Origin of the sequence: Asaia prunellae JCM 25354 (assembly GCF_000613885.1) — a bacterium.
Lineage (GTDB): Bacteria > Pseudomonadota > Alphaproteobacteria > Acetobacterales > Acetobacteraceae > Asaia > Asaia prunellae.
In genome coordinates, this window is the sequence record NZ_BAJV01000015.1 from 1 (window position 1) to 57,671 (window position 57,671).

Genomic DNA, 57,671 nt, shown 5'->3' on the forward strand with positions numbered 1-57,671 from the left:
TGCAGCAGCCGGAAGCGCCGCCGGTTCTCCCGCAGCCCCCCGATTCCTGACTCACCCGACCTGCCCAAGGCAGCACCGCCCCCGGCTGCCCTGCTGGGCGTCATCAGCATTCCAACTGTCATGCGTCTGTCCAGCGCGGCGGCTGAAGCGCAGCGTGTACTTGGCGAGCGTCGTGACAAACTGGCCGCTGCTGCGCAGAAGGAACAGGCCGGCTGGCGCGTCGAGCAGCAGAAACTGCAGGAAAGTGCGCGTACACTGACCTCTGAGCAGATCCAGATTCGTGAGCGTCATTTGCAGGAGCGTCGTGCGAAAGCGCAGCGCGATTTTGCCAACCGGGCGCGCATCATCCAGGAGGCGGCCAATGTGTCGCTTAACCAGATTGAACGCGAACTTGTACGTATCGTCCGGCAGGTAGCGGCTTCGCATAGCATGAATCTTGTTTTGCACAGCGAGCAGGTGGCACTTCATGTTGATGGTCAGGATATCACGGAAGAGACGGCAAAGGTTCTGAACAAGATCTTGCCTCATGTCTTTATTCCTGCAGAAGATGTTGATCCTGAGGTGCTGGCAAAATCAGGCAAAATGCCGACCACCGCTGACGAAGACACAACATCTCAGGTTGGTCCGGGTCCGACGACCCAGCCTGCTCCGCCTGCCTCGATCCTCAGGAAGCATTGATCTGTCATGAGCCTGTCATCCACCGATGGTCTACCCGGTGATCCGCGTTTCTTTGATCGTCAGGGACCCTTCTCAATCTCGGAGCTTGCAGCGTGCGCCGAGGCCGAGATTGTAGGGCCGGCGGGGGCGGCGGAGCTTCAGCTTCGTGGTGTTGCGCCGTTACAGGCGGCCACGCGGCAGGAAGTCAGTTTTCTTGATAACAGACGGTATCTGCCACTTCTTGCCGATACCAATGCTGGCGCTGTCATCCTTGGTCCGGCTTTCAAGGACAAGCTGCCAGAGGGCGTGGTAGGACTCGTCAGCAAGGCGCCTTATCTTGCCTGGGCGCGTATTGCTGCCCGTTTTCACCCTGTCTCTCCATCGCGTCCCGGGGTGCATCCCACGGCTGTGGTCGATGAAACGGCCATCCTGGGTGAGAATGTTGAAATTGGTCCCTTCGTGACAATCGGCGCCCATGTCGAAATCGGGTCGGGAAGTATCCTTTCGACGCACGCTGTCATCGGCGACGGAGTGGTGATCGGTGCGCATAATCGTATTGGTGCCCATGTTTCGGTTTCGCATGCGATACTGGATGATCGGGTCACGCTCTATCCCGGAGCCCGCATCGGTCAGGACGGTTTCGGCTTTGCCGTTGGTCCGGCAGGGTTTGAGACAGTGCCGCAGCTCGGGCGCGTGATTCTGGGCCATGATGTAGAAATCGGGGCCAATTCGACGATCGACCGCGGCTCGATGCGGGATACGGTGATCGGTGCGGGAACACGTATCGATAACCTCGTGCAGATCGGTCATAATGCGCAGCTTGGTCGCTGCTGTATTGTCGTTTCACAGGCGGGTATCTCGGGTTCAACCGAACTTGGTGATTTTGTCACCATCGCCGCCCAGGCCGGTCTGATCGGCCATATAAAAATCGGTGACAAGGCGCGTATCGGAGCTCAATGCGGTGTGATGTCCGACGTAGAGGCCGGTGCTGATGTCATAGGTAGCCCCGCCATGCCGTTCAGGGAGTTTTTCCGTAACGTGGCCTTCCTTCGTCGTCTGGCAAAAAAGGATGGCAAGAGCGAGACCTGATTTCTCGCCTGCACGCGCCTGTGGTCACGGGTTCAGAGTTTTGCTAGAAGCTGGCGGACATATCAAACCTGCCGTCACGTTAGTGGCGGTTGAACGTGGCGATTAACCGGCTGCGTTCAGGAACAAGAAGTGAGCAGAACATTGGACGCCTCTGCGGAAGAAAATAACAAGGAAATGACGGCCAAGGCTGAAGCGGTTGATATCGAAGCCATCGATATCATGCGGATCATGTCGGCTATCCCTCACCGTTATCCTTTTCTGATGATCGATAAGATGGTCGATATCAAGCTTGGTGAGTCGGCAACCGGTATCAAGAACGTCACCATCAACGAGCCATTCTTTACGGGGCATTTTCCTGCACAGCCGGTCATGCCTGGTGTGCTGATCGTTGAGGCAATGGCACAGACAGCGGCGACGCTGGTTGTCCTCACGCTTGGCGATGCCTTTGAGGGCAAGCTCGTCTATTTCATGACCATCGAAGGCGCGAAGTTCCGCCGCCCGGTTGGTCCCGGTGACCAGCTGCATATCACAGTTGTCAAGGAGCGCGCCCGCGCCAATGTATGGCGTTTCAAGGGTGTCGCACGTGTCGATGGTGTTTCGGTTGCCGAGGCGACCTTCAGCGCCATGATTATGGGTTAGAAACAGCTTCGTGGATCGTTCCGTGTCAAAATGGCCCAGCACTGTCAGCATTCACCCAAGCGCATTGGTCGCTCCAGAGGCGGTTCTTAGTGAGAATGTCACTATCGGGCCCTGGTGCTCAATTGGTCCCGATGTTTCCCTTGGTGACGGGGTAAAGCTCCATGCCAATGTCATCATAGAGGGTCAGACCGATATTGGTGCGCATGTCGAGATTTTCCCTTTCGTGACTGTGGGTTTGGCCCCACAGGATCTGAAATATCGTGGCGAGCCGACGCGCTGCATCATCGGCGCTCATACGGTTATCAGAGAGAATGTCACGATTCATCGTGGTACGGCGCAGGGAACTGCGTTGACCCGTGTGGGGGGGCATTGTCTGATTATGGCCAATGCGCATGTGGCTCATGACTGCGACATTGGGGACGGCGTCATCATCGTTAATAATGTGGTGATGGGTGGTCATGTCGAAATCGGTGACGGGGCCCGAATCATGGGGGCTGCTGCTCTGCATCAGTTCGTACGTATCGGACGTGGGGCGCTTGTCGGTGGTGTCTGTGGTGTCGAGGCCGATGTCATTCCCTATGGCAGTGTGCTGGGCAACAGGGCACGCCTGGTAGGTCTGCACTGGATATGGCTGCGTCGTCAGGGCGTGAGTGCGGAAGAAATACAGCAGATGCGCCGGGCTTTCCGGACCCTTTATCCACGGACAGGGCGCAACGAAAATGTTCTGGAATCACGTCTTGCTTCAGTAAAGCGGGATTTCGCCTCCAGCGCACGTGTGCAGGAAATTGTCGCATTCATGGAAGTGCAGAGCCGGCGCGGTCTTGTGCGCGCAGCGAGCCCCTCTCAGCTATCGGTAGAAACCGAGGGCGCATGAATACCGCACCTGTCGGGATTCTGGCCGGGAGCGGACCTTTGCCGTTTCAGGTGGCTGAAGCCATATCTCGGCAGGGCGGCAGGGTCTTCATTGTCGGGTTTCAGGATTTTGTCGACCTTGAGCAGATACGGCATTGGCCCCACAGGATTATTCGCCTGGCTGCGGCGGGTGAAATTCTGTCTGCTCTTCGACAGGCCGAATGTCGCGATATAGTACTTATCGGTCCCGTACGTCGTCCTGCCTTACGCGATCTGCGTCCCGATGCCGAAGGGGCCAGACTTATGGCCCGGGTCGGGCGGGCACTTTTTGCCGGCGATAACGGGCTTTTGGGCGCACTCATCCGGATTTTCGGAGAGGAGGGGTTCAATGTGCGTGGTGCGCATGAGTTTCTTACCCGGTCTCTTGGCAAGGTCGGAGCTTTGGGGCGTGTGCAGCCCGATTCCCAGGCAATGAGCGATATCATGAGAGGCGTGTCAGTCGTGCGCGGTCTCGGTGCGCTCGATATAGGTCAGGGCTGCATTGTGCAGGATGGGGTTGTTCTGGCTGTAGAAGCGATCGAGGGGACGGATCGTATGCTGGCGCGGGCATTGCATCTGGCACAGCCCGGCCCCGGGGGTGTTTTGGTCAAGATGCTCAAGCCGGGTCAGGAAGCGCGTGCCGACATGCCCACAATCGGCCCCAATACGGTTGTAAATGCCCAGGCTGCAGGGCTGCGTGGTATCGCTTTCGAGACAGGCTTTACCTTGTTGACCGATCCTGACGAATGTGAGGCAACCGCTGATCGCCTAGGGTTGTTTCTCTATGGTCTGAGCCGTGCCGAAAGTCAGGGCGCAGGTTAAGGCGCATCTTTCAGGAGTAAAATCATGGCAACCTACTTGCACACGATGATCCGCGTATTCGATCTCGACAAGAGTGTGGCTTATTACAGGCTGCTCGGTATGCGCGAAATTCGTCGCCGGGAAGTGCCGGAGGGGCGTTATACGCTTGTCTATCTTGGCTTCAACGACAATGCCCATGGCGAGGCAGAAATCGAACTGACCCACAACTGGATCAGGCAACGCCTTACGAGATAGGCAATGGTTTTGGTCATTTCGCCGTTGGTGTCGCGGATGCGGCGGCGACAGTCGAGAAAATCCGTGCCGGTGGCGGCAAGGTGACACGTGAGGCTGGACCCGTGAAATTCGGTACGACAATCATTGCCTTCGTTGAAGATCCCGATGGTTACAAGATCGAGATTATCCAGAAGGACACATATTGAGGCTTTTCTGCCCGGCGTGTTGACGCCGGGCAGAGCTGGCATTCAGGCCGTTTTTTTTGAGCGTTTCAGGTGTTCTGTCGCTCTTTCCAGCGCAGCAACGATACTCAGTGCATGTCGGCGAACCGTTTCATCCGCATTGCCGGCAAGAAGATCAGCAGCAAGCAATGCTGTAGCCAGATCATTGCGCAGGTCGTGGCGGAGCGTTGACAGACGTTTTTCCGCATCTTTCGACGATAAATCCTGTTGCTGCGTCATTACCAGACTCCTTGATTTTATTGACAGGGCAGTTCGGGCCTCGTAAAAGCCCGCGCACAGAGGAAGATGGCGTCACCCTTGTGTCGTCTTCTTGTCAGGGTGGGCCTTCACTGGTCTCGCCGTCAATCATTGCCTTGAGGAATGACGCCATGAAGCGTACCTATCAACCGTCCAAGCTCGTTCGCAAGCGTCGCCATGGCTTCCGCGCCCGTATGGAAACCGTCGGTGGCCGTCGCGTCATCAACAACCGTCGTGCCAAAGGCCGCAAGAAGCTCTCGGCCTGATTACGACTTGGCGGACCAGCCCCAGAAACTTCGAAAAAGACCCGAATTTCTCCGGGTGGCCAGTCGGGGGCGGAAAGTTGCCACACCGGGTCTTGTGCTTCAGGTTCTGAGAACGGAACATGAGGCTCCGGCCCGTGTGGGATTTACCGTGACCAAGAAAGTCGGTAACGCTGTTGTGCGTAACCGCACACGCCGCCGCCTGAGGGCGGCGTTGCAGCATGTGGCTCGCAAGACTGATCTCGCTGCTGTGGACCTTGTGCTGATCGGACGCGATTCGACCAGAGGGCGTCCTTTCGACAGGCTGATTGCAGATCTTGAACATGCCCTCAGAAAAGGCGAAGCCCTGTGATCGCTGTGGTCAGAAAGACGGTACTTACCTTTCTTCTGGCCCTGCTGCATATCTATCGACGGTATGTCAGCCCACAACTTGGCACCAATTGCCGTTTCCACCCCTCCTGTAGTGTTTATGCCCAGGAGGCCCTGCGCCGCCATGGGATCGGGCGGGGTCTCTGGTTGACGATCAGAAGGCTTCTACGCTGTCATCCCTACTGCAGCGGAGGTTTCGATCCGGTGCCCTGAAGGGCATAAAATATCGAATTGTGCTCCTCCCTATTGTTTTGTCGTCGGAATTCGGTCACTTGAACCGCTACGGATGCGGCTTTTGACCCGTGTTCCTCACCACTTGTTTCATTCTCATTGGAAAGACCGGTATTCGGCTGATGGATATCAAGCGCATCATCGTGGCAACCAGTCTCTCGGCCGCGATCGTGGTCGGCTTCGATTATTTCGTGCCGCAGCACGCGAAGAAAGACGTCGAGACCCGGACATCACAGCAGGCTCAGGGCAAGACTCCTGATGCGGGGGGCAAGGTCTCTGCTCTTCCCGTGGCGGCGCCAGGAGGAGCTCCGGCGAACAGCCCGGCAGCCGCAACCGCACCGGCCGGACATATAGCCATTGAAGGGCCTGATGCCACGGGCTCGTTCAGCCTGCGCGGTGCGCGTTTCGATAATCTCGTTCTGACTCACTATCATGAGACGATCGAGAAGAATTCGCCTCTGGTCCGCCTGCTGGAAAATGTCGAAGGGCCACAGCCGAGTTTTGTCGAGATCGGGTGGCAGGCGCCGGCCGGTTCGACGCTGCGTCTGCCTGATGCCAATACCGATTGGTCCAGCGACGACAAGACGCTATCACCCGATCATCCCGTCACGTTGCAATGGGATAATGGTCAGGGCCTGCTTTTCAGGATCGAGATCAAGCTCGATCGTCGTTATCTGTTTGATATCACACAGAGTGTACAGAATCAGGCAGGTGGCCCGGTTTCCCTGACACCCTATCAGCGTGTCGAGCGTGATTACAAACCCGTCGAGACCGGCGGTATGATTGTGCAGGAAGGCCCGCTCTCGGTCGTCAATGATCGGCTGGATGAGGAATCCTACAAGACCATGCGCAAGGGGGCGACCAAAGCGGATAATGCTGCCTGGTCGGCCGATGGCGTGGGTGGCTGGGCAGGTATTACCGACAAATACTGGCTGACAGCTGTCATTCCCGACCAGAAAGCAGCCGTCTCGGTTCGCTATCGCTTTGTACCGAACGCCAAGGAAGGATCGTATATCGTCGATACCCAGTCCAGCCAGCCAGTCCAGATTGCGCCTGGCTCGACAGTTCAGACGACGAGCATGGTCTTTGCCGGGGCCAAGGAGGTCAATCTTCTCGACCAGTACACGAATGACCTGCATATTCCGTACTTCTACAAGGCGGTCGATTTTGGCTGGTTCGCGTTTCTCACCCGGCCGATGTTCCACGTATTGCACTGGCTCTATGACAAGTTCGGCAATTTCGGCATCGCCCTGCTGGCTTTGACCCTGATCATCAAGCTGATCCTCTATCCTCTGGCGACCAAGTCTTTCGCTCCATGGCACGCATGCGGACACTTGCTCCCCGTATCCAGGCCATTCGCGAACATAACAAGGGTGACCAGCTGGCACAGAACCAGCAGATCATGGCGCTTTACAAGGAAGAGGGTGTCAATCCTGCCGGTGGCTGTCTGCCTCTTCTGGTTCAGGCCCCGGTTGCTTTCTGTCTGTACAAGGTGCTGAACATCACGATCGAGATGCGTCATGCGCCTTTCTATGGATGGATACGCGATCTTTCCGCACCGGACCCGACGACAATCTTCAATCTGTTCGGACTTCTGCCGTTCAATCCGGCCTTCATGCCCGAAATGCTGCATATAGGCATCTGGCCGATCCTGTTTGGCATCACCATCTGGCTGATGCAGCGACAGAGCATGGTCAGCATGGATCCCGCCCAGCAGAAGATCATGCAGTTCATGCCGGTTATCTATACGATCTTCCTTGGTCGTATCTCGGCTGGCATCATCATCTACTACACCTGGAATAACGTTCTCAGCTATGGGCAGCAGAAACTGATCCAGATGCAGATTGACCGGGGTGTGAAGAAGGGCGGTACAGCCGTCAGAAAGCCGTGAGCCAGAAAGAAGATCCGACCATTTTCACCGAAGAGCAGATCGAGAATGGCCGTCTGCTTTTTGCGGCTGAATGCGATTTCTTCTTCGGGGCGCAGAAGCTTGATCAGCTTCCGCCTCTTGCGGGGCCGGAAGTGGCTTTCGCGGGGCGTTCGAATGTTGGTAAATCCAGTCTGATCAATGCCCTTACCGGGCGTAACAGGCTTGCGCGTGCCTCTTCGGAACCCGGACGCACCAAGCAACTGAATTTTTTCAATCTCGGTGGTCGTCTGGCTCTGGTTGATATGCCGGGCTATGGCTTTGCAAAAGCGGCGAAATCGGTAAAGGAAGAATGGCAGACGATGATGTTTGCCTATCTTCGTGGTCGTCCGACCCTGACGCGGGTTTTCCTACTTCTGGACTCCCGTATAGAGCTGAAACAGGCCGATCGTGATGTCATGGAGATGCTCGACCGTGCCGCTGTGCTGTTTCAGATCGTACTGACCAAGGCTGATGGCCTGGGGCCAAACAAGCTGAAGGCAAAAACTGCCGAGGTCGAGACTGTTCTGGCCAGACATGCTGCTGCCTATCCGCATATTGCGATAACCAGCAGCGAGACCGGTCTGGGTATCGACACCTTGCGTGCTGAAATTGCCCGCTCGATCGGGAACTCAATGGTTGAAGGGGAGCAGGGATGACCAGGGATACATTGGAGTTCACGCTCCCTGACATGAATGATGAGGGCCAGCAGCAGGCAGCTCTCCTTGCGAGCGCCCTGCCTTTCCTTCGTCGTTATGCTGGCGACACAATCGTGGTCAAGTATGGCGGAAACGCCATGGGTAAGGATCATCTGTCGAGTGCATTCGGGCGGGACATCGCGCTTCTGAAGCTTGTCGGTATCAATCCGATTGTCGTGCATGGTGGTGGGCCGCAGATCAGTGCCATGCTCAAGCGCCTCAATATCGATTCACGCTTCGTGGATGGACTGCGTGTTACCGATCAGGCCGCTATCGATGTAATCGAGATGGTGCTGTCAGGGAGCGTCAACAAACAGGTGGCTGACCTTATCAACCGTGCGGGAGCCCTGGCGGTTGGTATTTCGGGCAAGGATGGTGGATTGCTTCAGGCACGCAAGCTGATGCATCGCAGCCGTGATCCACGTTCGGGTCAGGAAGAAACACAGGATCTCGGTTTTGTTGGCGAGCGACAAAAATCGATCCGCGCGTTCTTTATTCCCTCCTTGGCTCAGGTCTGATCCCTGTCATCGCGCCCATCGGTGTAGGTGAAAAAGGAGAGACCTATAATATCAATGCCGATACTGCGGCAGGTGCGATTGCGGGGAGTGTCAATGCTTCCCGTCTGTTGATGCTGACCGACGTTGCCGGCGTACTGGATGAAAATGGCACGCTTATACCAGAGCTGACGGCAGAGGAAGCGCAGCGACGTATCGAGGATGGATCAATTTCCGGAGGAATGATCCCCAAGGTCGAGACCTGTCTTGCTGCTGTCAAGGCCGGCGCCAGTGCAGCGGTTATTCTTGATGGGCGCGTGCCTCATGCCTGTCTGCTGGAGCTGTTTACCCATAAAGGCTCCGGTACGATCATCAGGGCAGCCTGATCAGGCGTCTTCGTGGGCGAAATACCAGTCCACGTTTTCTTCCTGTGCGATTGTAAGAGCAAGACGGGCTCTTTCGAAGAATACGTCCACGGTATCGGTCGAGTGGGGCTCTCGCGTGACGAGACCAATCTTGACCGATATCAGGGGATTGGCTCCTGCCGCGCACATATAGCGCCTTTTGCAGATCAGATCGGCTCGTTCTACCGAAGCAAAACGATCCCCGCCATCAAGCCAGAGCACAAAACTTTCGCGATCCAGCTGTCCGATCAGGTCGGTTGGTCTAATCGCACGCTGCAGAAATATGATCGCATCACGCACATGCGCAATCTGTTCGATAGCGGCTTCGGCATTCCCCAGCTCATCCGGCGTGTTCAGCAAGCCTGAGAAAGAGACGAGCATAAGCGTGGCTGCAAGATGTTCCCGATCCAGCCGGGAAAAGCGCTGCTCGACTTTTTCTCTGAAAGCGACCAGACCGGAAGGTGGGTTAGGGGATCGTAGGGCAGGGCGCGCATCAGGACGCGGTAGCGATAATCCACCTCGATCATCGCCCCAGCCGTTTGTATCAGCGTGCCGAGGATACGACGGAGGATTCTGCCGCACGGGTCGGGAAACGCTGCGGGTAATAGACAAAAATGCCTATTTCGCCCTGATGCCTGACTTCCGTGATGGCTCGGAGACAAAGATTTGTGTAGCTCCGGGCACTGCTGGTTTCGTCATGCGAGACATCGTCAGGATCCGGCCAGGAATAAAGAATATGAAGCTGTGGTTCCGAAGGGGGAGGAATAACCAGAGCCCCGGCACTCATGAGAATACCCCGATCAGGTTTTGTCTGTTCGCAGAACTGCTCGAAGGCCATGCGCAGACCCTCGGATACCGAAATGGCAGCGCGCAGGGTTTCAAGTAAAGATGCCTGAAACTCGACTTCGCGCTGCTTCCATTTTCGCGAGAGGCTTGGCGAGGCGTGTTTCGAATGACCTGACACGAAATTCGATAGTGCCGAACGCATGGTGTTCATCATGAATGCGTTCATCTGGTATATTCCCGAGGAGAGAAAGGAAAATGCTGCGGTGCTCTCGATAGCATGGTTTTCTGGGGTGAGCCTCCGTTTCCTTGCTCACGATCCAGTATAGGGTCGGGTATTTAATTCATCCTTAACGCTTATCTGACGCATGATTCGTTGACTTCCTGATGCGTCCTGAGCATGGTCCGCTCACTTGAGTAACCCCGTCAAAAGGACGCCCCGAGATGCCCGCTTCCGATTTGCGTACTGTGATCGACTCGTTGTGGGAGCGTCGTGATACGCTCAATGCCCAGACGGAAGGCGAGGCGCGCGAAGCGATCGAGCGTGCACTGACCGCTCTGGATGAAGGCAGATTGCGTGTGGCAGAGCCCGGAGAGAAGGGCTGGACTGTACATGAATGGCTCAAGAAAGCGGTTCTTCTTTCTTTCCGCATTACTGACAGCCGTGTGGCGGAACGTGGCTGTGGTGGTGTTCCCGGTTTTGACAAGGTGCCACTGAAATTCGATGGCTGGGATCAGTTCCGCTTTGCTGAAGCCGGGTTTCGTGCCGTGCCCGGTGCCATTGTACGTCGCTCCGCCTATATTGCTCCCGGCGTGGTTCTGATGCCGAGCTTTGTCAATGTCGGTGCACGTGTCGACAGCGGCACGATGATTGATACCTGGGCGACAGTCGGTTCCTGCGCCCAGATAGGCAAGAACGTGCATATCAGCGGCGGTGCCGGTATTGGTGGTGTGCTGGAACCCCTGCAAGCCGCACCGGTCATCATCGAGGATGACTGCTTCATCGGTGCCCGTTCGGAAGTGGCCGAAGGTGTTGTCGTCGAGCGCGGTTCGGTACTGTCCATGGGCGTGTTTATCGGCGCGTCGACCAAGATTGTTGATCGTGCGACAGGCGAAATCTTCATGGGGCGTGTTCCGGCGTATTCGGTCGTTGTGCCTGGTACATTGCCCGGTCGTACACCTGACGCGCCGCATCTTGCCTGCGCTGTCATCGTCAAGCGTGTTGATGAGCGCACACGTTCCAAGACCTCAATCAACGAATTGTTGCGCGACTGATCGTGTCTCTTGATGTTGTCAGCCTCGCGGGTCAGCTGATCAGCTGCCGCTCTGTTACACCCGCGGATGACGGAGCGATGGCACTGCTTGCCGAAACGCTGGCCAGTCTCGGTTTCAGGACAGAGCGTGTCGATCGTGGGCCGGAAGGTAGCAAAACGCCCAATCTCTTTGCACGTATGGGCGAAGGGGGGCCGCATCTGTGTTTTGCCGGGCATACTGATGTTGTGCCGCCAGGGGACAACTGGCGTCACGATCCGTTCGGGGCTCAACGCGTCGACGGAATGCTGTATGGGCGCGGCGTTGCGGATATGAAGGGCGGCATCGCGGCCTTTATTGCTGCGGTGGCCAGTCTCAAGGCCGAACGAGCCCTCACGGGGGCTGTCAGCCTTCTGATCACAGGGGATGAGGAAGGTCCTGCGCTTTACGGGACAAAAGCAGTACTGCCCTGGATGATGGAGCAGGGACACCGTCCCGATTTCTGTCTTCTTGGTGAACCGACCAACCCTGACAGGCTTGGTCAGGTCATCAAGGTCGGACGTCGCGGTAGTCTGAATGCCGAAATCACGGTAGAGGGAGTTCAGGGTCATGTTGCCTATCCGCATCTGGCTGATAACCCGATCCATCGTTTGCTGTCGATCCTGAGTGAGCTGACTGCGCGTGTTCTGGACGAAGGCAATGTCCATTTCGCGCCCTCCTCTCTGCAGGTCGTCAGTGTGGATGTCGGTAATTCCGCCAGCAACGTGATTCCAGGCAAGGCGACGGCAAGGCTCAATATCAGATTCAATACCGAGCATCGCGGCGAAGATCTGGTAAAGTGGATAAACGAGGTCGCTGCCCGTCATGCAAATAAGGTACGGCTCGAAGCGAGTATCAGTGGCGAAGCGTTTCTTACAGAACCAGGAGATGCTGTGGAGGCCTTGTCGCGTGTCGTGGCGCGTCACACGGGCCTTGTCCCGAAGCTTGATACTGGCGGTGGTACATCGGACGCTCGATTTATTGCCCATTACTGTCCGGTTGCCGAATTCGGGCTGGTAGGTGCCACAATGCACAAGGCGGATGAATGTGTTGCCATTGCCGATCTGCAGGCACTGGTCCTGATCTATCGTGATTTTCTTGAGGCTTTCGGATTGTGAAAACCGGTTCTCCCACTCCGACCGAAACACCGGCAGGGGCTGCTTCGCGCATTCTGCGTGGTGTCTTGCAGCTGGGTCGCGGTGACGCCCAGGGACTTGAGGCGTTTCGTAACACGCCCGAGGCCTTGCTATCAGCGATAGCACCGAGCGTTGCCCTGTTTCTGGTGATTGGACTATCGCAGCTGGGGCAGAAGCTCGATGCCGTCCAGATGACCAAGGTCATGATCCTGATCACGGTCCTGCTGACCAGACTGGTCGTTTCCCAGCTCGCTGCAAAATTCTGGAAACGCGAGGCGCTCTGGCTGCGCTATGCAACAGCTCTGCAGTGGAGCAGCTGGCTGCCGCTGGTTCTCTCACTGTTTGCATTGAGCCTGGTCGAACTTGTCATGCCTGGTCGTGCCTCAACGCCTGCGGGTCTGGCCGGTGTAATGCTGGGGGTCGAACTGTATGAACTCTGGCTTGGCTGGTTTATAGCCCGCAAGGCATTACAGATCAGCGGTGGCAGGGCTGCTGCTCTTGTTGTTCTGATCAATCTGTCTGTTGCAATACTCTATGTCATCGCAGCTCTTCTGCCGCCGCATTACAATGCACTGCGGGAAATCATGGTGCCCCTGCCAAAATCCTGAGTGTTTTCGGGGTGGCCGGGTCAGGGAAGCCCGGCAGGCAGCCTATCAGATCAGACAGTCAGGCGAACGGGTCCTGCAAATATCCGACGCCGACAAGACACAACCCTTCCGGTGGCGCTGTAGGCCCCGCTTTGCGTCGATCGCAGGCGTCGAGAACAGTACGCAGCTTGTCTATCGGCCATTGCCCGCTACCAACAAGCTGCAATGAGCCCGCCAGATTGCGCACCTGATGATGCAGGAAGGAACGAGCCTCGACATCCAGATAAATCAGCATGCCGTCTCGGGTCACGTTGAGGCAGTCCAGTGTACGCACCGGGCTGCTGGCCTGACAGGAGGCAGCACGGAATGATGAAAAATCATGGCGTCCGAGAAGCGTCCGGGCGGCTTCATGCATGGCCACTTCGTCAAGGGGGCGTCGGACATGCCATACATGATCTGCATTCAGTACAGCGCGTGTGGGACGATTGAGGATCGTATAACGATAACGTCTGGATATCGCTGAAAACCGGGCATGCCAGCCTTGCTTGCCGGGGCGGCCTCCAGCACGGCTACACGATGCGGCTTGAGATGAAAGCTGATTCCGTCGCGTATCTGACGCGCATCAAGACGATCCTGCTCCGGCAGATCCAGTTGCACGACCATTGCCGAGGCATGGACTCCCGCATCGGTACGACCAGCAGTTGCGCTCATGACGGGTGCATCGCCTGCAAGGCGAGAGGCTGCTTTCTCAAGCAGCTCCTGCACGGATAGGCCATTATTCTGTCTTTGCCAGCCTACCAGCCCCGTCCCGTCATATTCGATTTTCAGGGCCCAGCGGCGATAACCCTGAGCAGGGCCATCATGTTCCAAGAGATGTCCCCTTGGGAACAGGCGTGCCGCGCAGAAAATCCGAAGCGGCCATCATTGCCTTGCCAGGACGTTGCAGTGTGAGAATCTGAAGGGCATTTTCACCGCAGGCGATTGTCAGCATGTCATCAAGGGCGCTGCCTGGCGTCTCCTGGGTAGCGCATTCGACGATACGGGCCTGACCGATCTTGAGTACGTTACCATTCAGTGTGGTAAAAGCCCCCGGCCAGGGTGTCAGCCCCCTGATCTGCCTGTCCAGCCTGTCAGCCGGATTATGCCAGTCCAGTCGACCAGTCTCACGCGTCAGGCGCTCGGCATAGGTTATACCCTGATCGGATTGCGGTACAGGCGCGAAGGGGCGGCGCAGTGTTTCGAGCAACAACTCGGCACCAAGACAGGAAAGCCGGTCATGCAGGGTTGAGGCTGTTTCGTTTTCGGTCAGATCGAGCGCCGCTTCTGCAAGGACGTCACCCGTATCAAGGCCGGCATCCATCTGCATGATCGAGGTGCCACTGCGTCTGTCGCCGGAGAGAATTGCGGACTGGATCGGAGAAGCACCACGCCAGCGGGGTAGCAGGCTGGCATGAACGTTCAGGCAGCCTTTGAGCGGAGCATCAAGCATGCGTTGGGGCAGGATCAGCCCATAGGCAACCACGATGCCAAGCTCGGCATCGAGTGATTCGAAAAACGCCTGTTCCTCTTCATTGTGTCTGATCCTGACCGGGCATCGTACCGGGATACCCGCGCGCTCTGCTGCATTCTGCACAGGGGAGGGACGCAACGCCTTGCCGCGACCAGCCGGACGGGGGGGTTGCGTATAAACGTGTATGATGTCGTGCCCATCGGCACGAAGGGCTTCGAAAACCGGAACTGCAAAATCCGGCGTACCCATGAAAACAAGACGCATGGTGTCAGCGCCCTTTCTGTTCCTTGGCCAGACGGCGCATGATCATGTTGCGCTTGAGCTTGGAAAGATGGTCGACGAACAGGATGCCGTCGAGATGGTCGATTTCATGCTGGATGCAGGTGGCCAGAAGATCGTCCGCTTCCATCTCCTCAATGGTGCCGTTCAGAGTGCGGTAGCGCAGACGCACGCTGAGCGGGCGCACGACCTCGGCATATTGGTTGGGGAGAGAAAGACACCCCTCTTCACGAGCGGAAAGCTGCTCGGATTCCTCGATGATCTCCGGATTGATCAGCACAAGCGGATGGCGCTCCCCTTCATCAGCGACGTCGACAAGAGCAAAGCGCAGGCCGAGGCCGATCTGGGGCGCAGCAAGACCGATGCCGGGTGCTTTGTACATGGCCGAAAACATGCCGGGCAGATGCGATCTGACAAGTGCCATGTCGTCGGCAGTAACTTCCCGCGCTACAGCCCTGAGGACGGGTTGTGGGGCGACCAGAATTGGAGTGGGGGCGATGGACTCGATGTCCGGGAGGAAAGAAAGCGCAGTCATGATGCTGGGGATGTAACGACTCGATGAGAAGAAAACCAGATTTAAACAGAGGATCGTCGCTGCGTATTTGATGGACAGGCAGAGCGGGTGTCTTGCGCCTGCTGGCAAACATGACCATATCGGACAGGTGATCCAGCGCCGCTTGAGGGCTTGATCGCGCTACCGTCTCGCTCATGGAGGAGGCTGCATGTCAGGCCGCTTGTTCACGTCACCCATGTTTCTGGGCTTTGATCATCTTGAGCAGATGCTCGAGCGCGCATCCAAGACGGCATCCGATGGATATCCGCCTTACAATATCGAGCAACTGAATCAGACCACGCTGCGCATCACCCTGGCCGTCGCCGGATTTGTGATGGACGATCTGCATATCACACAGGAAGATAACCAGCTGGTTATACGTGGCCGTCAGACCGATGATAGCCAGGGCAGGATATTCCTTCATCGTGGTATTGCCGCGCGTCAGTTCCAGAAAGCGTTTGTGCTGGCAGAGAATATCGAGATTGGTGAAGCATGGCTCGATAACGGGCTGCTTCATATCGATCTGCTCCGTCCTCAGCCGGAAGTGCGGGTCAAGCGGATCGAGATCAGTGCCGGTCGGCCCGGTCATCCGGTTGCGCGGGCTACCCATATCGAGATGCCCAAACCACGACGCAGTCGAACCATTCGTGATCTCGACGACGAATAATCGGGTCTCGCCTCTGCGAGGAAGAGGTTTTATCTTGAACTCAAGGGTGTTTTGACCCGGTCGGCCCTCTGTCTTCTGGCCGACTCGACAGGAAGAATTTATTATGAGCAAAACTGTTCATGACGATGAAGCGGTTAAGGTGCAGGCACCTTTATCGGATCTGCGTCACATGACTCATCAGGATCTCAAGGAATTCGGGATGAGCCACGTCGCTTACGTCAAACCCGTTCTTTACGAGGGTGAAGCCGCTTTTGCCATTCATGCAGCGGATGGAACGCCAATGGCATTGGCCGAAGACAGAACAAGCGCCTTCGAAGCGATTGTTGATCATGAAATGGTTCCGGCCTGGGTGCATTGAGATGAAGAGTTCTGCTGCTGATATCGAGCGTTTCGCTGAAGAACATCGTCTGAGCGGTGCGGTGCGTCATGGCAATACGCTTTATCTGGCGGGCCAGGTTGCTGATGATTCCTCTCTGGATACGGAAGGACAGACAACCGATATCCTGCACCAGATTGATGCGATTCTGGCTGAGGCAGGGACGGACAAAACCCGGCTTCTTTCCGTCCAGATCTTCATGACTGACATTACAGAAATCGATGCGGTCAATCGCGCCTGGGATGCCTGGCTTGATCACGACCACAAGCCAGCGCGTGCAACAGTTGAGGCACGTCTGGTCAATCCCGACTGGTCAGTCGAAATCACGGCAGTCGCGGCAATATAGCCTGCCTACAGGTAGACAGAACCGGGTAGATCAGCTTTCGGTAGCGTTGGCCAGATGGGCTCTCAGTCTGAATTCCCTTCGGCGTTGCGCCGAACTGGCGATACCCAGCGCTTCCCGGTATTTTGCAACAGTGCGCCTCTGAATAACATGGCCTTCGTCCTGCAAGGCGCGGGTGAGCGCATCGTCAGAGAGAATGCCGTCCGGTTTCTCTTCCGTGATCAGGTGTTTAAGGCGTGCCTTGACCGAGTCTGCGCTGGTCTGTTCATCGCCATTTCCCAGCCCTGTCGAAAAAAAGCGTCGAAGAGGTAACAGGCCACGCTGCGTCCCTATAATTCTTGACGTAGTGACACGGCTTACAGTGCTTTCGTGCAAGCCGGTCTTTTCGGCAATCTGTGAAAGTGTCAGAGGCCTGAGAGCTGTGATGCCCTTTTCGAGAAACTCAGCCTGATATCTGGCGATCGCCTGACAAATCAGAAGAAGCGAACGGGCGCGCTGCTCGACAGCGCGTAGCAAAGTAGTCGCTTCGTCATGCTTTTCTCGTGCATAGAGTTTTGCTTCTTCCTGGCCCGACAGAAGACGGCGATAGAGTGCCTCATCAAGAGTGAGCTTTGGCCACGTTGCCTGATTGAGAGAGATAACAGGGCCATCCGGACCAGGATGGATGAAAAGATCAGGTTCGGGGTCAGGGTCCGGTGGGGCGAATGAAGCACCCGGTCTGGGCTCGCATCCCCGTAGTTCCTGCAAGAGATCGGCATAGTCCCGGGCATCAAGTCCGCAGGCTTTTCTAAGCCTGTCATGCTCGCCATGTGCCAGCCAGTCCAGATGATCGAGAAGCGTTGCTACTGCCGGATCATATCGGTTCCGGGCACGAAACTGGGTGGCAAGACATTCTGTCAGGGAGAGGGCAAAGCAGCCAACAGGCTCGAAGAAAAGCATCTTCCTGCGAACGGCTTCAATATGCTCAACTGAAGCATCAAGCGCCTTGGCGATATCGCAAGGAGACGTCTCCAGACGGCCGGAAGCATCAAGGGCTTCAACGAGGGCGAGGGCGATGAACCGATCTTCGATCCTGTTAAAATACCGGCTTATCTGGGTCAGAAACACCTCGATCCGGCCTGGTGACGGCACATGAGGCTCCTGACACAGTCCCTCTTCAGCACTGTTGCCACTATGACGCAGAACAGGGTCGTCATCCCAGTCGGCTGCGATCTGTGGATCTTCGGGGTCGTAATCCTGAGGAAGATCGTCGCTGCGATAGTCTTCAGGTGTAGTATCATATTCGGGTGTGTTGCCCTCCGGGGAAGAGACGACCAGAAGAGGATTGGACTCTGCGATGAGGGTCAGTTCGGAAAGCAGCTCCTGGTTGGAAAGCTGCAGTAATCCTATCGCCTGTTGCAACGCCCCGGTCATGATCAGACCAGAGGTCTGACGCGTCTGGAGTGAAAGACGCGCCATCAGGAATCAAAGGGAGAAATTTTCTCCCAGATAGACGCGACGTACGTCTTCATTCGCGACGATCTCCTCAGGGAGGCCTTCCATAAGGACCTGACCGGAATGCATGATATAGGCCCTGTCGATGACCTCAAGGGTTTCGCGTACGTTATGATCTGTGATCAGCACCCCGATACCACGATCCTTGAGATGTGACACCAGATCACGAATTTCGCCAACAGCGATCGGATCAATACCTGCAAGCGGTTCGTCGAGCAGGATGTAATTCGGCTGACTGGCCAGGGCACGGGCAATTTCCAGACGACGACGTTCGCCACCCGACAGGGCCAGGGAGGGCGAATGACGCAGATGCGAAATGCCGAACTCAGCCAGAAGTCCGTCAAGCATGGTCTGACGACGATCGTAATCCGGTTCTATCACCTCAAGAGCGGCCAGAATATTTTGCTCAACATTCAGCCCGCGGAAGATGCTGGCTTCCTGTGGCAGATAGCCAATTCCGAGACGGGCTCGCCGGTACATGGGCAGCTGCGTGATATCGGCACCATCAAGGGTAATTGTACCTGTATCAGGCTGTACGAGACCAACGATCATGTAAAAACTAGTGGTCTTGCCTGCACCGTTCGGCCCAAGCAGTCCGACGGCTTCGCCGCGCTGTACCTGAAGGGAGACGTTGCGAACGACCTGTCGTTTTTTATAGCTCTTGCCGATCCCGTGGGCGATCAGCCCCGTCTTCACCTGAGGGTCATCCATGACCTCTTGCAGGATGACGGTTTCGTTGTCGCTCATGGATGTGTCTCTCCGGGCTTGCTGCTCGAGGCTTCATTGGGAATGACCATGCCTTCGACGCGCTGGCCCGGCGCCGGATTCATGATCGCGACACCCGTTTTCATGTTCACGATGGCTGAGGCGCCGTTATTCTGGTTCTGGCCACTTGTAACATGCACATGGCCGATGAGCCGTGCCATCTGTGTGTCAAATACATAAACGCCCCGGTCACCTGTTGCTGTTTCGTTGGGTGTTCGCAACATGACATGGCCCCAGGCATAGGCACGATCAAGTTTGGACGAACGCTGCGCCGAGCCATCGCTGCCGGAGGCAGTTTTCGCCTGAGCAGGTCCGGCGTTATCCGGTTTGCTGAAAGCGACCAGAACATCAGCTTGATGCGCTTGCCGTCATTGGTGGTGACAGTGGCGTCGCCACGGCCGACCGACATGCGCGTATTGGCATGATATTCCATCACATCCCGCGCTGTCATGACGTCCTGGGGGGTTGTGAGTTTGAGCGCCTTGCCTGTCATGACCAAGACAGCCTGATCGATGTCATAAAGCGCCTTGTCTCCCCAGGCCTGGTCAGTGGATGTGTAGATGTGCACGTGACCAATGGCCTCCATACGGTACAGCTCCATCGAGCCGCCCATGGCACCATCGCCGTCTCCTTTGCCGTTATCGGCTTTTGAATCACCCTGGGGCGGTGGTGGCGCATTGGGGTCGGGTGCCTTCTTGCGCAGGAAACCGATCAGCTGATCCGCGTCGATCGTCACATCGCCTCTTACAGCCCGCGCCTGATCAACGAATGTAACTGTCTGGGCGTCGTGGTCATAGGTCTGAGGACCGGCAGAGCTGATATGAACCTGTTCGCCATGAGACATGTCGATGGCCTGTGCCAGAGCCCCGGAGCTGGAAAGACCGACGAGTGTTACACCGGCAACAGGCAGGCCGATCAGAAGCGAGCTCAGGGTCAGGGCAGGGATGAGGCGACGCATCATGGGGCCTTGTGTGCGGGTGAAGTAAGGGCAGGCATGGCATCCTGACGGTCATCATTGCGGATAACGCGTTGCGGTCCGACGAATTGCAGCAGATTGTCATGCTGGTCGATAAAATAGCCTTGCGCATCCAGGATGCCAAATGGCCCTTCGGCATGCACCCAGTCATTCGAGGCAATGACACCCCGATGCAGATCGATGTCAGCGGTCAATCCGTTCATGAGCGTACCATCATCGCGATAGAGTACGACATGACCGGTCAGGTTCAACGTCTGCTCATGCTGCATGTAGACACCCTTGTCTGCCGTGATTTGTGCCCAGTTACCGCCGGCCATATGCGTGTCAGCAACCGGATCAACCAGATCGATGCGATCAGGGCCATTCTGATGGGCAATGCGCGCCGTGACCATATAGGGGCGGTTATGGACGTCGAGACCGCGATAGATGGCCCCCTCGAGATTACCGCTTTCAACGCGCATCTGCGCCATTTCCTGCATGACAGCGCGATTGGCGCTGAGCCATCGTGCAATTTCGGGCCAGACGGCAATCGATCCCAGAAGCAGGGCGGCGAGAAGGGGAAGCGCCCATTTGGCCGTGTCGAGCAGGCGACGACGCGAAGCGAGATCGGATGAGGTCGGTATGGCGCGCTCGCGCGACTGGCCCTGCTCACGCATGGCTTCCCGCAATGCGGCCAGTTTGACAGCATCGCGAGAGAAATCATCGCGCTGCGGGCGCTTGTGGTCTTCAGGAGGCGAACTCTCCGTCATGCGATTCCCGTGCGAAGCAGGTCGTGAAGTCGGACGATCCCCAGAGGGTGCCGGTCATCGTCAAGGATAAAAAGACTATTGATCGCTTTGCGTCGTGCCGTCATCAGGTGAACGACCTCCTGAGCGAGTATGTCACCTTTTGTGGTGATTGGGTCGCGATTCATGATCTCGCCTGCTGTCGTTGTATCGAGATTGCGCGTCAGGGCAGGACGCAGATCGCCATCGCTTACCAGACCGATCAGTGCCCCGGTTTCATCAATAATCCCGATGCAGCCGAACGCCTTGCGTGTCATTTCCATGATGACATCCGAAAGCGTCATGTTGGCCGTGCCAAGCGGCATGGCATTGCCGACATGCATGAGCTTGCGGACCGGCTTGAGCAGCGCCCCAAGCTGGCCCCCGGGATGGAAGGCGCTGAAATCATTTGCGGTAAATCCCCTACGTTCCAGCAGGGCGATGGCGAGTGAATCGCCAAGAGCAAGTTGCATGATGGTGCTGGTGGTCGGTGCGAGCCCCATCGGACAGGCTTCGCGCGCGCGCGGCAGGCACAGGACAACGCTGCTGGCCCGCGCAAGGGTGGAGGCTGGCGCAGAGGTCATACCGATTACCGGAAGAGCATGACGGGCCGCATGTTCGAGTAGCGCTGCCAGCTCACTGGTTTCACCGGACTGGGAGAGCAGCAAAAGCGCGTCCTGAACATCGATCATGCCAAGATCGCCATGGGCGCCTCGGCAGGATGTACAAAAAACGAGGGCGTACCAGTGGAAGCAAAGGTCGCCTGAATCTTCTTGCCGATATGGCCGGACTTGCCGATCCCGGAGACAACAACGCGCCCCTTGGTGCGGGCGATCAATGCAACGGCCTCGGTGAAGGAATGGCCCAGCATATCGGGGATCATAAGGGCGGTTTTCAACGCCGACAGGCCCGTGATTTCTGCGGAAAGGGTGGCACAGGCGCTATCAAGTGCGGCGCCGGGGCCGTATTCCGGATCGGTCACGCTCCGCGAACCGGATGAGGGAAGCTCGGTCATGCGTTCTCTTCCCGCTTTGCTGGCCTGAGGTCAATCACCCAGTCCCATCTGAGCAAGGCCTTTCTGTGGCGTTTCGCTATGATCCCGGGAATATCTGGATGTGTCTGACCGGGACGCATGATGCGTCCGGTCAGGTAATTAGGCGCGGTGAGAGAAGATATCAGGCTCTTCATAACCCAGGATATCCAGGCGCCCACGTGCAGGCAGGAAGTCATAGCAGGCCTGTGCTAGCTCCCGCCGTCCTTCACGAATCAGCAGGGCTTCGAGTTTGGCCCAGAGCGCGTGCAGATGCAGGACATCCGAGGCTGCGTAGCTGAGTTGTTCGGGGGTAAGTGTTTCGGAGCCCCAGTCGGAAGTCTGCTGCTGCTTGGCAAGATCAACGCCCAGAAGCTCACGGCAAAGATGCGCCAGACCGTGACGGTCAGTAAAAGTGCGCACCAGTCGGGCGGCGATTTTTGTGCAGATAACAGGTGATACGGTAATACCCAGCGCATGTTGTAGCAGGGCGACGTCAAAGCGTGCAAAATGCATCAGCTTGGTCACGCTCTCATCGGACATCAATGCCTTGAGATTGGGGCAGTCCTCATAACGGCCGCCCAGTGATCTGGGACGGATCTGGACAAGATGCGCTTCGCCGTCACCGGCAGAAAGCTGCACAAGACAAAGGCGGTCACGATGAGGATTGAGGCCCATTGCCTCTGTGTCGACGGCAACGACGGGGCCGAGATCGAAATCATCGGGAAGGTCACCATCATAGAGATGGATTGAAGCATTCGCTGCGGCCATGATGTCGGAACCCTGGGGCTAGAAAAAACGGAAGCCGACGATTTCTCGTCGGCTTTTCCGTTTTTCGTATGGTGCCCAGAAGAAGACTCGAACTTCCACGTCCTTGCGGACACAGGTACCTGAAACCTGCGCGTCTACCAATTCCGCCATCTGGGCTCAGAGGCTGTCCGGATCGCCGTTTTTTCGGCATCCCGTTCGGTGAAGAGGCGTTTACCGGGGAGTGCAGGGGGCGTCAACCGTCCCTTTGAAAAAAAGAGGAAAAAATTCATGCAACGCTCTGTCGTTACTGTTTTCGGTGGGAACGGATTTATCGGACGATCACTGGTGCGCCAGCTTGTCTCCAAGGGGCATATCGTCCGGGTAGCGTCGCGAGCGCCGCAAAAGGCGACTGCGCTGATTGCAGAAGGACCTTCAGGGACCATCATGCCTGTTTATGCCAGTGTGACTGATTCAGCCTCGGTGCAGGCAGCATTGAAGGGGGCGGATGCCGCGATCAATCTTGTTTCGATCCTGACCGAGACAAGGAAGACGAGCTTCAAGGCCATCAATGCGGAAGCACCCGGCCGGGTCGCGCATCTGGCCGCCAAGGAAGGGGTCGCCCGTTTCGTTCAGGTCTCTGCCATCGGTGCGGCTGCTGACGCACCATCGCACTACGGAAGGAGCAAGGCGGAGGGAGAGAGACGTGTAAGGGAAGCTTTTCCCGACGCGATCATTCTGCGACCCAGCGTCGTATTCGGTCCCCGGGACAGCTTTCTGAACATGTTCGGCTTGATGGCCAAACTGCTGCCCGTTCTGCCTGTGTATTATCCTGATACTCGCCTGCAGCCGGTCTATGTCGAGGATGTCGCCCACGCAGCGCGCCTTTGCCTTATCCAGGAGAGTGAGTCGTTTGCGAAAGGACAGGGCGTGTTCGAGCTGGGTGGCCCAGACCGTATGAGCATGATGGAAATCATAAAATTCGTCGCACATGCGGTGGGACGCAAACCTCTTTTTCTGGAGGTGCCGAACGGTCTTGCCATGGCGCAGGCGCGGCTTTTCGAAAACCTGCCTGGAAAGCTGCTGACGCGCGATCAGCTGGCGATGCTTGGTCAGGATAACGTTGTGGCATCTGATGCGGCGACTTTGCAGACCTTGGGAGTCGCTCCCCAGGGCGTTCATGATCGGGCTCCTGAATATCTGAGAAAAATCAGCGTATTGCGAACCTTTCTCAACTAAATGGTCCGAAACGGACCTATTAATTTCCGGTTTATGTCGTTTTCGTGCAAAAAGAACAAATAAGCGCAGCAATAGGTCAGCATTGATGACTTATCGTTAGTTTGGGCTTGGCTTACCTCTCCTTCATGTTTCGAGAGGCGCCCGTCGCGCTTGCTCGCTCAAGGGGAGGACGTGACGTGGCCGAACGGATGCTGCAGTTTGTCTCATTGCCGCAGGAGATGCCTGAAAAGCGTGCGGCCGCCGAACGGCGTGAGGATTTTGGTGAGATCTACCAGGCCTTTGCAGTGGACCACGCAGAGCGTCAGGCGAGCCGCTGCTCCCAGTGCGGTGTACCGTTCTGTTCGGTTCACTGCCCGCTGGGGAACAATATTCCCGACTGGCTGAAGCTCACTGCCGAAAACCGTCTGGAGGAAGCCTATCGTCTTTCTGCTGCAACCAACAGCTTTCCGGAAATCTGCGGTCGTATCTGCCCACAGGATCGACTGTGCGAAGGCAACTGCGTCATCGAGAAAGGGTTTGAAAGCGTCACGATCGGCGCAGTCGAGAAGTTTATCACGGAGACAGCATTCGAGCAGGGCTGGGTCAAACCGCGTCAGCCTTCACAGGAACGGGCCCAGAGTGTCGGTATCGTCGGCGCTGGACCGGCCGGTCTCGCAGCAGCGGAGTGGCTGCGGGCGCTCGGTTATCAGGTGCATGTCTATGACCGTCACGACCGTATCGGGGGATTGATGGTTTACGGGATTCCGAGCTTCAAGCTTGAGAAACACGTAATCACCCGCCGCCATGAATTGCTTGAGGCACAGGGTATTGTTTTCCACCTTTCCACGCCAGTTGGCAGTGGAGCGGGAGAGACATCCTTTGAGAGCCTGCGCAAGAAACACGATGCGGTTTTCCTCGGGACAGGTGTCTATCGTTCGCGTCAGGTCTCTGTGCCGGGCAGCGGGCTGGGCGGTGTCGTTCAGGCTCTTGATTTTCTGACAGCGTCGAACCGTCGTGGCTATCATGAAACACCGGGTGATGATGCCATTCTTCACGCCGGGGGCAAGCATGTGGTTGTGATCGGCGGTGGCGATACGGCCATGGATTGTGTACGCACCTCGATCCGTCAGGGTGCCGAGAAGGTGACCTGCCTCTATCGTCGCGACCGGGTGAATATGCCGGGTTCGGTTCAAGAAGTGAAAAATGCGGAGGAAGAAGGCGTCGAATTTGCCTGGCTGGCCGCACCAGAAGCCTTTCTGGGCGACGACACGGTGACTGGCGTCCGTGCTCACAGGATGCGTCTCAGTCTGCCTGATGCGTCAGGGCGTCAGTCCGTCGAGGCTGTGCCGGAGAGTAGCTTCGTCATCCAAGCCGACCTCGTTATCAAGGCGCTAGGCTTTGATCCTGAAGATCTGCCCGGTACGTGGAATGCGCCGGAACTGGCCGTTACCAAATGGGGCACATTGAAGGTTACGCCCGGTCGCTTCGAGACCAGCATTCCGGGTGTCTTTGCCGGTGGCGATATCGTGCGCGGCGCCTCGCTGGTGGTCTGGGCCATTCGTGACGGGCGTGAGGCCGCAGCAGAAATGCACCAGTTCCTTTCTGAAAAAGAGAACGCGACAGCAGATCAGGCTGCCCATCTGGTGGCGGCGGAGTAAGAGCCATGACCGAGAAGAGCTATATCGAGTCCTATCAGGACAATGTTCGTGCCCTCGAAGGTCTTTACGATCCGACCATGGAGCGTGATGCCTGCGGCGTGGGCCTTGTGGCTGCACTCGATGGCAAGCGTCGTCGTGATGTGGTTCTGGCCGGCATTGCTGCCCTCAAGGCGCTGTGGCATCGCGGTGCCGTCGATGCCGATGGCAAGACCGGCGACGGTGCGGGTATTCATGTCGAAATTCCGCAGGATTTTTTCGCTGAAGCCATTCACAGCGCCGGTGACGATCATATTGAGGGTCGTATTGCGGTTGGAATGATTTTCCTGCCGAAGACCGATCTGGCATCGCAGGAAGCTGGGCGCGCGATTATCGAAAGCGAGATTCTCGATTTCGGTTATGGCATCTATGGCTGGCGCCAGGTCCCGATCGATACGGCCTGTATCGGTGAAAAGGCCAATGCGACGCGCCCCGAAATTGAACAGATCATGGTGCGTAACCGGCTCAATCGCTCGGAGGCTGAGTTCGAGCGCGATCTTTATGTCATCCGTCGCCGCATCGAGAAGGCAGCCGCCAAGGCGCATGTCGATCTTTATGTGTGCTCGCTCTCCTGTCGCTCGCTCATCTACAAAGGCATGTTCCTTGCTGAGAACCTGACGGATTTCTATCCTGATCTTCTCGATGAACGTTTTGTCTCGCGCTTTGCGATCTATCACCAGCGTTATTCGACCAATACCTTCCCGACCTGGAAGCTGGCCCAGCCTTTTCGTCGGCTGGCACATAATGGTGAAATCAACACGCTTTCCGGCAATGTGAACTGGATGCGCAGCCACGAGACCCGTCTCGCGAATGCCGAGCTTGATCCGTACATGAACGATCTCAAACCGGTCGTTCAGGCGGCGGGCTCTGACACGGCCATGTTCGACAATGTGTTCGAGCTGCTCACCCATGCCGGGCGTGATGCCCCCATGGCCAAGACGCTGATGGTGCCCGCAAGCGCTGGTGGCAACGCGGCCATGACAGACAAACATCGCGCCTTGTTCTCCTACTGCAATGCCGTGATGGAACCATGGGACGGTCCTGCGGCCATCTGTGCGACTGATGGGCGCTGGGTGGTGGCCGGGCTCGACCGCGCCGGTCTGCGCCCGCTGCGCTACACCATCACGCAGGACGATCTGCTGATCGTGGGTTCCGAAGCGGGTATGGTGCGCGTGCAGGATGCCAATACCCGTATGAAAGGGCGCCTCGGGCCGGGAGAAACTCTGGGTATCGACCTGCATGAAGCCAGACTCTACGCGCCGCAGGAGCTGCTCGATCTTCTGGCCGAGCGTCAGGATTTCATTTCCTGGACAAAGAACATTCGCAACATCAGCTCGGTCGTGCGTGGTGATGTGGCGGAACCGGTGTTGTTCACCTCCGATCAGCTCCGTCGTCGCCAGCTGGCCATGAACCTGACCCATGAGGAGATGGAGACCATTCTCCATCCTATGGTTGAAACCTCGGCAGAGGCGATCGGTTCGATGGGCGACGATACGCCGCTTCAGGTTCTGTCGAGCACCTATCGCGGGCTTGCCCATTACTTCCGTCAGGGCTTCAGCCAGGTCACGAACCCGCCTATCGATTCCCTGCGCGAAATGAACGTGATGAGCCTCGTCACGCGTCTCGGGAATCTGGGCAACATCCTGGACCAGTCCCCCGAGCAGTGTGATCTGCTGCAATTGCCGAGCCCTGTGCTCACCACGGGTGAGTTCGAGGCACTGCGCAATTTCTGCGGCAGGGACGGTGCGACGGTGGATTGCACCTTCCGCGCCGCCGATGGCGAGGCCGGGCTGCGCGACGCCATTGCGCGTATTCGCCACGAGGCAGAAGATTATGTGCGTGGTGGTTGCACCCATCTCTTCCTTTCCGATGAGGGGCAAAGCGAGGAACGGGTGGCCATCCCGATGATCCTCGCGACTGCTGCCGTGCATATCCACCTTGTGCGTCAGTCCCTGCGTACCTTCACCTCGCTCAACGTCCGCTCCTCCGATGTGATGGATGTGCATGGCATGGCGGTGACGGTGGGGGTGGGGGCCACGACCGTGAATCCCTATCTGGCGCAGGAATGCATCGCTGATCGCCTGCAGCGCGGGCTGTTCGGGGAGTTGTCACTGCGTGAAGCTGTGGAGCGTTACCGCAAGGCGCTCGACAAGGGGCTGCTCAAGATCATGTCGAAATCCGGCATCTCCATCGTTTCAGCCTATCGCGGCGGGTATAATTTCGAGGCGATCGGGCTGTCTCGTGCGCTGGTGGCCCAGTTCTTCCCCGGTATGCCTTCGCGCATTTCGGGTATCGGTCTACCTGGTCTGGCGCGTAATGTGCTCAAATCGCATGAGATGGCTTACGCGGGCGGTGTGGATGCCCTGCCGATTGGTGGTCTGTACAAGCTGCGTCGCAAGGGTGAGATTCATGCCTTCAGCGGGCAGCTCATCCATATGCTTCAGACGGCCGTCTCGACCGACAGTTTCTCTCTGTTCAAACGTTATGCCGATGCCGTGCGTCGTCAGCCCCCGACCGCACTACGCGATCTGCTCGATTTCCGTCGTGTGCGGGAGCCGATCCCGGTCGAGGATGTGGAGAGCATCACCTCCATTCGTCGCCGTCTGGTAGCTCCGGGCATTTCGCTTGGTGCACTCAGCCCGGAAGCGCATGAGACCTTGGCCATCGCCATGAATCGTATCGGCGCAAAGTCGGATTCGGGTGAGGGTGGTGAGGACGCCTCGCGCTTTACGCCGCGCGAGAATGGCGACAATGCGAGCTCAAAGATCAAGCAGGTGGCCTCGGGGCGCTTTGGCGTCACGGCGGAATATCTGAACAACTGCAGTGAGATCGAGATCAAGGTCGCTCAGGGGGCCAAGCCCGGTGAGGGCGGACAGCTGCCCGGATTCAAGGTGACAGAACTGATTGGCAAACTGCGTCATGCCACACCGGGTGTGACGCTGATCTCGCCACCGCCCCATCATGACATCTATTCCATCGAGGATCTGGCGCAGCTCATTTACGACCTGAAGCAGATCAACCCCGAAGCAACCGTTACGGTCAAGCTGGTTGCCCGTACCGGCATCGGCACCATTGCCGCCGGTGTGGCCAAGGCTAAGGCCGACGCCATCATGATTTCGGGTCATTGCGGCGGTACGGGTGCCAGCCCGCAATCCTCGATCAAATATGCCGGTCTGCCGTGGGAAATGGGGCTGACCGAGGCTAATCAGGTGCTGACGCTCAACCGTTTGCGCCATCGCGTCACGCTGCGTACCGATGGTGGTCTAAAGACCGGGCGTGATGTGGTGATGGCCGCCATGCTGGGCGCCGAGGAATTTGGCATTGGCACGGCAGCGCTGGTCGCTATGGGCTGCATCATGGTGCGCCAGTGCCACTCGAATACCTGCCCCGTGGGCGTATGCGTTCAGGATGAGGAATTGCGCGCCAAATTCGAGGGGACGCCCGAGAAGGTCATCAATCTCTTTTCCTTCATTGCCGAGGACGTCCGTAATATTCTGGCCGAGCTTGGCTTCAGAAGTATGGAAGAAATCATCGGGCGCACGGATCTTCTGCGTCAGGTCTCGCGTGGTGCAGATTATCTGGATGATCTGGATCTCAACTCGCTGCTGGTTCAGGCCGATCCGGGACCTGATGCCCGTTATTGTACCCGAAAGGGCCGCAATGAGGTGCCGGAAACGCTCGATGCTCAGGTTATTGCCGATGCAACCCCGCTATTCGAGCATCGTGAGAAGCTGCATCTGCATTATACAGTGCAGAACACGCATCGTGCCATCGGAACGCGCGTGTCATCGTTGATCACGCGCAAATTCGGAATGAAGACCCTGCCGGAAGGTCATCTGACCTTGCGTCTGCGCGGTTCTGCCGGACAGTCTCTCGGGGCCTTTGCGGTGCAGGGGCTGAAGCTCGACGTTGTCGGCGATGCCAATGATTATGTTGGCAAGGGGCTGTCAGGAGGCACGATTGTCGTGCGCCCATCTCCTACGGCGACCTGGCGTTCGGAAGAAAATGCTATTATCGGCAACACCGTGTTGTACGGCGCAACGGCAGGAGCGCTGTTTGCGGCCGGTCAGGCCGGTGAACGTTTTGCCGTGCGTAATTCTGGCGCGACAGCCGTCGTCGAAGGCTGCGGTTCGAATGGCTGCGAATACATGACCGGCGGAACGATCGTGGTTCTTGGGCAGATCGGCGACAATTTCGGGGCAGGTTTCACGGGCGGTATGGCCTTTGTGCTCGACAAGAACGAGACCTTCGAAGCACGGGTCAACCCGGAAACCCTTCTTTGGGGTCGTGTCGAGGCAGGAAGCGCCTGGGAAGAGACCCTGCATGGCCTCGTACAGCGTCACGCTGATGAGACCGGCAGTGCCTATGCAAAGGAATTGTTACATCGCTGGGATCGTGTATTGCCGCAGTTCTGGCAGATTGTGCCACGCGATTACGCACGTATCATCGGTTATGAACTTCCACATGAGGTACAGGCGCTCTCAGCCTGACTTTTGACTTCAGGAAAAAAGCCGGCATCACAAGATGCCGGCTTTTTCATGCCCGGTCATAACCGGCTCAGAGATACGGGTGAAATGATAATCATTCCTCCATGAGTTCGGGCTATTTCCTTATTATTCTTGGTCTCTGTTCGTGAGGTAGGCTGCATTCCTTCTTTGGCAAGGTACCTGACAAGGTCTATCGAGAACGAGTTTTGCATGATCCGTATAGCCGTCATCGGAATAGGGCAGATTGCCCGACAGCAGCATCTGCCCGTCATTGCGCATGATCCGGATTTCACTCTTGTGGCAGCTGTATCGCCGGTTCCCACCGTCGTGGAGGTCCCTGTTTTCAGGTCACTTGCCGAACTCAAGAAGAGCGGTCTGGCAGTGGATGCGGTAGCCCTCTGCACGCCTCCCGACCTGCGTTACGCCCTTGCCCATGAGGCGCTCTCTGCCGGGTGGCATGTGCTGCTCGAGAAACCCCCGACCCTGACACGTTCACAGGCGGTCGCGCTGGTGCACCTGGCCAACCAGCAGAATCTTACGGTTTTTGCTGCCTGGCATTCTGTCTATTCCGCCGCCGTGCCGGAGTTGCGGAAAGTGCTGCCAGAGCTTGGATTAAAACATGTAACGATTACCTGGAAGGAAAATGCCGAAAAATGGCACCCCGGTGCTTCCTGGCTATGGCAGGCAGGAGCGCTGGGTGTTTTCGACGCCGGAATAAACGCCTTGTCCATTCTTTGCGCGGTTTTGCCTGAAACGGTTTTATATGAATCGGCAAAATTGTATTTTCATGCTGGGCAGCAGGCCCCTTGCGAGGCGACGTTATCTCTTCGGGGGTGCAGCTCGGCCGTGCCGATCTCCGTGCAGTTTGACTGGCGCCATGATCCTGAAAACGAGATCTGGGAAATCATATGGGAGGGAGAAAACAGCAACAGGGTCGTTCTGCAAGACGGAGGCGCCCGGCTTCTCGTCAATGGATGTGAAATGATACAATTACCCAGTCAGGAATATGCAGGGGTTTATCAGCATTTCGCCTCCCTGATTGGTCAGAAGATGTCATCTCTCGATCTGGGGGCTCTTGATCTGGTGACGGATGCCCTTGCTTTTGGTGAGCGGGTACATCGTCAGTAACGCTTGCAGAAATTGTGATATGAACAACCGGGTACTGGAATGTTCATGTTTCAAATTATCAGCAGGCGATCACATTCCTCGTTTTGCCCAGATGGAAGTACCTGACCCCGGCTTGTCGTGGTTGCGAATGCGGTTCATCACAGTGCGACAATATTTCGCGGCTCTGGATGAAAACAATGACAAAAACGGCGCTGGGACGGATAGTGCGCAAAAGCGCGCTTTTTCTGCCTTTCACGGCTCTATTGATGTGCAGCACAGCGGCAATGGCAGAACCAATGCGGTTCCTGCGTACCCTGCTCAATACAGGGGGCAAGACTCCTGAACTCTGCCTGCGTTTTGCTGATGCACTCGATAGTCAGGCCGGGCCGCACTATGCCGACCATGTCCAGATCACGCCCGGTCTCCGCCCCGACATCAGGATCAGCGATCACGATCTGTGTCTGGGAGGTCTTTCCTGGAGTACGCGCTACAGGATCACGATCAGTAACGGGATTCACGATGCCAACGGCAGAATTCTTGCCCAGCCTGTAACTGTCAGTATGGCCACAGGGGATCGCAAACCAACCCTGAGTCTCGCCGGTGACGGGTTCATCCTGCCTCGTCGCAGCGTAGCCGGTCTTGACGTCCAGACCATCAATATGGACAGCGTGCGCCTGAGTGTCTGGCGTCTTTCACCCAATGCCGTACAGAACATGACAGGTCAGGAGGTTTATCCTAGAGTCGATACGACAGAAACCTCGCTGGAAACCTATGAGTTCAACAGGCTCCGCGATACCCGTCTCAGTCAGGTCTGGTCTGGTACGCTGGAGACAAAGGGCGCGCGCAACGGAAGTGTGGTCACGGCTTTTCCGATCGCGAAGCTGGTTGAAGGCCAGAAGCCGGGTCTCTACCTCGTCACGGCCGAAAATGCGCGTACACCCAGAAGCGAGAGTCGTATCGCGACCTCTGAAGACAAGCCAACAGACTCTTCGGACGGATATGACAGTGATTACGGTTCAGCGATTGCTGCGCATTGGGTGAATGTCAGCGATACGGCATTAACCACGATGCGTGGTGCTGACGGTCTGCATGTCTTTGCACGTGCCTTTTCAACAGCACTGCCGCTCAAGGGCGTCACCATTCGTCTGGTCTCCCAGGGAGGAGATGATCTCGGACGAGCGGTCAGCGATAATGAGGGTCAGGTTGTTTTTCCTGTCGCACTGACACGAGGCAAAGGAGTGAACCAGCCTGTCTCTCTTATTGCGACAAGTCCGAATGGCGATTTCTCGACTGTCTCCCTGACGCAGGCCTGGTTCGATTTTTCCGATCGCGGGGCAGAAGGTCATCCTGCACCAGGTCCCCAGCAAACGGTCATCGTGACAGATCGCGGTATTTATCGTCCGGGTGAGACAGTCAATGCGACGTTCCTGCTCCGCAATCCGCAGGGCAAGGCGCTGGATACGCTACCGCTCACCGTTATTCTGCGTCGTCCCGATGGCGTCAAGGCGCAGACCCTGACCCTGAAACCGCAGGAGGGGGGAGGATTCGTCAACAGTTTTGCCCTTTCGCCAAGCGCTGCCCAAGGAAGCTGGTCCCTGGAGGCCTATGTCGACCCGACTCTGCCTCCTGTTGGTCGTGCGTCTGTTCTGGTGCAGGATTTCGTGCCGCAGACTATCGCCGTTGATATTAAACCGGCCAAAGAGGTTCTGATCGAAGGCGAAAAGCTCCAGATTGCCCTGGAAGGACGCTACCTCTATGGCGCGCCCGCAGCGCATCTCCATGGTGAGGGGCTCGTGCGTATCTTGCGCGATGAGGCGCCTGTGCCAGGAGCGAAAGACTATGTCTTTGGCCTGCAGACCCAGAGTTTCAGCCCTGACCAGCAATCTGTCGTCGTGCCCGACACGGATGATACCGGTCATGCGGAAATTGCTGTCTCGCCGGATCTGCCTGAAGGGCTGACCCTTCCGCTCAAGACGGAAATCAGACTGGGTCTGTTTGATCCTTCGGGGCGAAGCGTCAGCAAGACAATATCGCTTCCGATCATGCGTCATCGCCCTCTTATAGGGGTGCGTGTTACGCCCCCTGTCATGGGGGATGATATCGTAACCCGCTCTGTGCCGGTCGACGTGATCGCGGTGACGCCTGATAACAAGCCTATTGCGTCTCATGTCCTGACCTGGACGCTGGTGCGTGAAAACGAGACGTATGACTGGATATCCGAAGCGCGTGGCTGGCATTTTGCCCGTCATGTGATCGATGAGCCGCTTCAGCATGGGCGTATCACGACTGACGCACAGGGCAGGGCGCATTTCGCCACCGAGCTCGATAGCGGCAGGTATCGTATGATCCTGACTGATCCTGAAACGAATGCAGCCAGCTCCCAGCGTTTTACCTCTGGGTGGTGGTCCGATAGCAGTGACAAGTCCAATGCTCCTGACAGGCTGAGTCTTTCCGTGCGCGACAAGGTTCTGCCTGCAGGGGGCCAGACAGTTGTTCATGTTGAAGCGCCTTTTGCCGGCGAAGCCCAGATCGTGATCGCGACAGATCGGGTGCAAAGCATAAAAACGGTCAAGCTGCCCAAAGGTGGGCTCGATATTCCTGTCACAGCAGAATCTGACTGGCCGGGCGGGGCTTATGTTCTGGTCACGGCGTTTCGACCCCTCGATACACCGGCCCGCCCCCATGAACCTTCCCGCGCTGTAGGACTCGCCTATATTGGTCTGGATCAGTCGGCACATCACTTGAAGGTGGCGGTCGACACGCCCCCGGTCATTCGACCACAGACAAAGACGATGCTTCCCCTGACGGTACAGGGCGGGAAACACGTGCATCTCGTCGTATCAGCCGTCGATCAGGGTATTCTTGCCCTGACACAATGGAAGCTGCCTGATGTGTTTGATCTCGTCTACGGACGCAGGGCCTTCGGTCTGGATGTGAAAGACAGCTACGCTCATCTGATGACACCGGTCGGCCAGGCAGGTGCCCTGCGTGAAGGCGGAGATGAGGGCGGGGATGGTGGCGGCCTCTCCGTGACGTCTACCCGTATCGTATCGCTCTTTTCCGGGACGATAACGCCGGATGAGCATGGCCATGCACTTGTCCCGCTTGAAGTTCCCGATTTTGAAGGCACCTTGCATCTGATGGTGACCGCATGGTCCGATGACGCGCTGGGATCGGCAGAGTCCGATCTGCTTGTTCGTGACCCCGTGTTTGCCGATCTGACCCTGCCACGTTTTCTGGCGCCGGGCGATGTCGCCACAAGCCTGGTATCCCTGATCAATACAGAAGGGGCACCGGGGCATTACGTTGTTACACTGAACGCCGATGGGCCAATCCACCTGACCGGGTCATCGCGTTTTGAGGCGGATCTGCAGAAAGGTGCCCGTCAGTCTTTCGAAACGTCGCTCCAGGCTGGAGAGTCGGGCATTGCGCATCTGACGGCCAGGCTTGCCGACAAACGCGGTCACCTGATGCTGACACGCAACTGGTATCTGCAGGTCCGGCCGGGCCATCTGCCGGTCACGCAATCGAGCGAGGAGAAGCAGGATCCGGGCCAGAGCTATCAAGCTTCCGCCTCGTTGCTTGCTCCTTTCGAGCCCGGAAGTTCTGTTGTCACGCTCGGCTATTCCGGTGTGCACGGTCTCAATACGATTGCCCTGCTTCAGAACCTTGAGGCAGGGTACAGCAACGAGACGACAAGTCTCGCCGCTTCTGCGCGTGGGCTTCTGGCCTTCAAGGGCCATGAAGCGCTGGCACGTATGACCGTGCCGGAAGGCGCACAGAAGAGGATCGAGACCGCTATTGCCATGCTGATCGATCGTGAGGATGCGGGCGGGCGTTTTGGTTCATGGCGGCTCAATGATGGCAGACTGCTCCCCTGGGAGCAGATTTATGTTGTTGATTTTTTGACCCGGGCCAAAGAGGCAGGTTATGCTGTTCCACAGGATGCGCTTGATCATGCGCTTGACTGGCTCGTCACATCTCAGGTGCAAAGCCCCGGTGTCGAGGATCGCAACCAGGACCAGTCCGAAAATGCGGTGACACCAGAAACGCGGGCTTATGCCCTGTATGTTCTTGCACGTGCAGGACGTCTTGATACGCCCGCATTGCGTGCTCTGGGCGATAATGTGACATCCCGCGCGGTCAACGGGGCTCAGCAGGTCTTCTGGGGCAGCTATGCCAGTCAGACTACTTTTGCCAATCCGCTCGCTCTTGGACGTCTGGCTGGTGGTCTTGCCCTGGCCAATGAACGTCAGATGAGCAACACGCTGTTTGGTCTGGCTATCGACGCTCTTGGAGCGACCAGATCTGGACGCCCCACCTTTGCCGATTACCTCTACTGGGTTTACCTGCGTGATCTGGCCGGACTGGTGCCGCTGGCAGCAGAAAGCGGCAACAGGGGCCTTGCCCAGAAACTCACTGATCGCTTTGGCCTGCTCGATGTGCCTGTTTCGTGGATCAGCAATGCCACCACTACGGCTCTTCTGGAAGCTGCAGTGGCCATGAACAAACCTGATCCGGCACGTGGCATTGCGATAAACGGCACCGAGCAGTCCCGTCCGATCGCCCTGCCTCTGGCTTTTACTCCGGATGCCAAAGCGCTTGACGGAACAAAGCTGACCAATACCGGTACGGTACCGCTCTGGATGACAGTCACGATAACAGGGACTCCCAAAGAGGCTCCTGTACCGATTACCAACGGCTTTACGGTAAATGTCACGACCCGAACGCTCGACGGGTCACCCTATGATCCCTCCCGCGGAAGACAGAATGACCGTTTCGTGGTGATCGTCGAGGGAGAGGCGCAGGACCGCAATCCTCATCATTGCGTCCTGACCGAGCTGCTTCCGGCAGGCTGGGAAATTGAAAGTGTCGTACACGGTCATGAGGATGACGAGGATTCCGACACGGCAGTGGCGTCGGCCGGGCCCTCATTCCTGGGGGAAACAACGCAGACCAGCACTGTGGCTTTGAAAGACGATCGTTTCTTCGCGGCCTTTGATCTCAGAGGCGGCACCTATCATCCCAGCTCGTCCCGTATGCTGGGCAGCAATGAATTCCGGATCGCCTATATTGTACGCGCTGTTACACCGGGGCAGTTTCTTCTTCCCGAAACGCTGGTACGTGATCGTTTCATGCCAGCCTTCATGGGGCGCAACGCTGCCGGCCGGATTGTCATAGCCCCGCGATGAAGGGGCCGCGGTGGTCTGGTCATCCGCGCTGTACCATAACATGGCAGCGCGGACTGGCTGGTTTTCTTGCTGTGCTGCTCGGTCTTGCAGCTGCTTTGTATGCTGCTGACCGGATCTTTCCTCCTGATATGAAGCGGGCTGAACAACAGGCCCTGCTGTTGCAGGATATGAGGGGAGAGCTTCTCGACGGGCGCGTCAGCGCAGATGATGCATGGCGTTTTGCAACGCAACGTGAAGCGGTCGATCCTCGCTATCTGGCCTTGTTGTTGCAGGTGGAGGATCGGCGCTTCTGGTTCCACCCGGGTGTTGATCCGCTTTCCCTGATCCGGGCCGGTTTTCAGCTTGTCACACGAGGCCATATTGTATCGGGTGGCTCGACTCTGGCCATGCAGACGGCTCGTCTCCTGACGCCTCACCGCCATAGTCTGCGTGGCAAGATCTATGACATGCTGCGTGGTGCCCAGCTCGAATGGCGTTACGGGCGGAGCGGGGTGCTCGATCTCTATCTGACCCTGGCGCCGGAAAGTCGCAATATAGAAGGGATCAGGGCTGCCTCCCTGCTCTGGCTGGGTCACGAACCCTTGCATCTGAGCGCCGAAGAATCTGCACTTCTGATTGTCATGGCGCGGCATCCTCACAGCTTGCGTCCCGACCGGCACCCGGTTGCTGCACGTGCCGAAGTGGCCCGACTTCTTGCAACCCGGCCTGCTCAGGGCTGGGAGCGCCGCGGTGCCTTACCTTATGTTCTGCATATCAGTCATCTGGTGCATGACGCTCCGGGGCCGCTGAACTGGCAATGGCGCAGGGGTCTTCGCGGTGTATACCAGACCTCTATTGACCGGCGCCTTCAGGTCAGTCTGGCAGGTATTCTTCATAATACGCCTCCTCCTCCTGGCGGGACATGGGCTGCCCTGGTGGTCAGACGCAATGGCAGTATTGCTGCCTGGCAGGGCAATGCAGGTAATGGCTGCTCCGGCTGTGCAGGCGATATGATAACAGCCTGGCGCTCGCCGGGCTCAACCCTGAAACCGGCCATTTATGGCCTGGCTTTCCAGCTTGGCCTTCTGGCACCGGATACGGTGATCCAGGACAGGGCCAGCCATTTCGGTGGCTATGCGCCGCGCAATTACGACCGCATCTTTCATGGTACCACTACAGTGCGTACAGCCCTGCAGCGTTCGTATAATCTACCGGCTGTGCGGGCACTGGATATGATCGGTGCCGGATATTTTGCAGGAACGATGGATGCTGCAGGGGTCAGGCTCAAACTGCCTCCCAATAATTCTCCCAGCCTGGCTCTGGCTCTGGGGGGTGTTGGTGTTACGCCGCTCGATCTGGCAAGGCTCTACGTTGCTTTTGCCAATCAGGGGGTCTCTCACCCTCTGGGTCTAGAATGGCCTGTCGAGCCTACGCCTGGTACGCGCCTGATTGGCGCGCGGGCAAGCCGACAGATCCTCTCCATTCTTGGAGGAACGCCCTTGCCGAAAGGGCGCGCCGAGACAGGTCAGACGCGTGTCGCCTTCAAGACCGGAACGTCTTACGGGCAACGTGATGCCTGGGCTGTCGGTCTGCGTGGTGACTGGGCTGTTGTCGTGTGGGCGGGACGGCCTGATGGTACGGCGGTTCCCGGGATAACCGGTCTTGGTACCAGCGCACCTGTGCTGATGCATGTTTTCGATTTGCTGCCAGAGAGTGACGACACCCCTGCTGATTCCATGCCGCTTCAAGGCGCGCTTTCACCTGCCTTGCAGAAACTGCATGAAAACCGCGGGCCGCAGATCGTGCAGCCTGCCAATGGCGGGATGGTGGAATGCTTTGACCAGGACGGGCACGTGACGCCGCTTGGTCTGGTAGCAAGCGGCGGGGTCGAGCCTTATCGCTGGATGGTCAATGGCGTGCCACTGGACATTCCGACAGGGATTACACCGTCATGGACTCCTGATAGTCCCGGCTTTGCCCATATTGCCCTGGTGGATGCGACAGGGGCGGGGAGTGCCGTCGATATCCGGGTACGCTAGGATCAGAGAAGCTCTGGACAGGGTGATCTGCCTGGCACTGGTGGGGTGGTTACTCTGATGCCGGAAGGGGGCCGTACCGCAATGTCGTGGCGCCGGCATCCAGATGTGGCAGAGAACCATGACGCTCTGTGAACGCCTCCCGCTCCAGGCGTTCACAATAGTCCAGATAGCGGATCATTGCCCGTTCGGCCCTTGGCGTAGCGCCATACAGTTTCTTGTAATGACGCCAGAGAATGAGCGCATTGACCGACCAGGCATCATACACATGTTCAGTCAGACGATGTCGGATTGTCTGCGGCAGGGCGTCGAAAGCGGCCCAGGGATCGCCTTCATACCGGCGCCAGAGCGTCTTGCGACAGGTGCCATCATTGGTGAATTCGGTGGAGGATGAGAGGAGAGAAAGTGCGCGCATATAGTTATGTTATAACATAACTATATCAACGTCTATCTCTTGTCTGCACAAAAGGCTAGCCTTTGACGAAATCCGTACCTTCAGAGGTGTATGATGAGCGCAGCAGGGCAGGACAAACTCTTCGATCAGGTCGGATCAGGCTTCATGCCTTTTCACGATGCTGAAGCCGCGCTTGACCGTATCGAGGCGCTTTATGATGAAGGGGTGAAACATCTGCGTGACAGCTTTGCCGCTAGAAAACCGGCAGAGGCGTTTTATCCCTGTCTGGCTTTTTCTCTGGCAAATGGCTCAATTCCCGTGGACGTGAAGCCGCGTTTTGGTGTGCTGCTCGAACCCGGTTTCTACAGCACGACACTGACCCGTCCTGCCTTGTTCCGCAGCTACTGGCGCGCGCAGATTGATAATCTGGTCAACTGTTATCGTCAGCCTGTGCATGTCGGTCTTTCCAGACGACCGATACCCCTGCCTTATGTCATGGAAGAAGCTGTTACCGGGCTGACCGAGGCCGATCTCAGACGGCTGCAGGACAATTATGCCCTGCCAGATCTGCACAGAACCGATGACACTATTGCCAATTGCGAGATCATACCCGATCCGGAAGCACCGCGTGCCCTCGCGCTTTTTACGGCCGAACGCACCGATTATTCCCTGGCGAGGCTGCATCACTATACCGGTACGGCGCCACGTCATTTCCAGCGGTTCATCCTGCTGACCAATTACCAGCGCTATGTCGATAATTTCCGCGACTATGCACGTGCGCAGGTCAATGCTGGTGGTGAATATCATGCGTTTGTAGAGCCTGGTGACGCATTTTACACCCGGGCGGGCCAGGAAGGGCAGGCTGCGTCCTCATTGCCGCAAATGCCCGCCTATCATCTGTGTCGCGAGGATGGCGATGGCATCACGCTGATCAATATCGGTGTTGGCCCCTCCAATGCCAAAACCATTACCGATCATCTGGCTGTGCTGCGTCCCCACTGCTGGCTGATGGTCGGTCATTGTGCTGGACTACGTCGTACGCAACTTCTGGGTGATTACGTTCTGGCTCACGGTTATGTTCGTGATGACCATGTTCTTGACGATGATCTGCCAACCTGGGTGCCGGTGCCTCCCATTGCCGAGGTGCAGGTTGCCCTGCAGCAGGCCATGCAGAAAGTGACAGGTCTGGAAGATCGTGAAATCAAGACAAGGCTGCGCACGGGTACGGTCATGACGACCGATAATCGTAACTGGGAGTTGCGTTTGCGTGCGCTTTTCACGCAGATCAACATGAGCCGATCGATTGCGGTCGACATGGAATCAGCCACGATCGCGGCCAATGGTTTTCGCTTTCGTGTTCCCTACGGCACGTTGCTCTGCGTGTCGGACAAACCGCTTCATGGCGAACTCAAGCTGCGGGGAATGGCCAATGCCTTCTATCGTGAGCGCGTCAGTCAGCATCTGATGGTGGGTATCGAAACCATGCGGCTTTTGCGCGAACGCGGTGTTGACAGCCTGCATTCGCGCAAGCTGCGCGGTTTCGATGAACCGGCATTCCGTTAAGCCAGCAGACTGATAACCGGCCGGAGGTGACATCCTTCGGCTGTCCGGGCAAAGATCCGCAGATCAGGAGTGGTTTTGCCCTCTAGGAAGATAAGGACATCGTTTCATGGCTCAAGCCGATAGCGTCACCCTGCCACGCTGGGATCTTTCTGATCTCTATAGCGGGCTGCATGATCCGGCGATCGAGCAGGATCTCACTTCCTGTGACAATGAGGCGCGTGGTTTTGCCGAACGCTGGAAAGGTAAACTGGCTACAGCAACCGGGCAGGAGCTGGGTGAGGCGATTGCTGACTATGAACGTATTGATCAGCGTATGGGCCGCCTTGGGGCATTCGCACAACTCAGTTTTGCAGCGCATACGAGCGACCCGGAGACCGGACGTTTCTCACAGGGTATGACGGAACGTCTGACCGCCATCTCATCCCACCTTCTCTTTTTTACGCTCGAGCTCAACCGCCTTGAGGAGGGCGATCTTTCCAGACGTCTTGCTGTACCGGAACTGGCCCGCTGGACGCCTTTCCTGCGTGATCTGCGTGTATGGCGGCCATATCAGCTGTCCGATGAGGTCGAGCAGGTCCTTGTTGAGAAGTCCGTCACAGGTCGCGCCTCTTGGAATCGCCTCTTTGACGAGACCATGGCGTCGCTTTCGGTTACGCTTGATGGTGAAACCCGCCCGCTGGGTGAGGCACTCAACCAGCTTTCCAGCCCCGATCGTGAAAAGCGTCGCATTGCTGCGGCTGAGGTGAGCCGTGTGCTGGGGGCTAACCAGCGTCTTCTGGTGCTGATCACGAACACGCTCGCCAAGGACAAGGCGATTGAGGACGGATTGCGTGGTTTCCCGCGCCCGGGCTCGAGCCGCAACCGTGCCAATATGGTCGAGGATGAAGTGGTTGAGGCGCTGGTTTCCGCAGTGGATGCCGACTATGCGCGTCTGGCCCATCGCTATTACACGCTCAAGGCTGGCTGGCTTGGTCTGGACAAACTCCAGCACTGGGACCGCAATGCCCCGCTTCCCGGAGATGAGGATCGTCTGATCCCCTGGGACGAGGCCAAGACGATTGTCCGCAATGCCTACACACGGTTTGATCCGCGGCTGGGCGAGCTGGTCGGTCGTTTCATGGATAATGACTGGATCGATGTGGCCCCTGTGCCGGGTAAATCATCGGGTGCCTTCGCTCATCCGGTGACGCCTGATACGCATCCTTATGTTCTTCTCAATTATCATGGGCGCAGTCGCGACGTGATGACCCTGGCACATGAGCTGGGACATGGTGCTCACCAGATACTGGCGGCCAAACAGGGCTATCTGCAGTCCTCAACGCCCCTGACCTTGGCAGAGACGGCGTCTGTTTTTGGTGAAATGCTGACCTTTCAGGCGCTTCTCGATGCTGAGACTGATCCGGGACGTCGCCGTCGCATGCTGGCGGGCAAGGTTGAGGATATGCTCAATACGGTAGTGCGACAGATCGCCTTCTATCAGTTCGAGGTGAAGCTCCATGATGAACGGCGCAAGGGCGAATTGTCGCCGGAGCGTCTGGGCGAGATCTGGCGAGAGGTGCAGACGCGCAGTCTTGGCTCGGCCTTCGACTTTACTCCCGATTATGATGCCTACTGGTCCTATGTCCCGCATTTCGTCCATTCGCCGTTCTATGTGTACGCCTACGCCTTCGGCGATTGCCTGGTGAATGCGCTGTACGGCGTTTATCAGAACGAGAACAAAGAGCAGGGTGGAACAGGAGGGTTTCAGGATCGTTATGTCGCGATGCTGGAAGCCGGTGGGACAAAGCGCCATGCTGAGTTACTTGAGCCGTTTGGGCTGGACGCCAGTGATCCGGGCTTCTGGCGCAAAGGGCTTGATGTGATCTCAGGCTTCATCGACGAGCTCGAAGCTCAGGAAAAACAGGACAAGAGCGTTTAAGCGATGAGTAATCCCAAAGATCTGGACCAGACCGGCCTGTTTGGTGAATTCAAACGCATGGCCCGTGCTTCAAGCACTGTCGGCGGTATTGCGACGCGTGTGATTGGCAACAAGCTCGGGTTCAAGTCCAATCAGGCTATTCATGCGAATGATCTGCGTGCAGCGCTTGGCGGGCTCAAGGGGCCATTGATGAAAGGCGCCCAGATCCTCTCGACCATTCCCGGTGCTCTACCTGAGGAGTATTCCAGCCAGCTGGCCGAATTGCAGGCCAATGCGCCGCCAATGGCCTGGAGTTTTGTACGTCGTCGTATGACCACCGAGCTGGGTGTGAACTGGGAGCGGCAGTTCCGTTCTTTCTCACATCAGGCGGTGGCCGCAGCAAGTCTGGGTCAGGTTCATCGTGCGGTTACTGCCGAGGGGCAGGAAGTCGCATGCAAGCTCCAGTATCCCGATATGAATGCGGCCGTGGAATCCGACCTGCGCCAGTTCCGGGTTGTCGTGGGGCTGGTCCAGCAGTTCTTGCCGGCCATCAAGCAGGATGAGGTTGTCAGCGAGCTTGAGGAGCGCCTGCGCGAGGAACTCGATTACGAGCGTGAAGCCTCACATATGCGCCTTTACCGCGATATGCTTCAGCATATTCCTGAAGTAACGGTGCCCCTGCCGGTAGAGTCACTTTCCACACGACGTCTTCTGACCATGGAATGGGTCTCAGGGCGCGGCATACAGAAAATTCTCGATACCAATCCGAGCCAGGAGGAGCGCAACGCCATTGCCACAGCGCTTTTCAAGGCATGGTACACCCCGGTCTATCGCTACGGGATCATCCATGGTGATCCGCATATGGGGAACTTCACCATTCGGCCGGACTGGGGGCTGAACCTGCTTGATTTCGGTGCCATCCGGATTTTCCCGCCCCACTTCATCAAGGTATCATCGATCTCTTCAATGCCTTGCGGAACAATGACGAGGAAATGGCTTTTGCTGCCTACGACGCCTGGGGTTTCAAGGGACTCTCACGCGAGACGGCTGCAGTTCTCAATGAATGGGCACGGTTCATTTACGGACCTCTGATGGATGATCGCGAGCGTTTCATCCAGGAAAGTGATGACCCCAATTTCGGGCGTGACATTGCGGAAAAGGTCTATGAGGGACTCAAGCGCACGGGAGGGGTGCGTCCCTCACGTGAGTTCGTACTTGTCGACCGGTCCGCTATCGGGCTGGGAAGTGTTTTCCTGCGTCTCAGGGCCAAGCTGAACTGGCACAAGCTTTTTCAGGAGCTGATTGCAGATTTTGATGAGGTAGCTCTGGCTGAACGTCAGAAGATTGCTTTGGAGGCGGCACGCGTACCACCCCCCTTGAATGGTCTGTGATTACTGTCAGTCGGCATGCAGGAATCTCCGGAGGTTCCCGGAAATTCCTGCCTCTTTCGTATATCTGTTTGTGGATTTCAGTGATTCAATAAAATATACAGGAGTTGAACTCTCTCTGGTAATGTGGATGAAAAGAGAGGGATATCGGTAAGAATATATCCACAGGAATAGCCCATTTATCGTCTTCAGCGGGGATTGAAATGGCAGATTATCATGAGCCCCAGAGAAACCCCTGGTTCAGAGCCAAAAAATACGGTTATGGCTCTGGTCTTCCCATCACCTGGCAGGGATGGGTCAGTTTCGGGCTTGTGCTCGGTATCCTTCTGATGCCGCCGCTATTCATGTCATTCGTTGCGGAGCGTTATCAGCCCGGCATCATGATTGTCTATTTTGCCGTTAGCCTTCTGGCCATGACCCTCTTCTTCTTTGTCTGCAAGACACACACGAGGGGTGGTTGGCGCTGGCGTTGGGGGAATCGGGACTGAGACCGGTTTTTTCGGGATATCGATGCGTTTTCAGCAAGGATTTCAGCTTTTCTGCAGGCTGCCGGTCGCAACGGCGAAGAGGCAGCTACCAGACGTGACGACATACGGCTCCAGTAACCACCTGTAGAGTTCATGTCAGGCTATGGCACTGATGCCGAACCGGGAGGAACGGCACAAGGAGAGCTGGGTCTTCAGACGTGAAGGCCCGGCGCTTCCTGGCCTGTTGCAGCCACGTATTCGTGGTAACCACCTTCGTAGCGATGCAGGCCTTCCGGAGTGACTTCCAGTACCCGGTTCGACAATGCCCCCAGAAAATGGCGATCATGGGAAACGAAAAGCATCGTGCCTTCGTAATCGGCCAGAGCACGTATGAGCATTTCCTTGGTATCGATATCCAGATGGTTGGTCGGCTCGTCGAGTACCAGGAAGTTTGGCGGATTATAAAGCATCAGCGCCATGACGAGACGGGCTTTTTCACCGCCTGAAAGCACACTTACATATTTATCGACATCGTCGCCTGAAAAACCGAACCCTCCAGCGAGGGCTCGAAGAGAACCTTGGGCTGCAAGCGGAAATTCATGTTCAAGCGTCTCGAATATCGTGCGCCCGCCATCAAGAAGATCCATGGCATGCTGGGCAAAATATCCCATTTTGACACTGGCACCGATCGTGACACTGCCGGAGTCAGGCTCGCTGACACCCGCGATCAATTTGAGCAGTGTCGATTTGCCGGCACCATTGACGCCAAGAATGCAGCAGCGTTCCTGCCTGCGGATCTGCAGGTCCAGCCCGTCATAGATGATGCGTGACCCATAGGCCTTGCGAACCTGCCGGAGCAGTGCAACTGAATCCCCCGAGCGGGGAGCCGGAGCGAAATCGAAAGAAAGTGTCTGTCGACGACGGGGAGGCTCGACCCGGTCGATCTTGTCGAGCTTCTTGACCCTGCTCTGCACCTGCGCGGCATGAGAGGCGCGCGCCTTGAAGCGTTCGATGAAAGCGATTTCCTTGGCCAGCATGGCCTGCTGGCGATCGAACTGCGCCTGTTGCTGCTTTTCATTCAGGGCGCGTTGCTGCTCGTAGAATTCGTAATCACCAGAGAAGCTGGTGAGGGTGCCACCATCAATCTCGAGGATCTTGTTGACCACACGATTCATGAAAGCGCGGTCATGCGAGGTCATGAGCAGGGCGCCGTCATAATTCTTCAGGAACTGTTCAAGCCAGATCAGGCTTTCAAGGTCGAGATGGTTGCTTGGCTCGTCAAGCAGCATGACGTCGGGCTGCATGAGCAGAATCCGGGCCAGTGCCACGCGCATCTTCCATCCGCCTGAAAGCAGGCCAACATCGCCCGACATCATTTCCTGTGAAAAGCCCAGACCGTGCAGCACTTCGCGTGCCTTGCTGTCGAGGCCATACCCGCCGAGTTCCTCGAAACGTGCCTGCACATCCCCGAAACGCTCAAGAATGGTTTCCATCTGGTCCATTTTGTCGGGGTCGCAGAGATCCGCTTCCAGCTGCGCAAGTTCGGTCGCGATTTCTGCCACTTCACCAGCGCCGTTCATGACTTCTGCCACAACCGACCGCCCATCCATCTCGCCGACATCCTGGCTGAAAAACCCTATGGTAATGCCGCGATCCTGAAAGACCTGGCCCTCATCGGGTGTTTCCTGCTTGGTGATCAGCCGGAACAGGGTCGTCTTGCCTGCACCATTGGGACCGACAAGACCGATCTTCTCGCCTTTCTGGATTGCCGCGCTCGTCTCGATAAAGATGACGCGCTGGCCGTTCTGCTTGCTGATCGAATCAAGACGGATCATGGAACCTCTGGAATATCGGGGAAGGGCGTTGATAGGGGCTCGTTATCCGTTAGGCAATTGCGTTCACAACTCTTCAATTTGACGCATTGCCCGGATCGCGCTTCCCTTGCAGGGCGTGGCTTGTGCCGAATGCCGCTCTGATCCAGGAATATAATCATGAAAAAAGGTAACCGTCTTCCTGAGCGCCTTTATGCTCTGGCGATGTGGGGCGTTTCGGCAGTATTCGCCGTGTTTCTTGTCGGTCTTGGCGGACTCGTTATCAATGATCTCCCCCGGCATAGTGAGAACGTTGCTTTTGCGCCGGTCTATCCGGCTGATCTGCAAAAGCGCAGCCAGGCTCTGAGAGAGGCGCGCAGCGCGCTCAATGCCGAGCGCGAGATGGACAGGATCAGGCTTGACGCAGCACGGAGCGCTGCCAGCAACGCGAAAGAAAGTTTTCAGGCATGGATCGATACACGCAAGGCCACTACCGATCCCCGTCAGGACACGGAGCTCATCGCCCGTACCCATACTCTCGAACAGTTCCAGAATGCGGCTCACGAGGCTGAACGACGGATAGAAGAGCTCGATCGCAAACAGATTGAAAACGACCGGGCGCGTGCTGCGCTCAGCGAGGAGCGTGACGCTGCCGAAGAGGCTTACCGACCGATCTATGCCCGACAGGTTCTTGCGGCCCAGCTCCGGGTTTTTCTCCTTCGCCTGGCCTTCACCCTGCCGCTGCTGCTGATTGCGATCTGGCTCGTTCTGCGTCAGCGCAAGAGCGCTTACTGGCCGCTCTATCGTGGTTTCGTTCTTGCATCACTTTATGCCTTTTTCTTCGAGTTGGTGCCCTACCTGCCAAGTTATGGCGGTTACATACGGTATGGAGTGGGGGCGGCTCTGACCATTCTGGTCTGTATCGTCCTGATCAGGAACATGCAGGCCTATCTGGCACGCCGGCGCCTTGCCGAAGCAGAGTCGGAAAAGGAGCGGCGTCAGCGGGTTGATCGTGAACAGGCATATGCAAAAATTGATCGAAAGATCTGTCCTGACTGCGATCGCCCTCTTGTACTGGCCGAAGGGCTGGAGACGAATTTCTGCGTTCATTGCGGACTGACGCTTTATGAGCATTGCGGGATCTGTCAGACGCGTAACCTCGCATTCAATCGCTTCTGCATGAGCTGCGGTAGCAAGGAGATTGGTCACGCCGGACTGGCATGTGCCGGACAACCGGTCGAAACCCGTGAGGAGGATGCCGATGATAGCCACCATTCATATCACCCGGATCACAACTGATCTCTGCCTGCCGTTACGTCGTGAGGTTCTCTGGCCAGGCCTGACAGAAGAGGAATGTCGTGTACCCCAGGACCTGAAGCCATGCATCTGGGTGCGTTTCAGGGGGAGCGTCTGGTGGGATGTCTTTCCCTTTGCCCCTTGAGGCCTGGTCTGGTCCAGCTGCGCAAATTTGCTGTGGCGGCTGATTGTCAGGGGATGGGTATTGGTGGACAGCTGATGCATGAGGCATTGGCGATTTGCCGTCAGACCGGCATACAGAGACTTGAACTCGATGCCAGAAGCAGTGCGCTCGGTTTCTACGAGAAATTCGGGATGGTCCCTATGGGCGAAGTCTTTTTCAAGGGACCGATCGAACATCAGCGTATGGCTCTCGACCTTGGAAACTGACATGTTTCCCTCTCATCAAAGCGTGTTGGAGAGTCATGAGACGCTGGTCTCTCCAGGGCTGACCTGATGAAGGTGTGTCTGGCAGAAGAACAGTGAGACCTGACCCTGCAGAGGGCCAGAGGGAAGGGGAAGTCACGGGATGAGCCGCTATTGTGTCACGGTGACATGTCCGGCGCGGCGTGGGATTGTTGCCGTTATTTCGGGCTATCTGGCCGGGAAGGGCTGTAATATCACGGATAGTGCACAGTTCGACGATAATGAGACGAACTGCTTTTTCATGCGTACGAGCTTCATTGCTGAAACCGGCATGACGCTTGATGTGCTCAGGCGTGATTTTGAACCACTTGCCCGGCAATACGGCATGCAGGTGCATTTCCATGACGAGACTCAGAGACTGAACGTCGTCGTCATGGTCTCACGCTTTGGCCATTGCCTGAATGATCTGCTCTACCGGGTGCGCATCGGAGCTTTGCCAATCAATATCGTGGCGGTACTTTCGAACCATGAGGATTACCGGAAGCTGGTCACCGATCACGGTATTCCGTTTCACTATATCAAGGTTACGAAACACAACAAAACGGAGGCCGAAGCCCGTCAGCTGGAGATCATCGAAGCAGCAGGGGCTGATCTGGTCGTTCTGGCGCGCTACATGCAGGTTCTGTCGGATGAGATGTGCTCGCGGCTTGCCGGGAGGACGATCAATATCCATCATTCCTTTCTGCCGAGTTTCAAGGGTGCCCATCCCTATCATCAGGCGCATGCGCGCGGTGTAAAGCTAATTGGGGCCACGGCTCATTACGTCACTGCCGAGCTGGATGAGGGGCCGATCATAGAGCAGGATATCATCCGGGTGTCCCACAATCAGTCACCGGAAGATTATGTGGCGCTGGGCCGTGATGTGGAAAGTCAGGTTCTGGCGCGTGCCATTCATGCCCACGCTCATAGACGGGTGTTTCTCAGCGGCAAGAAGACGATTGTCTTTCCTGCAAGTCCCGGCTCTTATGCCTCGTCCTTTCGAGGCTGAAAGCGGCGAGGCATGAGACGGGCATGATGTCGCTTCTGGCAATATGAAGCATTCGGACTGCAAGCTGCTGTAGACGAATGAGCCTTATGCTGGAATGCTTCGGTATGTAGCAGGCACACTGGCGTGATCAGCGTTGAAACAAACCGGCTTCAGAAGCCATGGTTGATGATGTCCGGAATCATATGGTCAACGGGGCGTTTCATGGTCTTGTGTTACGTCTGGCGCATTTATGGGCTGGCATGGCGGCAGCTTCATGCGATAGATCGTCGTTGGTCCCTTGAGTGGACGACTGTTCTGGAAGGCGATCTCATCAAGCCGTGAGTCGCTGATATAGAGCCAGTTCTGGGCGATCGCAAAGCCGTCTGCCCAGTCGAGCACTGCAGGATTGTCGAAGATCTTCTGCGTTTGAAGCGTCTTCGCTCCGGTTGGCAAGGACAAGGCATAGAGACCGTGGTTTTCAATGTCTCCAACCCAGAGACGGTTGCAGGAATCAATCTCCATACCGCCGCTCATGACGGATTGGCCGAGATACTGGGCCTTCTTGTCGAGCTCGGCATCGGTCAGATGCGCATTGCGCAGATCTGCCGTTGCGATGCGCCAGTAATTATGGTCGGTCAGGGGGCGATAATAGAGCCAGGTCCGATCCGGCGAGAGGGCCATGCCATCATCCTGGGTAACCGGCAGACTGCCATTTTTCTTGCGTGCAAGCTCACCATAAATATGCAGATGCTGATTAGGATCCGCCACACCAGAGCGTGTATTGGCCAGTACCAGACGATAAGCCCCTGTATCCAGATCCATCACGACCAGACCGCCGTTCCCTGACTCATTGGTGATATAGGCTGTGTTGGTCGTGGTATCGACACGGACATCGTTAAGTGAGTCTGCGGGCGTGATATCAGGGCCGAAATGGTAGATCTGGATCAGCCTGCCTGTCTCGGCGTCGAACTCGACCAGTTTTGGGGGAAGCGTTTTCTGATCGACCGATGGCAGGGAGGAATCCAGCACCCAGAGATGGTTACGGTCATCCACCCAAAGTGCCGGCACCGAAACCCAGACTTCACGCTCGACAGGATTATGCTCAAAGCGGTTCCAGCCCTTGTCGGGAAAAGGAATTAATGCGCCGCTTTTTGCGTCGATACGCACGACGCTCGCGCTGTAACGCTTCATTGTGGCAGGGGCTGAAGCATAAACGACCCCGGAATGCGAAACGCCAACACCTATCATATTGAAATCGCTCGGGAAACGTTTGACAGTCTCAAGGCTGGGCTGCATGGCCATTGGCCGGGCAGGTTCTGCCGCGCGAGCTGAAGCCGTGAAACTGGCTGTGGCCAAAAGAAGGGTGAGCAATTTCATCAAAATAATCCAGCCTCAAGTGTAGTGATCTCAGAAGAAAACCAGCTTCTTGCGCCCTGATTTAACCAGGCCCTGCACAATTCTGCGCCAGGTCCGATCATTCAACAAAAAGAATGCGATCTACGAAACTGACCAGATGCGGGACTGTCTGGTTGTAGAATTCGTAATTGCCAACTGAAGATCTGTCCATTTTCATGGCAATAAGGCACAGAACTTTGTGCATATCTGTACCTTTTCTTATATTAAATTCATTGGTAGGTTCGAGTGAGTATTTTTCATAATCAGATATTTCTGGTGTTGATGAAGTAACTGTCCCTCCATTTGTTATTGGTCCAGGTACTGTCGGCGTTATTGTAAGGTACAGATTGACGCTTTCGTCGAGAAGAGATGTTTCTCCATTATTATTTCGTGTGAGCAGAAGTTTTTTTACAGGACCATCCTGCAAACTACCCTCAAGACCAATAGACGAATCAAAAATGTTAAAGAGGAATAGATATCTGGACCATTCAGGATTCTGGAAGACAAGGGCAAAGACCTTTTTGTGAAAAGGACCTTCTTCTGTTGTTAGACGTCCCGTACGAAGGTCGATATTGATATATCTGCCAGTCTGGGATTGAAGATAAAAAGACGTGAAATCAATTGGTCTGGAAATCGCTTTTTGTCCCATGTTGGGAATATGTATTCCAGATCTTTTGTCGGTGACAAAATCCGAGATATTCTGGGTTAACAAATCAATATTTGTTATTGTTTTTGTTTCAAAAAATCTATGATCTTTTTGCGGGGACTCTATGATGAGATCACTCTCTATGTAATCAATCTCGGCTTCATTAACGCCATCCATCATCGTGTAATTAGCATCAACATGGCTCTTGGCATTGATGGCTACCCCCGACGGGTTGGGTGTAAATATCGATGTGTGAAAAGCTGACCCGACAAATCCGACAGGAGTATTATGGTTTCTGAATAGTGAAATCTGCTCCGGAAATGTCAGTTCTTCCGGATGAACTATCTGGAAGCCGCGATCAATCAATGCTTTTTCAAGGAGAGGTTCGTTATCAATCAGAAGAGTGCCACCATATAGTTTAGAACGCGACAGATATATTTTTTCTCCCTTTACAGGATTGATCGCACTCTGTGATAAATCTCCAATCCTGTTGCAGAATTCTGCCATTTTTCTGTAGCAATAACCTTGCTCTGCAAAAGCTGGAGAAGGCACTACGAGTTCTCTGATAGTAACAGGGATTTCCGGGGTAATAAAATCATCCTTGGTTAACCCAAGAGCGTCAAAGATCTCAGCTTCCCACTTGAATGTAAAAACTTCGTCCAATCCACGCACACACCGTACAAGTAGCTTGTCACCAGGTTTGCGTATGTTCGCAAGGGCCCAGAGTCTTGAAATAAATTCGGTTATAAGGTGGCCATACTGATCGTGTATGTGGCCTACAAAGATGGCTCGCTCGATAACAGGATAATATTTGGCACTTTCGGGATTAACCCATTGTGGCTGCCCTTTGAGAACAGCCGATTGCGATGAAAAAATGCGGCCTGAGGTATCAGATATCCCTCGCGGGTAAAAACGCCACCAATCAGGTCGAAATGTGCTAATCCACAATGATAGATAGCGTTATTGAATGTCATTATTTCAGGGTTATCATAAAAATTGACAATCTTATTCGGCGCCAGGGTGGCTTTCTTTATTGTCATCTCTATTTATCCCATTGGAAATATTTTGGTGTACCAAGTCTGGATCCTGTAAATTACGCTGTAGAGTGGAGATGGTCTATAGATTCACAGGATTTCTTTGGTCTCGGCTGGCATGACAATACATGCCGGCTTGAAGCTGGGGGAGGGTAGACCATCCCATGCTTCAGAATATCGTATGAGCTGTCATCCTGGATAATTATCACGGAGAATTTCGGTGAGGTAAATTCGTCCGTAAGGAGCATGAACAATCTTTGTCAGGGTTCAATGCCAATGTCATATTGATTGTGTCTGGTTGTGTAAGACAGAACGAGGCGGGGATGGAGACAACTGATCTGACAACTGGTTCTGAGATGGAAAGAATAAGACATCCCGGGCTTTCTGACAGATCCGGGTCCTTGATCCCGGATCTGTCAGATCACTATCACGCAGCAAGTGCTTCGTCGGATCCGAAGAATTCGTGATGAATGCGATCGTTTGTTACACCGAGCTTGCGTAGGCCACCGATCAGATCGTGCTGAAAACTGCGAGGACACAGACAAATATATGTGTCTCGGGGGTAATATTATCGAATATCCACTGGGCCGAGATATGACCTTTATGGCCGGGCAGGGATAGATTGTTCCCCGCTCCGGTACTGCTGAACAAATCAATACGCGGAGCAGTTGGGGCGCCTGCAAGTTCCAGAAGGCTCGATCTGAACGGAATACGATCGTAATCATGATCGCCATGGACGAGATGCAGAGGTTTGGTAATTCCGCCTGCCCTGGCTGTGAGCAGCATGCTCATGAATGGTGTGATGCCTATACCCGCGCTGGCCAGAAGCACTGGTGATGTGCCTGTGGCAGCAAGAGTAAAATCTCCGGCCGGCGGGGCGACGTCCAGCTTGTCGCCTTCACGTAGCCTGTCATGGAACCAGCTCGAGACCTGGCCATTCGGGTCACGCTTGACAGAAATGCGATAGCTTTGTGCATCAGGAGCATTCGATATGCTGTAGCTTCGTCTGGTATTGATGCCGTCACGTTCCAGCTTGAACGTGAGAAACTGCCCAGGCTTGTGCAGGAGAACCGGCTTGTTGTCGACCGGCGCAAGCCAGAAGGATGTGACCGTGTCGCTTTCCTGTACGCGTGAGGCAACGCGAAATGACCGCCATTCACGCCAGCCGCCCGGCAGGGCTGAGCGTTCGTTATAGATACGCGCTTCGTGGGAAATGAGTATTTCGGCGAGGAAACGATAGGCATCGCTCCATGCTTCCATGATCTGCGGTGTTGCAGCATCCCCCAGTACGGTTTTGATCGCTCCAAGCAGGGCGGTGCCAACAACCGGATATTGTTCCGGTTTGACCATCACCGCGACGTGGCGTTCGACAATCAGACTCAGAGCTGATTCCAGTTTCTCCGGATGATCGATATGGCGAGCATAGGCGAGCACCGCTGCGGCGAGTGCATGGGGCTGACGACCATTGGCTTGGTCGGTCTGATTGAACATCGCGGCTATGGCGGGGTCGCGCATGAGAGAGCCGTACATGGTCTTGGTGATGGTAACGCCATAGGCTTCAAGGGCGGGAATAGTAGCTTTGACAATCTCGGCGGTGCCGGATTTGAGAGGCTCAATCATCGGGCGACTCCTAAAAGATGTATTTCACACACATCTTTTAGGATGGATGCATGAAAGATGCAAATCTGGTACATCTTTTCCATGCGTCTGACTCTTCATACTGATTACGCCCTGCGCGTGTTGCTTTACCTCGGGCTGAACCAGGAGCGTCGTGTATCAATCCATGAAATTGCCCAACGCTACGGGATTTCCGAAAACCATCTGGTAAAGATCGTGCATCGGTTGGGGCAGGGCGGGTTTGTGACCACGATGCGTGGGCGTGGTGGGGGATTGGTACTGGCGCGTTCGCCAGCCGAGATCAATCTGGGGGATCTGGTCCGTTTTACCGAGGAGGATATGGCGCTTGTTGCCTGCTTTCAGACCGGGCAGAGCTGCCTTCTGACGGGCGCCTGCCGCCTTCAGAATTTGCTGGGTGATGCGCTTGGCGCATTCATGGCCGTGCTGGATGGACGGACACTGGCTGATCTGCTCGCCCCCCCGGAACGAGCAACCTTGATAAAACGTATGGAGAGCCGGCCCTTTCATGACGCTTCATGAGGGTTATGCCGATCACTGGTGCAGAGGTGTCGGATCGATATCCTGCTGAAGGTACGGAAGCAGAATTCTGTTCCGTACCTGATTGTGTCTCAGCGGCTGTTTCGCCATCAACGCATGTGTTGCACAGACATATGCTTTTGTGGCGAGACTGCTGGTCGGAGAGACAGGTCAGAATTCAAGGCAGATTTTGCCGAAATGCTGGTTACTTTCCTGATAGCGAAAGGCTGCCACAATCTCTTCCAGAGGGAAAGCACGGTCAAGAACCGGGCGGAGTGTGTGGGCATCAAGCGCTCGGATCATGTCAATCTGGTTCTCACGGCTGCCTACCAGTACGCCTTGCAGGCGGAACTGCTTGATCAGCATCGGTACCAGTTCCAGCTTCGCCGATACACCGCTGAGAATACCGATTGTCCCGATATGCCCGCCGACCCTGACAGCCTCCATTGACTGGGCGAGCGAGGCGGCCCCTCCCACTTCGATGATATGATCCACCCCGCGTCCCCCGGTGATTTCCCAAGCGGTGCGTCCCCATTCCGGATTGCTGCGGTAATTGATGAGGTGATCCGCTCCCAGATCGCGCAGACGCTCAAGTTTTTCGTCACTGGACGAGGTGGCGATGACCGTAGCTCCTGCCATTTTGGCGAATTGCAGGGCAAAAATGGATACACCACCAGTCCCTTGCACAAGGACGGTACTCGCTGGTGTGATGCAGTCATCAACGAACAAGGACCGCCAGGCAGTCAGGCCGGCCGTGGTGAGAGTGGCCGATTCAGCATGGCTCCAGTTCTTGGGGGCGTGGGTGAAAGAGGTTGCCGGTGCCGTAACTTCCTCACGGGCATAGCCATCGATCCCGTCCCCCGGGACAGTTCCGAAACCGATGACTTCCGGGCGTCCCGAAAGCCAGCCTGGAAAGAACGTACTGACGACATGATCACCCGGAGCAAATCCGCTAACTCCCTCACCGATCTCCAGCACTTCTCCGGCACCATCGGCCATGGGAATGCGAGGCTCGGAGGTCCCCACATGCCACTTACGACTGCATAATCGTGATAATTGAGGGATGAGGCATGAATTCGTACCCGGATTTCACCGGGACCAGGGGAACGCGTATCAAGTCGGATAACGGAGGCCTTGTCGAAGCCCCCGGGCGGAGCGATTACGATAGCGCGTGACATGATAAGAGTAATTCCTTTCTAATTTCGAATTACATCGAAATAGTAAGGAGGATGCCCCTGTGCAAGGGGGCGGCCCTGTCTCCAGGATGCCGCCTCCCCGATGATTTCTGCAAAACGGGTATTTATTATGTTGTTCAGTTCGGTGTCAGGGTACGCCGTACAGCATCTTGCCAGCCGCGGAGGAGCTCAAGGCGAAGTTGCGGTTCGATCTTTGGTTCGAACAGTCGTTCCTGTTTCCAGATCGTGGCAATTTCCTCGAGCGAGCTCCAGACACCGGTTGCGAGGCCGGCAAGGAAGGCTGCGCCCAGCGCTGTGGTTTCGAGATCTGATGGACGCTGAACTTTGGCATCAAGAATATTGGCCAGAAACTGGGAGAACCAGTCATTGGCCGACATGCCGCCATCGATCCGCAGGGTCTGTGCCTGCATTGCGCCATCTTCGCGCATGGCGTGAGCGAGATCAAAAGTCTGATAGGCCACTGATTCAAGCGCGGCACGGGCGATATGTGCCTCTGTCGAGCCAAGTGTGAGACCGCAGATAAGTCCCCTTGCCTCGGGGTCCCAATGCGGTGCGCCAAGTCCCACAAAACCAGGCACCATATAGACACCGTGACTATCCGGCACACGTGTTGCCATATCGTCGGTCTGGGATGCGTGGGTGATGAGATGCAGTCCGTCACGGAGCCATTTGATGGCGGCTCCGGCCACAAAGATTGATCCTTCAAGAGCGTAGATCGTCTTGCCGTTGATGCGATAGGCAATGGTTGTCAGCAGACGATGAGTCGAAGTGACAGGCTTGTCGCCTGTATTGAGCAGCATGAAGCAGCCCGTGCCATAGGTGGCTTTTGCCATACCGGGCTCGAAGCAGGCCTGACCAACGAGGGCCGCGTGCTGATCGCCTGCCATGCCGCCGATCGGAACAGGCTGGCCGAAAAGTTCCGGCGCTGTCATGCCGAGCTGACCGCTGTTATCGCAAATCTTCGGCAGAAGGGCCGCGGGCACGCGGAAGAGAGCAAGCAGCTCGGGATCCCATTCCTGAGTATGGATATTGAACAGGGCTGTACGACTGGCATTGGTTACGTCGGTTGCATGAACCGTTCCCCCGGTGAGCCGCCAGAGAAGGAAGCTGTCGATCGTACCCATGGCGAGTTCGCCAGCCTCGGCGCGTTCACGCAGTCCGTCGATATTATCGAGTAGCCAGGTAATCTTGCTCGCAGAAAAATAGGGGTCGAGCAGCAGGCCGGTTCTCGATCGTACGAGTTCTTCTGCACCATCGCGTTTCAGTTCGGCACAGAAGGCGGCTGTCCGACGGTCCTGCCAGACGATGGCGCGGTGTACGGGTTTGCCTGTGGTGCGGTCCCATAGAACAACCGTCTCACGCTGGCTCGTGATGCCCAGTCCGGCGATTTTTTCCACGCCACCGGCTTCTGCAATGGCTTCGCGTGCTGTGGTGAGGGCATCGCTCCAGATATCCTCTACATCGTGCTCGACCCAGCCCGGATTGGGGTAATGCTGGGTGAATTCACGGCGTGACAGTGAAAGGGTCTTTGCCTTGTTGTCGAAGACGATGCTGCGCGTCGAGGTCGTGCCCTGATCTATGGCGAGGATATGGGTCTTCTTGGTCATCGGGTAAACTCCTTCTGGCATCGGATGGATGCGCAGGGAAACTGAGGCAAGCGAGGAATAAGGACGGATCGGTTCAGGGAGCTGGGCTTGCACCACTTCCCGGAATATAGGCGGGTTCTCCACCTGTCAGGGCTGAGGGCGCATGCTCTGTTGCGACAACAGATGGCTTGTCGGCTGTGTAATTCGGCATGAACGGGCGTAGGGTGAACTGATAGATACCCGCGCCAACCACACCGCCTACCAGCGGGCCGGCAATGGGAACCCACCAGTAATGTTCAGGAGAGGGGAAAGCTGAAGCCCCCCAGCCAGCGAAATAAGCAAATGTGCGTGGTCCGAAATCGCGCGCCGGGTTGATGGCCCAGGCATCGAGAAAGCCGGAGGAGGCGCCGATAATGGCAACCAGAAGCCCGATGATGAGAGCTCCGGAATTCGCCTGTGGTGCCATGGTATTGTACTGGCAGGTAATCGCGAAGATTCCGAAAACCAGAACGCCGGTCAGCACGATCTGCACCACGAAGGAGTGCATGGCAGTCACGGCAAGTCCGGGGTGGGTAAAGAAGACACCGGCTGCCCCGCCATCTCCTGCACGGGTGAGATGATGAGTCATGTTGTAGTGATCAATGACGGGATGGAAATTGAGATAGACGATTGCTGCTCCGGCAATGCCGCCAAGCACTTGTGCGACCCAGTAGCAGAACCTTTTTCCACGAAAATCCGCGATAAAGGGCGAGCGCCAGGGTGACGGCCGGATTGGCATGTGTGCCGCTGACAGCGCCTGTGGCATAAATGGCGATCGTGACGCCAAGTCCCCAGACAATGGCGACGCCCCAGTAGGCGTTCTGATAGGGGTTGGGATCATACAGCACGATCATGGCTGCGACGCTGTCGCCGAAAATGATGATGATCATGACCGCAATAAATTCGGCAATAAGCTCGCCGAGATAGCGTTTTCTTTCTGACATGAGAGTCTGTCCGTCAGCCAGAGTGGGGGGAGGGAGAAGAGAGATCAGATGATCTCTGTTACGGATTCAGATCTGTCATCCGGCGCATTGTGGTGAAGGCGGCGGGTAATGTAATCTTCCAGCCTTGAGATATCTTCGTCAGTAAAACGAAGGCCAAGTTTCGAGCGTCGCCATAATATATCCTGGGCATTGCGTGCCCATTCATGGTCTATGAGGTAATCGACTTCACGTTCGTAAAGGTCGGCACCGAGCAATGCTCCCAGGGACGCATGCTCACTTCCTGTTTGTTTGGACAGGATA

The 57,671-nt window shown here is 56.3% G+C and carries 45 protein-coding genes, 1 tRNA gene and 9 pseudogenes (1 of these 55 running past the window's edge); 33 read left to right on the forward strand and 22 right to left on the reverse strand.

Going from position 1 to position 57,671, the window contains the following annotated elements; genetic code table 11:
• The 6 genes and pseudogenes from JCM25354_RS18825 to JCM25354_RS18830 form a co-directional block, all read left to right on the forward strand.
• Window positions 1-678 (forward strand): annotated as a pseudogene (locus JCM25354_RS18825) (OmpH family outer membrane protein); the annotation flags it as partial.
• 6 nt (window positions 679-684) lie between these two features.
• Entirely contained in the window at window positions 685-1,746 is a 1,062-nt protein-coding gene (lpxD, locus tag JCM25354_RS12430) for a UDP-3-O-(3-hydroxymyristoyl)glucosamine N-acyltransferase (RefSeq protein ID WP_025886244.1), read from the forward strand.
• Between the two features lie 174 nt (window positions 1,747-1,920).
• Window positions 1,921-2,385, forward strand: coding sequence for a 3-hydroxyacyl-ACP dehydratase FabZ (gene fabZ, locus JCM25354_RS12435; RefSeq protein WP_051537409.1), 465 nt, complete (start codon window positions 1,921-1,923; stop codon window positions 2,383-2,385).
• A 10-nt stretch (window positions 2,386-2,395) separates the two neighbouring features.
• Entirely contained in the window at window positions 2,396-3,259 is an 864-nt protein-coding gene (lpxA, locus tag JCM25354_RS12440; RefSeq protein ID WP_025886245.1) for an acyl-ACP--UDP-N-acetylglucosamine O-acyltransferase, read from the forward strand.
• Complete coding sequence (locus tag JCM25354_RS12445; protein WP_025886246.1) at window positions 3,256-4,098, forward strand: LpxI family protein; 843 nt, start codon at window positions 3,256-3,258, stop codon at window positions 4,096-4,098. Before lpxA ends, JCM25354_RS12445 begins: the two co-directional genes overlap by 4 nt.
• 45 nt (window positions 4,099-4,143) lie before the next feature.
• Window positions 4,144-4,517 (forward strand): annotated as a pseudogene (locus JCM25354_RS18830) (VOC family protein).
• Between the two features lie 42 nt (window positions 4,518-4,559).
• Here the strand turns inward: JCM25354_RS18830 and JCM25354_RS12455 are convergent.
• Window positions 4,560-4,772 carry a hypothetical protein gene (locus tag JCM25354_RS12455; protein WP_025886247.1) on the reverse strand — a complete coding sequence of 71 codons (213 nt, stop codon included), beginning with the start codon at window positions 4,770-4,772 and terminating at the stop codon, window positions 4,560-4,562.
• A 149-nt stretch (window positions 4,773-4,921) separates the two neighbouring features.
• Between JCM25354_RS12455 and rpmH the strand changes: the two genes are divergently transcribed.
• The 7 genes and pseudogenes from rpmH (at window position 4,922) to argB (ending at window position 9,137) form a co-directional block, all read left to right on the forward strand.
• A complete protein-coding gene (gene rpmH / locus JCM25354_RS12460) occupies window positions 4,922-5,056 on the forward strand; it encodes a 50S ribosomal protein L34 (RefSeq protein ID WP_023978518.1) in 135 nt (44 codons plus the stop codon).
• A 7-nt stretch (window positions 5,057-5,063) separates the two neighbouring features.
• Window positions 5,064-5,405 (forward strand): ribonuclease P protein component, encoded by a 342-nt coding sequence (gene rnpA / locus JCM25354_RS12465; protein WP_025886248.1) that lies wholly within the window; start codon window positions 5,064-5,066, stop codon window positions 5,403-5,405.
• Between the two features lie 5 nt (window positions 5,406-5,410).
• Entirely contained in the window at window positions 5,411-5,635 is a 225-nt protein-coding gene (yidD, locus tag JCM25354_RS12470) for a membrane protein insertion efficiency factor YidD (protein ID WP_035447770.1), read from the forward strand.
• Window positions 5,636-5,775: 140 nt separating this feature from the next.
• A pseudogene (gene yidC / locus JCM25354_RS23560) lies at window positions 5,776-6,909 on the forward strand (membrane protein insertase YidC); the annotation flags it as partial.
• 68 nt (window positions 6,910-6,977) lie between these two features.
• On the forward strand, window positions 6,978-7,544 hold the full coding sequence (gene yidC / locus JCM25354_RS23565; protein ID WP_369345786.1) for a membrane protein insertase YidC: 567 nt from the start codon (window positions 6,978-6,980) through the stop codon (window positions 7,542-7,544).
• On the forward strand, window positions 7,541-8,218 hold the full coding sequence (gene yihA, locus JCM25354_RS12480; RefSeq protein WP_025886250.1) for a ribosome biogenesis GTP-binding protein YihA/YsxC: 678 nt from the start codon (window positions 7,541-7,543) through the stop codon (window positions 8,216-8,218). Before yidC (JCM25354_RS23565) ends, yihA begins: the two co-directional genes overlap by 4 nt.
• Window positions 8,215-9,137 (forward strand): annotated as a pseudogene (argB, locus tag JCM25354_RS18840) (acetylglutamate kinase). The gene yihA and the pseudogene argB overlap by 4 nt, the downstream one beginning before the upstream one ends.
• Here the strand turns inward: argB and JCM25354_RS20820 are convergent.
• Window positions 9,138-9,737 (reverse strand): diguanylate cyclase domain-containing protein, encoded by a 600-nt coding sequence (locus JCM25354_RS20820; RefSeq protein ID WP_159103498.1) that lies wholly within the window; start codon window positions 9,735-9,737, stop codon window positions 9,138-9,140.
• A complete protein-coding gene (locus tag JCM25354_RS12495) occupies window positions 9,700-10,167 on the reverse strand; it encodes a hypothetical protein (protein ID WP_025886252.1) in 468 nt (155 codons plus the stop codon). The genes JCM25354_RS20820 and JCM25354_RS12495 overlap by 38 nt, the downstream gene beginning before the upstream one ends.
• 215 nt (window positions 10,168-10,382) lie before the next feature.
• On the opposite strand from JCM25354_RS12495, the gene dapD reads away from it, so the two are divergent.
• From dapD to JCM25354_RS12510, 3 genes are read left to right on the forward strand one after another with little or no spacing between them, the layout of a single operon-like run.
• Complete coding sequence (dapD, locus tag JCM25354_RS12500) at window positions 10,383-11,213, forward strand: 2,3,4,5-tetrahydropyridine-2,6-dicarboxylate N-succinyltransferase (RefSeq protein WP_025886253.1); 831 nt, start codon at window positions 10,383-10,385, stop codon at window positions 11,211-11,213.
• Window positions 11,198-12,346 (forward strand): succinyl-diaminopimelate desuccinylase, encoded by a 1,149-nt coding sequence (gene dapE, locus JCM25354_RS12505; RefSeq protein WP_035447760.1) that lies wholly within the window; start codon window positions 11,198-11,200, stop codon window positions 12,344-12,346. The genes dapD and dapE overlap by 16 nt, the downstream gene beginning before the upstream one ends.
• Complete coding sequence (locus JCM25354_RS12510; RefSeq protein ID WP_025886255.1) at window positions 12,343-12,972, forward strand: hypothetical protein; 630 nt, start codon at window positions 12,343-12,345, stop codon at window positions 12,970-12,972. The genes dapE and JCM25354_RS12510 overlap by 4 nt, the downstream gene beginning before the upstream one ends.
• Before the next feature lie 58 nt (window positions 12,973-13,030).
• Here the strand turns inward: JCM25354_RS12510 and truA are convergent.
• The 3 genes and pseudogenes from truA to def form a co-directional block, all read right to left on the reverse strand.
• Window positions 13,031-13,821 (reverse strand): annotated as a pseudogene (gene truA / locus JCM25354_RS18845) (tRNA pseudouridine(38-40) synthase TruA).
• A complete protein-coding gene (gene fmt / locus JCM25354_RS12520; RefSeq protein WP_025886256.1) occupies window positions 13,811-14,725 on the reverse strand; it encodes a methionyl-tRNA formyltransferase in 915 nt (304 codons plus the stop codon). Before fmt ends, truA begins: the two are co-directional and overlap by 11 nt.
• 4 nt (window positions 14,726-14,729) lie before the next feature.
• Window positions 14,730-15,275 (reverse strand): peptide deformylase, encoded by a 546-nt coding sequence (gene def, locus JCM25354_RS12525; RefSeq protein WP_025886257.1) that lies wholly within the window; start codon window positions 15,273-15,275, stop codon window positions 14,730-14,732.
• A gap of 187 nt (window positions 15,276-15,462) precedes the next feature.
• Between def and JCM25354_RS12530 the strand changes: the two genes are divergently transcribed.
• The 3 genes from JCM25354_RS12530 (at window position 15,463) to JCM25354_RS12540 (ending at window position 16,682) form a co-directional block, all read left to right on the forward strand.
• Entirely contained in the window at window positions 15,463-15,960 is a 498-nt protein-coding gene (locus JCM25354_RS12530) for an Hsp20 family protein (protein WP_025886258.1), read from the forward strand.
• Window positions 15,961-16,063: 103 nt separating this feature from the next.
• Window positions 16,064-16,318 carry a DUF1150 family protein gene (locus JCM25354_RS12535; RefSeq protein ID WP_025886259.1) on the forward strand — a complete coding sequence of 85 codons (255 nt, stop codon included), beginning with the start codon at window positions 16,064-16,066 and terminating at the stop codon, window positions 16,316-16,318.
• 1 nt (window position 16,319) lies between these two features.
• On the forward strand, window positions 16,320-16,682 hold the full coding sequence (locus tag JCM25354_RS12540) for a RidA family protein (protein ID WP_035447762.1): 363 nt from the start codon (window positions 16,320-16,322) through the stop codon (window positions 16,680-16,682).
• A gap of 30 nt (window positions 16,683-16,712) precedes the next feature.
• Here JCM25354_RS12540 and rpoN read toward each other — a convergent pair whose 3' ends face one another.
• The 7 genes and pseudogenes from rpoN to JCM25354_RS12575 form a co-directional block, all read right to left on the reverse strand.
• Window positions 16,713-18,137, reverse strand: a complete 1,425-nt coding sequence (gene rpoN / locus JCM25354_RS12545; RefSeq protein ID WP_025886261.1) for an RNA polymerase factor sigma-54 — start codon at window positions 18,135-18,137, stop codon at window positions 16,713-16,715.
• Window positions 18,138-18,143: 6 nt separating this feature from the next.
• Window positions 18,144-18,920 (reverse strand): LPS export ABC transporter ATP-binding protein, encoded by a 777-nt coding sequence (gene lptB, locus JCM25354_RS12550; RefSeq protein WP_025886262.1) that lies wholly within the window; start codon window positions 18,918-18,920, stop codon window positions 18,144-18,146.
• Window positions 18,917-19,896: pseudogene (locus tag JCM25354_RS18850) on the reverse strand (LptA/OstA family protein). Before JCM25354_RS18850 ends, lptB begins: the two are co-directional and overlap by 4 nt.
• A complete protein-coding gene (gene lptC / locus JCM25354_RS12560) occupies window positions 19,896-20,663 on the reverse strand; it encodes an LPS export ABC transporter periplasmic protein LptC (RefSeq protein WP_025886263.1) in 768 nt (255 codons plus the stop codon). Before lptC ends, JCM25354_RS18850 begins: the two are co-directional and overlap by 1 nt.
• Window positions 20,660-21,693, reverse strand: a pseudogene (locus JCM25354_RS18855) (KpsF/GutQ family sugar-phosphate isomerase). Before JCM25354_RS18855 ends, lptC begins: the two are co-directional and overlap by 4 nt.
• 138 nt (window positions 21,694-21,831) lie before the next feature.
• Entirely contained in the window at window positions 21,832-22,479 is a 648-nt protein-coding gene (locus JCM25354_RS12570) for a ribonuclease D (protein ID WP_025886264.1), read from the reverse strand.
• 69 nt (window positions 22,480-22,548) lie between these two features.
• Window positions 22,549-22,635 (reverse strand) — tRNA-Leu (locus JCM25354_RS12575).
• A gap of 111 nt (window positions 22,636-22,746) precedes the next feature.
• Between JCM25354_RS12575 and JCM25354_RS12580 the strand changes: the two genes are divergently transcribed.
• The 6 genes from JCM25354_RS12580 to JCM25354_RS12605 all read left to right on the forward strand — a co-directional run bounded on the left by JCM25354_RS12580 (window position 22,747) and on the right by JCM25354_RS12605 (window position 38,171).
• Entirely contained in the window at window positions 22,747-23,694 is a 948-nt protein-coding gene (locus JCM25354_RS12580; protein ID WP_025886265.1) for a complex I NDUFA9 subunit family protein, read from the forward strand.
• A 176-nt stretch (window positions 23,695-23,870) separates the two neighbouring features.
• The gene (locus JCM25354_RS12585; RefSeq protein ID WP_025886266.1) at window positions 23,871-25,331 is read left to right on the forward strand and encodes an NAD(P)-dependent oxidoreductase; all 1,461 of its coding nucleotides are present in this window, start codon (window positions 23,871-23,873) and stop codon (window positions 25,329-25,331) included.
• A gap of 5 nt (window positions 25,332-25,336) precedes the next feature.
• Window positions 25,337-29,857, forward strand: coding sequence for a glutamate synthase large subunit (gene gltB, locus JCM25354_RS12590; protein ID WP_025886267.1), 4,521 nt, complete (start codon window positions 25,337-25,339; stop codon window positions 29,855-29,857).
• A gap of 207 nt (window positions 29,858-30,064) precedes the next feature.
• A complete protein-coding gene (locus JCM25354_RS12595; RefSeq protein WP_025886268.1) occupies window positions 30,065-30,982 on the forward strand; it encodes a Gfo/Idh/MocA family protein in 918 nt (305 codons plus the stop codon).
• A 176-nt stretch (window positions 30,983-31,158) separates the two neighbouring features.
• Window positions 31,159-36,153 (forward strand): alpha-2-macroglobulin family protein, encoded by a 4,995-nt coding sequence (locus JCM25354_RS12600; RefSeq protein WP_025886269.1) that lies wholly within the window; start codon window positions 31,159-31,161, stop codon window positions 36,151-36,153.
• Window positions 36,150-38,171, forward strand: a complete 2,022-nt coding sequence (locus tag JCM25354_RS12605; RefSeq protein ID WP_025886270.1) for a transglycosylase domain-containing protein — start codon at window positions 36,150-36,152, stop codon at window positions 38,169-38,171. Before JCM25354_RS12600 ends, JCM25354_RS12605 begins: the two co-directional genes overlap by 4 nt.
• 49 nt (window positions 38,172-38,220) lie before the next feature.
• Here JCM25354_RS12605 and JCM25354_RS12610 read toward each other — a convergent pair whose 3' ends face one another.
• Window positions 38,221-38,583 (reverse strand): DUF6525 family protein, encoded by a 363-nt coding sequence (locus JCM25354_RS12610; RefSeq protein ID WP_025886271.1) that lies wholly within the window; start codon window positions 38,581-38,583, stop codon window positions 38,221-38,223.
• Between the two features lie 144 nt (window positions 38,584-38,727).
• Between JCM25354_RS12610 and JCM25354_RS12615 the strand changes: the two genes are divergently transcribed.
• From JCM25354_RS12615 to JCM25354_RS12630, 4 genes and pseudogenes are all read left to right on the forward strand, one after another.
• Window positions 38,728-40,125 (forward strand): AMP nucleosidase, encoded by a 1,398-nt coding sequence (locus JCM25354_RS12615; RefSeq protein ID WP_243444062.1) that lies wholly within the window; start codon window positions 38,728-38,730, stop codon window positions 40,123-40,125.
• Window positions 40,126-40,231: 106 nt separating this feature from the next.
• Window positions 40,232-42,043, forward strand: a complete 1,812-nt coding sequence (locus JCM25354_RS18860) for a M3 family oligoendopeptidase (RefSeq protein ID WP_051537404.1) — start codon at window positions 40,232-40,234, stop codon at window positions 42,041-42,043.
• 3 nt (window positions 42,044-42,046) lie between these two features.
• Window positions 42,047-43,413: pseudogene (locus tag JCM25354_RS18865) on the forward strand (ABC1 kinase family protein).
• A 200-nt stretch (window positions 43,414-43,613) separates the two neighbouring features.
• On the forward strand, window positions 43,614-43,898 hold the full coding sequence (locus tag JCM25354_RS12630; RefSeq protein ID WP_025886273.1) for a hypothetical protein: 285 nt from the start codon (window positions 43,614-43,616) through the stop codon (window positions 43,896-43,898).
• Window positions 43,899-44,089: 191 nt separating this feature from the next.
• On the opposite strand, the gene JCM25354_RS12635 is transcribed toward JCM25354_RS12630, so the two are convergent.
• Window positions 44,090-45,712 (reverse strand): ABC-F family ATP-binding cassette domain-containing protein, encoded by a 1,623-nt coding sequence (locus tag JCM25354_RS12635; RefSeq protein ID WP_025886274.1) that lies wholly within the window; start codon window positions 45,710-45,712, stop codon window positions 44,090-44,092.
• Between the two features lie 156 nt (window positions 45,713-45,868).
• Here JCM25354_RS12635 and JCM25354_RS12640 point away from each other — a divergent pair, with 156 nt between their 5' ends.
• From JCM25354_RS12640 to purU, 3 genes are all read left to right on the forward strand, one after another.
• Window positions 45,869-46,987 carry a hypothetical protein gene (locus JCM25354_RS12640; protein ID WP_025886275.1) on the forward strand — a complete coding sequence of 373 codons (1,119 nt, stop codon included), beginning with the start codon at window positions 45,869-45,871 and terminating at the stop codon, window positions 46,985-46,987.
• 54 nt (window positions 46,988-47,041) lie between these two features.
• Window positions 47,042-47,374, forward strand: a complete 333-nt coding sequence (locus JCM25354_RS18870) for a GNAT family N-acetyltransferase (RefSeq protein ID WP_084294772.1) — start codon at window positions 47,042-47,044, stop codon at window positions 47,372-47,374.
• Between the two features lie 139 nt (window positions 47,375-47,513).
• Window positions 47,514-48,398, forward strand: coding sequence for a formyltetrahydrofolate deformylase (gene purU / locus JCM25354_RS12650; protein ID WP_025886276.1), 885 nt, complete (start codon window positions 47,514-47,516; stop codon window positions 48,396-48,398).
• A 186-nt stretch (window positions 48,399-48,584) separates the two neighbouring features.
• Here the strand turns inward: purU and JCM25354_RS12655 are convergent, their stop codons facing one another.
• The 3 genes from JCM25354_RS12655 to JCM25354_RS18875 all read right to left on the reverse strand — a co-directional run bounded on the left by JCM25354_RS12655 (window position 48,585) and on the right by JCM25354_RS18875 (window position 53,072).
• A complete protein-coding gene (locus tag JCM25354_RS12655) occupies window positions 48,585-49,754 on the reverse strand; it encodes an L-dopachrome tautomerase-related protein (RefSeq protein ID WP_025886277.1) in 1,170 nt (389 codons plus the stop codon).
• A gap of 97 nt (window positions 49,755-49,851) precedes the next feature.
• A complete protein-coding gene (locus JCM25354_RS12660; RefSeq protein ID WP_084294773.1) occupies window positions 49,852-51,366 on the reverse strand; it encodes a glycosyltransferase family 61 protein in 1,515 nt (504 codons plus the stop codon).
• Window positions 51,367-51,962: 596 nt separating this feature from the next.
• Window positions 51,963-53,072, reverse strand: a complete 1,110-nt coding sequence (locus JCM25354_RS18875; RefSeq protein WP_051537406.1) for a globin domain-containing protein — start codon at window positions 53,070-53,072, stop codon at window positions 51,963-51,965.
• An 81-nt stretch (window positions 53,073-53,153) separates the two neighbouring features.
• Between JCM25354_RS18875 and JCM25354_RS12675 the strand changes: the two genes are divergently transcribed.
• A complete protein-coding gene (locus tag JCM25354_RS12675; RefSeq protein WP_025886280.1) occupies window positions 53,154-53,609 on the forward strand; it encodes an RrF2 family transcriptional regulator in 456 nt (151 codons plus the stop codon).
• A gap of 168 nt (window positions 53,610-53,777) precedes the next feature.
• Here JCM25354_RS12675 and JCM25354_RS18880 read toward each other — a convergent pair whose 3' ends face one another.
• The 4 genes and pseudogenes from JCM25354_RS18880 to glpD form a co-directional block, all read right to left on the reverse strand.
• Window positions 53,778-54,605 (reverse strand): zinc-dependent alcohol dehydrogenase family protein, encoded by an 828-nt coding sequence (locus JCM25354_RS18880; protein ID WP_243444063.1) that lies wholly within the window; start codon window positions 54,603-54,605, stop codon window positions 53,778-53,780.
• 313 nt (window positions 54,606-54,918) lie between these two features.
• Window positions 54,919-56,409: a glycerol kinase GlpK gene (glpK, locus tag JCM25354_RS12685; RefSeq protein ID WP_025886281.1), complete on the reverse strand. Its 1,491-nt coding sequence runs from the start codon at window positions 56,407-56,409 to the stop codon at window positions 54,919-54,921.
• Window positions 56,410-56,482: 73 nt separating this feature from the next.
• Window positions 56,483-57,371, reverse strand: a pseudogene (locus tag JCM25354_RS18885) (MIP/aquaporin family protein).
• Window positions 57,372-57,415: 44 nt separating this feature from the next.
• Window positions 57,416-57,671, reverse strand: the 3' end of a protein-coding gene (gene glpD / locus JCM25354_RS12695; protein WP_025886282.1) for a glycerol-3-phosphate dehydrogenase. Its footprint extends 1,334 nt past the window's final position; 256 of the gene's 1,590 nt are visible here — the last part of the coding sequence; its start codon lies off the right edge, out of view; the stop codon is at window positions 57,416-57,418.

Coding starts and splice junctions, on each gene's coding strand:
- lpxD (WP_025886244.1), top strand. CDS start 685: ATGAGCCTGTCATCCACCGATGGTCTACCCGGTGATCCGCGTTTCTTT.
- fabZ (WP_051537409.1), top strand. CDS start 1,921: ATGACGGCCAAGGCTGAAGCGGTTGATATCGAAGCCATCGATATCATG.
- JCM25354_RS12445 (WP_025886246.1), top strand. CDS start 3,256: ATGAATACCGCACCTGTCGGGATTCTGGCCGGGAGCGGACCTTTGCCG.
- JCM25354_RS12455 (WP_025886247.1), bottom strand. CDS start 4,772: ATGACGCAGCAACAGGATTTATCGTCGAAAGATGCGGAAAAACGTCTG.
- rpmH (WP_023978518.1), top strand. CDS start 4,922: ATGAAGCGTACCTATCAACCGTCCAAGCTCGTTCGCAAGCGTCGCCAT.
- yidC (WP_369345786.1), top strand. CDS start 6,978: ATGCGGACACTTGCTCCCCGTATCCAGGCCATTCGCGAACATAACAAG.
- JCM25354_RS12495 (WP_025886252.1), bottom strand. CDS start 10,167: ATGAACGCATTCATGATGAACACCATGCGTTCGGCACTATCGAATTTC.
- dapD (WP_025886253.1), top strand. CDS start 10,383: ATGCCCGCTTCCGATTTGCGTACTGTGATCGACTCGTTGTGGGAGCGT.
- fmt (WP_025886256.1), bottom strand. CDS start 14,725: ATGCGTCTTGTTTTCATGGGTACGCCGGATTTTGCAGTTCCGGTTTTC.
- def (WP_025886257.1), bottom strand. CDS start 15,275: ATGACTGCGCTTTCTTTCCTCCCGGACATCGAGTCCATCGCCCCCACT.
- JCM25354_RS12530 (WP_025886258.1), top strand. CDS start 15,463: ATGTCAGGCCGCTTGTTCACGTCACCCATGTTTCTGGGCTTTGATCAT.
- JCM25354_RS12535 (WP_025886259.1), top strand. CDS start 16,064: ATGAGCAAAACTGTTCATGACGATGAAGCGGTTAAGGTGCAGGCACCT.
- JCM25354_RS12540 (WP_035447762.1), top strand. CDS start 16,320: ATGAAGAGTTCTGCTGCTGATATCGAGCGTTTCGCTGAAGAACATCGT.
- rpoN (WP_025886261.1), bottom strand. CDS start 18,137: ATGGCGCGTCTTTCACTCCAGACGCGTCAGACCTCTGGTCTGATCATG.
- lptB (WP_025886262.1), bottom strand. CDS start 18,920: ATGAGCGACAACGAAACCGTCATCCTGCAAGAGGTCATGGATGACCCT.
- lptC (WP_025886263.1), bottom strand. CDS start 20,663: ATGACGGAGAGTTCGCCTCCTGAAGACCACAAGCGCCCGCAGCGCGAT.
- JCM25354_RS12570 (WP_025886264.1), bottom strand. CDS start 22,479: ATGGCCGCAGCGAATGCTTCAATCCATCTCTATGATGGTGACCTTCCC.
- JCM25354_RS12580 (WP_025886265.1), top strand. CDS start 22,747: ATGCAACGCTCTGTCGTTACTGTTTTCGGTGGGAACGGATTTATCGGA.
- gltB (WP_025886267.1), top strand. CDS start 25,337: ATGACCGAGAAGAGCTATATCGAGTCCTATCAGGACAATGTTCGTGCC.
- JCM25354_RS12595 (WP_025886268.1), top strand. CDS start 30,065: ATGATCCGTATAGCCGTCATCGGAATAGGGCAGATTGCCCGACAGCAG.
- JCM25354_RS12600 (WP_025886269.1), top strand. CDS start 31,159: ATGACAAAAACGGCGCTGGGACGGATAGTGCGCAAAAGCGCGCTTTTT.
- JCM25354_RS12605 (WP_025886270.1), top strand. CDS start 36,150: ATGAAGGGGCCGCGGTGGTCTGGTCATCCGCGCTGTACCATAACATGG.
- JCM25354_RS12610 (WP_025886271.1), bottom strand. CDS start 38,583: ATGCGCGCACTTTCTCTCCTCTCATCCTCCACCGAATTCACCAATGAT.
- JCM25354_RS12615 (WP_243444062.1), top strand. CDS start 38,728: ATGCCTTTTCACGATGCTGAAGCCGCGCTTGACCGTATCGAGGCGCTT.
- JCM25354_RS18860 (WP_051537404.1), top strand. CDS start 40,232: ATGGCTCAAGCCGATAGCGTCACCCTGCCACGCTGGGATCTTTCTGAT.
- JCM25354_RS12630 (WP_025886273.1), top strand. CDS start 43,614: ATGGCAGATTATCATGAGCCCCAGAGAAACCCCTGGTTCAGAGCCAAA.
- JCM25354_RS12635 (WP_025886274.1), bottom strand. CDS start 45,712: ATGATCCGTCTTGATTCGATCAGCAAGCAGAACGGCCAGCGCGTCATC.
- JCM25354_RS12640 (WP_025886275.1), top strand. CDS start 45,869: ATGAAAAAAGGTAACCGTCTTCCTGAGCGCCTTTATGCTCTGGCGATG.
- JCM25354_RS18870 (WP_084294772.1), top strand. CDS start 47,042: ATGTCGTGTACCCCAGGACCTGAAGCCATGCATCTGGGTGCGTTTCAG.
- purU (WP_025886276.1), top strand. CDS start 47,514: ATGAGCCGCTATTGTGTCACGGTGACATGTCCGGCGCGGCGTGGGATT.
- JCM25354_RS12655 (WP_025886277.1), bottom strand. CDS start 49,754: ATGAAATTGCTCACCCTTCTTTTGGCCACAGCCAGTTTCACGGCTTCA.
- JCM25354_RS18875 (WP_051537406.1), bottom strand. CDS start 53,072: ATGATTGAGCCTCTCAAATCCGGCACCGCCGAGATTGTCAAAGCTACT.
- JCM25354_RS12675 (WP_025886280.1), top strand. CDS start 53,154: ATGCGTCTGACTCTTCATACTGATTACGCCCTGCGCGTGTTGCTTTAC.
- JCM25354_RS18880 (WP_243444063.1), bottom strand. CDS start 54,605: ATGGCCGATGGTGCCGGAGAAGTGCTGGAGATCGGTGAGGGAGTTAGC.
- glpK (WP_025886281.1), bottom strand. CDS start 56,409: ATGACCAAGAAGACCCATATCCTCGCCATAGATCAGGGCACGACCTCG.